This window comes from Pseudomonas sp. GW821-FHT01A09, assembly GCF_058986725.1.
This window is the reverse complement of sequence record NZ_JBYSWB010000004.1, coordinates 120,694-164,884: the sequence shown is the minus strand read 5'-3', so window position 1 is coordinate 164,884 and position 44,191 is coordinate 120,694. Positions and strand designations below refer to the sequence as shown.

The window sequence follows — 44,191 nt, the reverse complement described above, 5'->3', positions numbered from 1 at the left end:
ACCACCTGGGCATCATCGACAGCGCTGTACGTCGTCGATGGCGCGCACTATACGGAGCGGATTTTGCGCTGTAAACCCCTGTTGTTAAAAATATTAAATTTTTTACGCGAAGCGGTCGCCGTGCGGTTTTTTTTGCGCTGCGCTCGCTTATTCGGCACTGAACAGCAGCTGAAATTTCCCGTTTCAATACGCCTATGCCAAACTAACCCGCATATAGACAAGGTGAATTCTCTCTAATGGCCGATTGGCAGTCCCTCGATCCCGAGGCCGCTCGTGAAGCGGAAAAATATGAAAACCCTATTCCCAGCCGTGAGCTGATCCTCGCGCACCTCGCCGAGCGCGGTTCGCCCGCCAGCCGCGAAGAGCTGGCTGACGAATTCGGCCTCTCCACTGAAGACCAGATCGAAGCCCTGCGCCGCCGCTTGCGTGCCATGGAGCGCGACGCTCAGTTGATCTACACCCGCCGCGGCACCTACGCGCCGGTCGACAAGCTCGACCTGATCCTGGGGCGCATCAGCGGCCACCGCGACGGTTTCGGCTTCCTGGTGCCGGACGACGGCAGCGACGATCTATTCATGAGCCCCGCGCAAATGCGCCTGGTGTTCGACGGCGACCGTGCCCTGGCGCGTGTTTCCGGCCTCGATCGCCGCGGCCGTCGTGAAGGCGTGATCGTCGAAGTCGTTTCCCGTGCTCACGAAACGGTAGTGGGTCGCTACTTCGAAGAAGGCGGTATCGGCTTCGTCCAGCCAGACAACCCCAAGGTCCAGCAGGAAGTGCTGATCACTCCGGGTCGTCATGGCGCAGCCAAGGTCGGGCAGTTCGTGGCGGTGAAAATCACCCACTGGCCGACTCCGCGCTTCCAGCCCCAGGGCGACATTGTCGAGATCATCGGCAACTACATGGCACCGGGCATGGAAATCGACGTCGCCCTGCGCACCTACGACATCCCACACGTATGGCCCGACGCCGTACTCAAGGAAGCCACCAAGCTCAAGCCCCAGGTGGAAGAGAAGGACAAGGAAAAGCGCATCGACCTGCGCCACTTGCCGTTCGTCACCATCGACGGTGAAGACGCCCGCGACTTCGACGACGCGGTCTACTGCGAAGCCAAGAGCAAGCTGCGTCTGTTCAATGGCGGCTGGAAGCTCTACGTGGCCATCGCCGACGTGTCTAGCTACGTCAAGCTGGGTTCGGCGCTGGACGACGAAGCCCAGGTGCGCGGCAACTCGGTGTACTTCCCCGAGCGCGTGATCCCGATGCTGCCCGAGCAGCTGTCCAACGGCCTGTGCTCCCTGAATCCGAAAGTCGACCGCTTGGCCATGGTCTGCGAGATGACCATCTCCAAGACTGGCGAGATGACCGACTACTGCTTCTACGAAGCCGTGATCCACTCCCATGCGCGCCTGACCTACAACAAGGTCAGCACCATGCTGGAGCATTCGCGTACCGCCGAGGCCAAGGCCCTGCGCGCCGAGTTTGGTGATGTGCTGCCGGATCTCAAGCAGCTGTATGCGCTGTACAAAGTGCTGCTCAGCGCCCGTCATGCTCGCGGTGCGATCGACTTCGAAACTCAGGAAACCCGCATCATCTTCGGTTCGCAGCGCAAGATCGCCGAGATCAAGCCGACCGTGCGCAACGATGCCCACAAACTGATCGAAGAGTGCATGCTGGCGGCCAACGTGGCCACTGCCGAATTCCTCAAGAAGCACGAGATTCCGGCCCTCTACCGCGTGCACGACGCGCCGCCGCCCGAGCGCCTGGAAAAGCTCCGCGCCTTCCTCGGCGAGCTGGGCCTGTCCCTGCACAAGGGCAAGGATGGTCCGTCGCCCAAGGATTACCGTGCGCTGCTGGCGTCGATCGCCGATCGCCCGGACTTCAACGTGATCCAGACGGTAATGCTGCGCTCCATGAGCCAAGCGGTGTACAGCGCTGACAACCAAGGCCACTTCGGCCTCAATTACGAAGCCTATACCCACTTCACCTCGCCGATCCGTCGTTATCCGGACCTGCTGACGCACCGCGCCATCCGCAGCGTGATCCACTCCAAGCTGGACACCCCGCACGTGCGCCGCGCCGGTGCGCCGACCATCCCGAAAGCGCGTATCTACCCGTACGACGAGAACGGCCTGGAGCAGCTGGGCGAGCAGTGCTCGATGAGCGAGCGCCGTGCCGATGAAGCCACCCGTGACGTGGTCAACTGGCTCAAGTGCGAGTTCATGAAGGATCGTGTGGGCGAGAGCTTCCCGGGCGTGATCACCGCGGTGACCGGTTTCGGCCTGTTCGTCGAGCTCACCGATATCTTCGTCGAAGGCCTGGTGCACGTCACCGCGCTGCCGGGGGATTACTACCACTTCGATCCGGTGCATCACAAGCTGGCCGGTGAACGCACCGGGCGCAATTTCCGCTTGGGCGACACCGTCGAAGTGCGGGTCATGCGCGTCGACCTCGACGAGCGCAAGATCGATTTCGAAATCGCCCAGACTACCCTCGATGCCCCGATCGGTCGCAAGAACCGTCTGGCCGATGCACCCGCCACCAAAGGGCGGGCAGAGAAACCGTCGGGAAAAGCCAAGGGCGATAACGCCCATCCGGTGGACAAGGCCTACGCACCCAAGGCACCTGCAGGGCGCTCCGGCGCCGGCAAGTCGACCTCGGGCAAGGGCGGGTCGAGCAAGCCCGCCGAGAAGACGCCGGACCTCAAGCCGCCGCGTCGCTCGAGCAAGCCCGAGCCGGTCGAGGCTTACCGTGCCTCGGATGCCGCGGCCAAGAACGCCGAAGTGCGCAAGAGTCGCGAGCTGAAAAAGGCGCTGCTGTCGGAAGCCAAGAGCAGTCCGGGCAGTGGCGCCAAGAGCGACGATAACAAGGGGCCGACCAAACACCGTAAAGGCCCTTCGAAGTCGGGCTCGCGTAAACCCAAGGCGAAATCATGAGTCAGTTGGAAAAGATCTACGGCGTGCATGCCGTAGAGGCGTTATTGCGTCATCACCCTAAGCGGGTCAAGCAGATCTGGTTGTCTGAAGGTCGCAGCGAGCCACGTGTGCAGACGCTGGTAGCATTGGCCGGTGAGAATCGGGTGCCAGTCGGTCAGGCCGAACGCCGAGAGCTCGATGCCTGGGCAGGCGAGGGTGTGCATCAGGGAGTGGTGGCGGATGTCAGCCCGAGCCAGGTGTGGGGCGAGGCGATGCTCGACGAGCTGCTCGACCGTACCGAAGGCGCGCCGTTGTTGCTGGTGCTGGACGGCGTGACTGATCCGCACAACCTCGGCGCCTGTCTGCGCAGTGCCGATGCGGCCGGTGCGCTGGCGGTGATCGTGCCCAAGGACAAGTCGGCGACCTTGACCCCGGCGGTACGCAAGGTGGCCTGCGGTGCTGCGGAAGTGATTCCGCTGGTGGCGGTGACCAATCTCGCTCGCACCCTGGAAAAACTCCAGCAGCGCGGGCTGTGGGTCGTCGGTACCGCTGGCGAGGCGGAAATGGACCTCTACCAGCACGATATGACCGGCCCGACCATTCTGGTCATGGGCGCCGAAGGCAAGGGCATGCGTCGCCTGACGCGCGAGCACTGCGACTACCTGGTGAAATTGCCGATGGCGGGCAGCGTCAGCAGCCTCAACGTCTCGGTGGCCACCGGTGTTTGTCTGTTCGAAGCCGTTCGCCAGCGTAACGCCAAGAAGAAATAACCCTGTAGCGGGGGGGCTTGCCCCCGAAAATATTCGCCATCGACCCCTGTTGGGTGGCTGGTAGATTTTTCGGGGGCAAGCCCCCTCGCTACATCGTGATCGTGTGCTGGTGATTGTTCAAATAATCACCAATCTCCTTGCTTCCCCTCCCGCCCTTCACTACAATTGCGCCCCTTGCCGTGGCGGCAGGTACGCATGTGCCTCGTCCGAGCAAGCTTACACGTGTTCATTCACTCCTTGTCTGACCGCCCTGGCGGCAGGCTACAACCCGTAAGGAGCATTCATGCGTCATTACGAAATCATCTTTCTGGTCCACCCTGACCAGAGCGAGCAAGTCGGCGGCATGGTTGAGCGTTACACCAAGCTGATCGAAGAAGACGGCGGCAAGATCCACCGCCTGGAAGATTGGGGCCGTCGTCAACTGGCCTACGCAATCAACAATGTTCACAAGGCTCACTACGTGATGCTGAACGTTGAGTGCACTGGCAAGGCCCTGGCCGAGCTGGAAGACAACTTCCGTTACAACGATGCCGTGATCCGTAACCTGGTCATCCGTCGCGACGAAGCCGTCACTGGCCAGTCCGAGATGCTCAAGGCTGAAGAAAACCGCAGTGAGCGCCGTGAGCGTCGCGACCGTCCTGAGCACTCCGACGCCGAAGGCGTTGATGGTGATGACAGCGACAACAGCGATAACGCTGACGAGTAATCCACGGACCACTTGAGGAGCCTATAACATGGCACGTTTCTTCCGTCGTCGTAAATTCTGCCGCTTCACCGCTGAAGACGTGAAAGAGATCGATTACAAAGATCTCAACACCCTGAAAGCCTACGTATCCGAAACCGGCAAAATCGTTCCAAGCCGTATCACCGGTACCAAAGCTCGTTATCAGCGTCAGCTGGCCACCGCTATCAAGCGCGCCCGCTTCCTGGCCCTGCTGGCCTACACCGACAGCCACGGCCGCTGAGACCAGGTCGTCGACTGTAGCAAGGGATAGAGTGCATGCGTTCGTTAGCTGATTTCATCATGCGCGGTCGCGTGCAAGCCACTCTCGTAGTGGTTGCTTGTGCGGCAATGCCGTTGTTGTTCTGGTTGAGTGCCGCCGCGGGTTGCCTTGTGTACCTGCGGCGCGGAATGAAGGACGCCTCTGGCGTTCTGCTCTGGGCTCTGCTGCCGGCCTTGGTCTGGTGGTTTTACGGCGAACCGCGCACCTTGATGGTGTTGCTGGGCACGCTGGTACTGGCGGCGCAATTGCGCGCCAGTGAGTCCTGGAACCGGGTGCTGCTGGTCAGCATCGCGCTGGGCCTGGTGTATGGCGTGGTATTGGGTGTGGTGTTCCAGGTGCCCATCGAAGCGATGGCGCAACAGCTCGAAAAGCTGCTGCCGCGGTTGCTTCAGGGCTTCTACCAGCAATTGTCGGTAGAGGAACAGGCCCGCCTGGCTGCGCTGATCGCACCGGTGCTGACCGGTCTGATTGCGGCCTTGTTGCAAGCCGTCAGTGTGCTGGCCCTGATTCTGGGGCGATACTGGCAGGCAGTGTTGTACAACCCGGGTGGGTTCGGTCGCGAGTTTCGGGCCATCAGAATCCCCCTGTGGCCAGCGTTGATGCTGCTGGCGTGCATGTTGGTCGGGCCGAATTTCGGCCCACAGATCGCCATGCTGACGCCGCTGTGCAGTGTTCCGCTGGTGTTTGCCGGCCTGGCGCTGATGCACGGGCTGGTGGTACGGGGCACGCTGGGCAAGTTCTGGCTGGTCGGGCTTTACGTGACACTGCTGCTGTTCATGCAACTGATCTATCCGTTGCTGGTGGTCTTGGCCATCGTCGACAGCCTGATTGATTTTCGCGGTCGTCTGGCGCCGAAAGACGCCGATAACGCGAACGGTGAAGGTTAAAAGTTAAGAGGATTTCCACATGCAACTGATCCTTCTGGAAAAAGTCGCCAACCTGGGCAACCTGGGCGACAAGGTAAACGTCAAGGCTGGTTACGGTCGTAACTACCTGCTGCCTTACGGCAAGGCTACCGCTGCGACCGCCGCCAACCTGGCTGCGTTCGAAGAGCGTCGCGCCGAGCTGGAACAAGCTGCCGCTGACAAGAAAGCATCGGCTGAAAGCCGTGCTGCCCAACTGGCCGAGCTGGAAGTGACCATCACTGCCACCGCTGGCGACGAAGGCAAGCTGTTCGGTTCGATCGGTACTCACGACATCGCTGATGCACTGACCGCCTCTGGCGTCGAAGTGGCAAAAAGCGAAGTTCGTCTGCCGAACGGCACCATCCGCAACGTCGGTGAATTCGACGTGGCCGTGCACCTGCACAGCGACGTAGAAGCCACTGTCCGCGTTGTCGTGGTAGCAGCTTAAGCAACACCTGACGGTCTGGCACCTTGTGTGTCAGGCGGTTAACATCGGGCACGATCCTGTTTACAGGTCGTGCCCTTTGTCTTTCTCAGATAGCCTGAATTCAGTGTGGTCATGAACGAGATATCCGCTCCCGAGCAATACGATCTGCAAACGTCTGCCCTCAAGGTCCCGCCGCATTCCATCGAGGCCGAACAAGCCGTGCTCGGTGGCTTGATGCTGTCCAACGACGCCTGGGAGCGTGTACTCGATCAAGTGTCGGATGGCGATTTCTACCGGCATGACCACCGTCTGATCTTCCGCGCCATCGCGCGCCTGGCCGATCAGAACACCCCGTTCGACGTGGTAACCCTGCACGAGCAGCTCGACAAAGAGGGCCAGAGCGCCCAGGTCGGCGGCCTCGGGTACCTGGGCGAACTGGCGAAGAACACGCCTTCGGTCGCCAACATCAAGGCCTATGCACAGATCGTCCGCGAGCGTGCCACGCTGCGCCAGCTGATCACCATCAGCAACGACATCGCCGACAGCGCCTTCAATCCGTTAGGTCGCAATGCCTCCGAGATTCTCGACGAAGCCGAACGGCAGATCTTCCAGATCGCCGAAGCGCGGCCCAAGACCGGCGGCCCGGTCAGCGTCAACGACCTGCTGACCAAGGCCATCGACCGCATCGATACGCTGTTCAATACCGACGCGGCGATCACCGGGCTGTCCACCGGCTACACCGACCTCGACGAGAAGACCAGCGGACTGCAGCCCGCCGACTTGATCATCGTCGCCGGCCGTCCGTCCATGGGCAAGACCACCTTCGCGATGAACCTCGTCGAAAACGCGGTGCTTCGCAGCGAAAAGACCGTACTGGTGTACTCGCTGGAGATGCCAGGCGATTCGCTGATCATGCGGATGCTGTCGTCCCTTGGCCGAATCGACCAGACGAAAGTGCGTTCCGGTCGTCTGGACGACGACGATTGGCCGCGCCTGACCTCGGCGGTCAACCTGCTCAACGATCGCAAGCTGTTCATCGACGACACGGCCGGTATCAGCCCGTCGGAAATGCGCGCCCGCACACGGCGTCTGGTGCGTGAGCACGGCGAGATCGGCCTGATCATGATCGACTATTTGCAGCTCATGCAGATCCCGGGCTCCAGCGGTGACAACCGCACCAACGAGATTTCCGAGATCTCGCGCTCGCTAAAGGCCCTGGCCAAGGAATTCAACTGCCCGGTGGTCGCCCTGTCGCAGCTCAACCGCTCCCTGGAACAGCGCCCCAACAAGCGCCCGGTGAACTCCGACTTGCGCGAATCCGGAGCGATCGAGCAGGACGCCGACGTGATCATGTTCGTGTACCGGGACGAGGTCTACCACCCCGAGACCGAGCACAAGGGCATCGCCGAGATCATCATCGGCAAGCAGCGGAACGGTCCGATCGGCTTTATCCGCCTGGCGTTCATTGGCAAGTACACCCGGTTCGAGAATCTGGCGCCGGGCAGTTACAACTTCGACGACGAGTAAGCCCGCGAAGAGGCCCGAGAGAGCACACTGACCTTCACCAAAATCCGACCATTACCGTCGGACTTGGTTAATTTTTGTGCTATATTCCGCGCCCGCGTTTTTCCATCCAGTAGCCAACACGGTCATCGACATGCAAGCAGCCAAGCCGCTTTTCGACTATCCCAAGTACTGGGCCGAATGTTTCGGGCCAGCACCTTTCCTGCCCATGAGCAGGGAGGAGATGGATCAGCTTGGCTGGGACTCCTGCGACATCATCATCGTCACCGGTGATGCCTATGTGGATCACCCCTCGTTCGGCATGGCCATCATCGGCCGCCTGCTGGAGTCCCAAGGCTTTCGCGTTGGCATCATTGCCCAGCCCGACTGGACCAGCAAAGACGACTTCATGAAGCTCGGCGAGCCCAACCTGTTCTTCGGCGTCGCGGCCGGCAACATGGACTCGATGATCAACCGCTACACCGCCGACAAGAAAGTCCGTTCCGACGACGCCTACACCCCCGGTGGCCTGGCGGGCTCGCGGCCGGACCGCGCCAGCCTGGTGTACAGCCAGCGCTGCAAGGAAGCCTACAAGCACGTGCCGATCGTGCTCGGCGGCATCGAGGCCTCGCTGCGCCGCATCGCGCACTATGACTACTGGCAGGACCGGGTTCGTCATTCGATCCTGATCGACGCCTGCGCCGACATCCTGCTGTACGGCAACGCCGAGCGCGCCATCGTCGAAGTGGCCCAGCGCCTCTCCTATGGCGAAGATATCCAGACCATCACGGATATCCGCGGCACAGCGTTCATCCGTCGCGACACCCCGAAAGACTGGTACGAAGTCGACTCCACGCGCATCGACCGGCCGGGCAAGATCGACAAGATCATCAACCCGTACGTCAACACCCAGGACACCCAAGCCTGCGCAATCGAGCAGGAAAAGGGCCCGCAGGAAGATCCGGACGAGCCCAAGGTCGTGCAGATTCTGGCCAGCCCGCGCATGACCCGCGACAAGACGGTCATCCGCCTGCCCTCGTTCGAGAAAGTCCGCAGCGACGCCGTGCTCTACGCCCATGCCAACCGCGTGCTGCACCTCGAAACCAACCCCGGCAACGCCCGCGCCCTGGTGCAGAAGCATGGCGAAGTGGACGTGTGGTTCAACCCGCCGCCCATCCCCATGACCACCGAGGAAATGGACTACGTGTTCGGCATGCCCTACGCCCGCGTCCCGCACCCGGCCTACGGCAAGCAGAAGATTCCGGCCTACGACATGATTCGCTTCTCGGTGAATATCATGCGTGGCTGCTTTGGCGGCTGCACCTTCTGCTCGATCACCGAGCACGAGGGACGCATCATTCAGAACCGTTCCGAAGAGTCGATCATTCGCGAGATCGAAGAGATTCGTGACAAGGTCCCGGGTTTCACCGGCGTCATTTCCGACCTCGGCGGCCCCACCGCGAACATGTATCGCATCGCCTGCAAGAGCCCGGAAATCGAATCCGCGTGCCGCAAGCCGTCGTGCGTGTTCCCGGGTATCTGCCCGAACCTGAATACCGACCACTCGTCGTTGATCCAGCTGTACCGTAGCGCCCGTGCCCTGCCGGGCGTGAAGAAGATCCTCATCGCCTCCGGGCTGCGCTACGACCTGGCGGTGGAATCGCCAGAGTACGTCAAGGAGCTGGTGACCCACCACGTGGGCGGTTACCTGAAGATCGCGCCGGAGCACACCGAAGAAGGGCCGCTGAACCAGATGATGAAGCCGGGTATCGGCTCGTACGACAAGTTCAAGCGCATGTTCGAGAAGTACTCCAAGGAAGCGGGCAAGGAGCAGTACCTGATCCCGTACTTCATCGCCGCCCACCCGGGCACCACCGACGAAGACATGATGAACCTGGCGCTGTGGCTCAAGGGCAACGGCTTTCGCGCGGACCAGGTGCAGGCGTTCTATCCCTCACCCATGGCGTCGGCCACGGCCATGTATCACTCGGGCAAGAACCCGCTGCGCAAGGTCACCTACAAGAGTGACAACCTGACCATCGTCAAAAGCGAGGAGCAGCGCCGTCTGCACAAGGCCTTCCTGCGCTATCACGATCCGAAAGGCTGGCCGATGCTGCGTGAAGCGCTGGAGCGCATGGGCCGCGCCGACCTGATCGGTCCGGGCAAGCACCAGTTGATCCCGCTGCATCAGCCGGACTCCGACAGCTACCAGAGCGCGCGCCGCAAGAACTCCACGCCGGCTGGCAGCCACAAGGTCGGCAAGGGTCAGAAGATCCTGACCCAGCACACCGGTCTGCCACCACGCGCCGCCGATGGCAGCAAGCCATGGGACAAGCGCGAAGAGGCCAAGGCCGCGGCGTTCGCCCGCAACCAGGAAGCGGCCAAGGCGCGCAAGGATGCCAGCAAAGGTGGCAAGGGCAAGGGCAAGCCCGCCCGCCAGCCGGTGCTGCCGCGCTGATCCGATAAGCCACGAATCGCACCAGGCGTCAGGGCGCGACCGCGCCCTCCACCACGGTAAATTTGCCGGGTGGCATTTTGCTGCGCAGTGACGCCAGTCCCAGCGTGCAGGACTGGCAGGTGGGCTTCTGCGAGAACACCAACAACTCATCCACCTCGCTGAGTCGCGGTACGCCTTTGTTGAAGGCCAGAAGAATCATCCGCTCCGAATCCAGCATGCGCTGTTGGGTAGGCAGCGTATCCAGCGCGCGGGTGTTGGAGAGGTCCGGCAGGAACAACAGATACTCCGAGCCCGGATTGTCGGCGTTTCGAGGCCGAGTGAATTGGCTGTTGATGTAGCGTGTGCCATCAGGCGCGATACACACTTCGCCTTCCCGGGTCCATCCCGCCGGTAACTCGCCCTTGCGCATCATGCGCGTCAAGGGGACATCCAGTTCCGCATTGCGCAAGCCGGACAAACTGTAAAAAATGCTTTGCGCCTTGCTTGGGTCCTTGAATTTCACCCGCAGGAAGGCCAGGTTCTTGCCCCCTTTGGCCATGGCTTGGGTCGTGGCGGGCTGCAACAGATTCTCGCCGGTGAAGCGTCCGCTGTTGCCATGCAGCACCTCCAGGTGCGTGGCGATCTCGGTTCGCAGGGGCGCGGGCGTCTGCCGAGTGACAGTAGACCAGCTGCTGGAAGGCCCCCGCGAGCTCACCAGCAGATGGTGTTGACTGAAACGGCAGAACAATGCCGCTTCCTCGGGCTGAGTACCCAGCTCGAAAGGCCCGCCAATGTATTGCTGCAGCCACTTCTTGTCCGCGGGCGTGAGCTTGGACGCCACACGTTTGAGGTTGGGCAGTGCCTCTTGGGGATTCACGATCTTGAAATAGTTATGCGCATCTACCGACCCGTTGTAGATGTAGTGCAGTGCATCGTTTTCAGACAGTGTCTGATGGCTCGACGGCTCGGAGGGAACGTTGTCGGTGATGCGCGTCAGGGTGATTTTGTCGCTGTCCGGACCAAAGACGCCCTTGTAATAGGCTTGATCGTCGACACGAGCGATCATCACCTGTACGCCGTCGGCTTTGCGGGTGGCAACCACTGCCGAGACCCTGCGCGAGTCATCGACACCCTCGACGATACCCTCAGCGAGATGGAGCTGCTTGAAGCGGCTATTACCGCCCAGCACGGTGGCTTCTATCTGTGCCTTGTAATGACTGCGGCCGATACTGCGGCCTTGTTCCAACGTGCCGTCAGCCTTCACCTGCTGGACGCGATGATTGTGTACGAACTCGCCGCCGCTGGCGGGTTTGATGGCTCGGTCGTTGAACCAAGGGACGATATCGACCCCTTCGGTGTTGCTGGCCAGTGCGTTGCTATGGTCAAGATTGCGCCACACGCCGGTGCCGCAGACGTCCAGATCCAGGCCGCGGCGGTTACGACAGCCCCCAGGGCGGAGTCGCGACCCGCTGCGTTCCAGGGTATCGGCGTGAACCCTGCGCAATTCAGCGCCTCCGGCTGGCAGATCGACTTTGCGGTAAAGCGTGTTGCCTGCCTGAAAATAATGCTCATCGCCCCATGCCACCCAGCGTTTGCTCAGATTGGGGGTGATGTCCCGCACCAACCAGCCTGCGGTATCGGTATCTACCTCCAGTGGCAGGGTATCGATCTTGCGCAAGGACAGCCCGCTCTGGTGATTGAGTCGACGCAGCGCCCTGCCGCAGGCGCGGGTGCTCGCCGGGTCGATGAGAAACAGCTTGCCCTCGCTGCGAGGCGCTGTGCTGTTGTGCAGAACCATCCAACGCCCGTCATCGACTCGACGCAACTGTTGACCGCTCGGCAAGACCGGTCTTGCCCCGCTACCGAGCCACTGCAGTGGTCTGATGGCTTTGAACTGCCCGGTGAATGTCTGACGCGCCCAGCGGGTGACGCGTATGACTATCTGTCTGAAGTTTCGCCAGGCAACCGTAGCCACACCCTTGACGGCCCTGAGTATGTCCAGAGGGTTGATCAGCGCGATAGCCTCTTTGAGATATTGTCTGCCGAGGTCGCGCAGAAGTGGCAAGTGGCTCTGGATGCCCAGCCTGGCGGCCATGCGCGCGCTACGCAGGGTCAGTCCAGCCAGCCTGACCGCCGGCAGTACCAGAGACAGCGCATCGATGGGCAAGCCGATAATGGCCCATTTGAGTGACTCCCGGTTGCCGGTCCGCAAACCATCACGCAAGTCTTCCAGTGGTCCCCAGATGGGAATGAGCACCTTGGCGATGGTTTGCGCAGGCGACTTGTCAAAGTAGGTGGCGCCTCGCAGCTTTTGGCGCAGGTGTTCAATGTGCGTCGAGCTGAACATGTGCTCCGTCATTTCCCGCACGACAGTGCCAATGCGGGTTTCGAATCCAACGCCGCTGGAAGCCAGCGGGCCTAGCACCGTCTCCAATATGACACGTGCGCTCTCGACGTCCTTGGGTGGGCGGCCGGCGAAGTAGGCCTGGGCATCCAGATCGAACGTGAAGCGCGCATTGGTGTTGACGCTGTCTGCCGACCGGTAGGTAGGTAACGCTGTCCACTCGAAGCGCCGACGTATCAGGCTGGCGTAGGGCAATACTTCGTAGTAGCAGCGCTGGCCCTGATAATCGGCCTCGATAATGAAACCATAGTGCCCGCGGATAGGTCCGAGGCGGTCAATGATCTCGCGGTATGCCAGGCCCCCTACATTGGCCAGCAACTCCCAATTGCTGAAGTCGAATTGGCGCACCATGTGAACGCTCAGCAGGCCCTGGTCAAGGGGCTTGCGGTCGTCTTCGGGCAGGTCGCGCAACAATGATCTGATCATGTTCCGGCAACCGGCCTTGCTGTTGCTGATCCATCGCGCGAACTGCGTTTCGAACTCGGCCTCGATATCCGGCAGGTCGTCCAGAGGCAGCGCCTGCGGGTGGTACTTCAGGTCGCTGCCCAGCAAGTATTCGGGGATATGTTCAGGGGGATCGGTGCGGGCCTTATTGCTGGCGATGACCTGCTCGGCGGGGATGCGCTGAGCGAGCTGATGCGGGCCCTTGTACCAGAAACTATCCGCAATGGGGAGTTGCGGGCGCCGAACGAACTTCGTATGCAGGGGGATGCCGCGGCGTTCCAGCTCAGCGCGTGCCATGGCCAGGCGGTCGGGTGCCGGTTGGCGAAGCTGGTCAACGGCGCGCCCGTAGGCTTCTTCTTCGGCGCTGAAGTTCAGGAACGCCGACATCACGTCGTCCTCGCTGAAATGCGCCAGGTCCTGGTCGGGCAGCAGTTGGTTGCTTATGCCCCACTGCAACAGGGGGACCGTCAGCGTCGTGGCACAAAGAGTCTTGATGGCCTCCGTCTCGCGACCTGTGTTTTCGAGCATGTGTGAGGCGAAATTGCAGAGCGCTTCAAATGTCATGGTGCGTGCCTTGCCTGGCGTGATCATTTCCGCCAGTCGCACGCCTTGATTGAAATGCACCCAGGTGTTGCTGCGCCGCCACGCGAGGTATTGCGGTACGTCATGCACCTGGAACTCCGCAGGCAAGTGGGCCGTGATCAGGTAACTCATCAGCGAAGTGGAGGGTTGCGAAGAAATACCGACGCGGTCGCGTACATGGTCGCTGACCGCCGTGCGTATCATGTGCATGCTCTGGCCTCGCAACCTTGGTTGCTCGAAGTCGAACGCGCAGGCGTCGGCATTTGGGTCGATGTCCAGCGCCAAGGCCTTGAACATCAGCTTGCAGGTCACCACAGGGCTGGGTGTTTCACCATCATGCTGGCCGTACCAATCCATGGCCGTCAGCAGGTCGAGCGCCACGGCTTGGGCCGCTGGAGTTTCCAGTATTGCGCACAACACCAGCAACGGATGCTTGTGGCGGATGTCGATAGGTGTGATCGGCAAAATGTTCTGTGCCAGGTCGTCCAGGAGGCTACGCTGAGGGCGGTTATAGGACCTGCGCGCAGCGTCGATGATGATTGCGTCGTCGCCGGCGTGAAGCAGTTCCTTCAGCGCCACCGAATCATTCAGTGCCTGGGTAGCCAGCGCTTGTAGAAGGGCCATCAGCGTTTCGATGCGGCTCTTGAGTTCGAGCCTGTTGTGTACGGTGCCGAGTCCCAACTTCGTCAGGTAATGGGTGGTTGGGGTATCGAGCGAGTAGGTATTGTCTGTCAGATGCTGGCTCAGGCGGCTCAGCATGGTCGACATTTCGATGAGTGAGGGATTGTGCCAGTGTTGAAACGTAGGTAGGTAGTTCATGGCCTTGATCTCTGGACGAAGTTGGCGCATTGCAGCAACTCGCGTTCAGGTATCCGGGCTACATAAATGTATCGGTTCAGGCGCTCGCCCTTTTTTTGTGCAACTCTGGGCCCCCAAATCAGGCGTAGCGCAATCTTGGTGCCGTGGCTGACAGCACCCCCCGCCTGCAAGGCGCTTTGTCATATGGCATAAGTCTTGCGCGATACGTTCAACGTCCAGGTCTGCAGGAGGCACGCTGTGTCGATACATGTCGCATTGCACCACATCACGCATTACCGCTACGACCGGGCTATCGAGCTGGGTCCGCAGATCGTACGTCTGCGTCCGGCGCCCCACAGCCGCACGCGCATCCTCTCCTATTCGCTGAAAGTGCTGCCTGAAGAGCATTTCACCAACTGGCAGCAGGACCCTCAGGGCAACTACCTGGCGCGTCTGGTATTTCCGGAAAAGACCAAAGAATTCCGTGTCGAAGTCGACCTGGTCGCCGAAATGGCGATCTTCAACCCGTTCGACTTTTTCCTCGAGCCCTACGCTGAAAAAGCGCCGTTCACATACAGCAAGGATGAACAGCACGAGCTGGGCTCCTATCTCGAAAAACTGCCGCTGACGCCCAAGTTCAAGGCTTACCTGGACGGCATCAGCCGTGTGCCGATCCCGACCATCGATTTCCTCGTGGGGCTCAACCAGAAGCTCAGCGAAGACATTCGCTATCTGATCCGCATGGAGCCGGGTGTACAGACCCCTGAGCACACCTTGAACGATGCCTCCGGCTCGTGCCGCGACTCGGCCTGGCTGCTGGTGCAACTGTTGCGTCATCTGGGCATGGCCGCGCGCTTCGTGTCCGGGTACCTGATCCAGCTCACCGCAGATCAGAAGTCCCTCGATGGCCCCTCGGGCACCGACGTCGACTTCACCGACCTGCACGCCTGGTGCGAGGTCTATCTGCCCGGTGCTGGCTGGGTCGGGCTGGATGCCACATCCGGCCTGTTCGCCGGCGAGGGTCACATCCCGCTGGCGTGCAGCCCTGATCCGACCTCGGCGGCGCCGATCAGCGGCCTGGTCGAGCCGTGCGAAGCGGAGTTTTCCCATGAGATGTCGGTGGAGCGCGTCTGGGAGGCCCCGCGGGTCACCAAGCCCTACAGCGACAGCGAGTGGCAGACCATCCTCGCCCTGGGCGAGCATATCGACGGCGACCTGCAAGCCGGCGACGTGCGCCTGACCATGGGCGGCGAGCCGACCTTCGTTTCGGTCGACGACCCCGACGGCGCCGAATGGAACACCGCGGCCCTGGGCCCGACCAAGCGCAAGCTGTCGGCCGAACTGTACAAACGCCTGCGCGACAGGTACGCCCCCGATGGACTGGTGCATTTCGGCCAGGGCAAATGGTACCCGGGCGAGCAACTGCCGCGCTGGTCGCTCAATTGTTACTGGCGCAAGGACGGCGAGCGCATCTGGAAGGATGAGCGCCTGATCGCCGACGAAAGCGAAGATTATGGCGCCACGGGCGAGACCGCCGGGCGTTTCCTCGCCTGCGTCGCCGAGCGCTTGAAGCTGCCGACGCGCTACGTGTTCCCGGCCTACGAGGACAACTTCTACTACCTGTGGCGTGAAGGCAATCTGCCCTCCAACGTCAAGGCCGAAGACCCCCGTCTCAAGGATGAAATGGAGCGCAAGCGCCTGCGCAGCGTGTTCAACCAGGGCCTGGACAAGATCGTCGGCCAGGTGCTGCCGCTGGCGCGCACGCCGGCCGGCGATCAATGGCAGAGCGGGCGCTGGTACCTGCGCGACAATCATTGCCGCCTGGTGCCGGGCGACTCGCCGCTGGGCTATCGCCTGCCACTGGCCTCGCAGCCGTGGGTCACGGCGGCGGAATATCCGTTCGTCTTGCCTATCGATCAGAATCAGGACCTGCCTGGGCTGCCAGCACTGGAGCATCTGCACGCCACCAGTGGCAACCAGCGCACCGCCCAGGCCGAAGAGCGCGAGCCGAAAATCGACGAGTCGGCTGGTTGGCTGACCCGCACCGCGCTCTGCGCCGAGGCCCGTGAAGGCCGACTGTATCTGTTCATGCCACCGCTGGAGCGGCTCGAAGACTACCTGCAACTGGTGAGTGTCATCGAGTCGGCAGCCAAGGAGCTGCGCTGCCCGGTGCTGCTCGAAGGCTACGAGCCGCCAGCCGATCCACGCCTGTCCAACTTCCGCATCACCCCGGACCCAGGTGTGATCGAGGTCAACGTGCAGCCGTCTGCAAGCTGGGCGCAACTGGTGCAGAGCACCGAGTTCCTCTACGAGCAGGCACGGCTCAACCGCCTGACCACCGAGAAATTCATGATCGACGGCCGCCACACCGGCACCGGCGGCGGCAACCACTTCGTGCTCGGCGGCGCCACGCCGGGGGATTCGCCGTTTCTGCGGCGGCCCGACCTGCTGCGCAGCCTGATCAGCTACTGGCACAACCACCCGTCGCTGTCGTATCTGTTCTCCGGGCTGTTCATTGGCCCGACCTCCCAAGCGCCACGGGTCGACGAAGCGCGCAACGACTCGCTCTACGAGCTGGAAATCGCCTTCTCGCAGATGCCGCCACCGGGCCAGGCCTGCGCGCCATGGCTGGTGGACCGCTTGCTGCGCAACCTGCTGATCGACGTGACCGGCAACACCCACCGCGCCGAATTCTGCATCGACAAGCTCTATTCGCCCGACGGTGCCACCGGGCGCCTCGGCCTGTTGGAGTTGCGCGCTTTCGAGATGCCGCCGCACGCGCGCATGAGCCTGGTCCAGCAGTTGCTGCTGCGGGCGCTGATCGCGAAGTTCTGGCGGCAACCGTATGCGCCGGCCAAGCTGGCCCGCTGGGGGACCGAGTTGCATGATCGCTACCTGCTGCCGCACTTCATCGAGCAGGATTTCGCCGATGTGATCGCCGACCTCAACAGCGCCGGCTATGGCTTCAAGACCGAGTGGTTCGCCGCCCACCGGGAATTCCGTTTCCCCAAGGTCGGCGACTACGAGGTCAACGGCATCAAGCTGGAGCTGCGCACTGCTCTGGAGCCTTGGCATGTACTGGGTGAAGAGGGCACCGCGGGGGGCACCGTGCGCTACGTGGATTCATCGCTGGAGCGCTTGCAGGTCAAGCTCAATGGCCTGCCGCCTGATCGCTACGTGCTGACCTGCAACGGCCGCGCCGTGCCACTGCATCCTACCGGGCGGGTGGGCGAGTTCGTGGCCGGGGTGCGTTTCCGTGCCTGGCAGCCGCCGAACTGCCTGCAGCCGAATATCGGGGTGCACGCGCCGCTGGTTTTCGATCTGCTCGACACATGGATGCAGCGCTCGTTGGGTGGTTGCCAGTATCATGTCACCCATCCTGGCGGGCGCAGTTACGAAACCCTGCCGATCAATGCGAACGAGGCGGAGAGCCGTCGTCTGTCGCGCTTCTTCCGCATCGGCCACACGCCGGGTCGGATGGACGCCGCGCCACTGAAGATCAACGATGAGCTGCCGATGACACTGGATATGCGTCGCGGCTGATCCACACGCCACAAGACCCCGCGCCATGACTGCATGGCGCGGGCCTTTGCGTGTGGGTGTCTGCGCTAACCTGACCTTATTCCGTTTGCTGCCGAGCGTTCCATGCCTGACCTGCTTGACCCATACCCGCTGACCCCGGGTACCTACCACGAGATGCTCGAGGCCGATGGGGCCGTGCGCCCGCATTGGCAGCGCCTGTTCGATCAGGTGCAGCGCTTGAGCCCGGGGCAGTTGGCCCAGCGCCAGGCGTTGCTGACGCGGCAGATCCAGGAAAACGGCGTCACCTATAACGTCTATGCCGACCCCAAGGGTGCCGACCGGCCCTGGGAGCTCGACTTGCTGCCGCACCTGATCGACGCCGAGGAGTGGCAGCAACTGTCGGCCGGTATCGCCCAGCGCGCGCGCCTTCTCAACGCCGTGCTGGCGGACATCTACGGGCCGCAGACCCTGATCCGGGAGGGCCTGCTGCCGGCCGAGCTGGTCTACGGCCACAACCATTTCCTCTGGCCCTGCCAGGGCATCGTGCCACCGCAGAACATCTTTCTGCACCTGTATGCGGTCGACCTGGCGCGGGCGCCGGATGGTCGCTGGTGGGTGACGGCAGATCGCTCCCAGGCGCCATCGGGTGCCGGTTATGCCCTGGAAAACCGCATGAGCGTGTCGCGGGTGTTCCCTGATCTGTATCGCGACCTGCAGGTGCGCCACATGTCCGGGTTCTTCCGCACCCTGCAGGACACCTTGGTGCGCCTGGCGCCCGCCGACGACGAAGCGCCGCTGGTGGTGTTGCTGACGCCCGGACGTTTCAACGAGAGCTATTTCGAGCACCTGTATCTCGCCCGCCAGCTGGGCTATCCGCTGGTCGAAGGCGGCGACCTCACGGTGCGCGATGCCACGGTCTACCTCAAGACCCTCAGCGGCCTGCGCCGGGTGCACGCGATCATGCGCCGCCTCGACGACGACTTCTGCGATCCGCTGGAGCTGCGCACCGATTCGGCGCTGGGCGTGCCCGGCCTGTTGCAGGCGGTGCGCCAGGGTCGGGTGCTGGTCACCAATGCCCTGGGCAGCGGTGTGCTGGAGTCGCCCGGCTTGCTGGGCTTCTTGCCGAAGATCAACGAGCACCTGTTCGGCGAGGAGCTGATTCTGCCGTCCATCGCCACCTGGTGGTGCGGCGAGCCGCCGGTGCTGGCGCAAGCGCTGGAGAAGCTCGATACCTTGCTGATCAAGCCGGCGTTTCCGTCCCAGAGTTTCGCCCCGGTGTTCGGCCGCGACCTCGACACCAAGCAGCGCGAGGAGCTTGCCGCCCGCCTGCGGGCGCGGCCCTATGCCTATGTGGCGCAGGAAATGGCCCAGCTGTCCCAGGCGCCGGTCTGGCAGCCCGAGGGTGGTTCGCTGCAACCGCGGGCCATCGGCATGCGGGTGTATGCCGTGGCCGACGAAATCGGCTATCGGGTGCTGCCCGGCGGCCTTACGCGGGTAGCCGCTCAAGCCGATGCCGAGGTGGTGTCGATGCAGCGCGGCGGCGCCAGCAAGGACACCTGGGTGCTGGGCAATCAGGCGCCTACGGGCGAACAATGGCGCGCTCAGCGCCCGATCGGCGTGCCGGAGCTGGTACGTCGCGACCCGTACCTGCCGTCGCGGGTGGTCGAGAATCTGTTCTGGTTCGGCCGCTACTGCGAGCGCTGCGACGACAGCGCACGGCTGCTGCGCATCATTCTTGGTCGCTACATCGACGGTGACGATCCGAAGGCCCTGCAAGCGGCGGTCGACCTGGCAGTGAGCATCAACCTGCTGCCCGACGAGGGCGACATGCAGGAGCGCATCCGCGCGGCGTTGATGGGCGAAGACTGGCCCTTCAGCCTGCGCTCCAACCTGCAACGCTTGCAGTGGGCGGCGTCGCAGGTGCGTGGCAAGCTCTCGCGGGAGAACTGGCAGGCGCTGGTGGAATTGCAGCGTGAGGCGGTCACCCTGGATGTCGAGGATGCCGATTTCGGCGAGCTGCTGGATTTCCTCAACCGCCTGGTGATGTCGCTGGCGGCCTTGTCCGGTTTCGCTCTCGACGACATGACCCGCGATGAAGGCTGGCGCTTCCTGATGATCGGTCGGCGCATCGAGCGTTTGCAGTTCCTCAGCACCAGCCTCTCGGCGTTCATGGACAGCGAGGCGGTGTTCGATCAGGCCGGACTGGAGTGGCTGCTGGAGCTGGGCAACTCGAGCATCACCTATCGCTCGCGCTACCTGGCCGAGCCACAGTTGATTCCGGTGCTCGACCTGCTGCTGCTCGACGCCCAGAACCCCCACGCGGTGTTCTTCCAGCTCAAGCTGGTAGCGCGTTCGCTGCGGCGCCTCAACGATGAATTCGCGGCGCCCCGGGACAAACTGCTGGCGCCGCTGATCGAGCGCCTGTCGCGCTTCGATCTGGGCACGTTGGAGTATTCGCTGTTCGGCGTCGCCAGTGTGCGCGCAGTCCTGGAAGGGCTGAGCGGGCTATTGCGCCAGATCACCGAGGCCAGCAGTCAGGTCTCCGATCGCCTGGCGATGCGCCATTTTGCCCATGTCGACGATATCAGCCAGCAGACGGTGTCCGTTTAATGAGCGCCCACTACACCATCATTCACGACACCCACTATCAATACGACAGCCCGGTGTCCCTGGCTCAGCAGCTGGCGCACCTGTGGCCGCGCGAGTGCGACTGGCAGGTCTGCCACGAGCAGGCGCTGGAGATCACCCCCGAGCCGACGCAGCGCCTGGACGAGCTCGACGTGTTCGGCAATCCGCTGACCCGCCTGGGTTTCGAGCGCCCCCATGACGATCTGCGGGTGTGCGCGCGCTTGCAGGTCGAGGTGCTGCCCCGGCCGGCGCTGGACTTCAAGGCCTCGCCGGCCTGGGAGGCGACCCGCGATGCGCTGTGCTACAGCAGCAAACCGGTGGCCAGGCAGGTGCTGGAAGCGTGCCGCTATCGGTTCGAATCGCCCTATGTGCGCCTGAAAAAGAATTTCGTGGCGTTCTCGCAAAGCTGCTTCCCGCCTGGCCGGCCGCTGATGCTGGGCGTGCAGGCGCTGATGGAGAAGATCTTCAAGGAATTCACCTTCGACGCCGAGGCCACCCAGGTGGCGACGCCGTTGCTGGAAGTGCTGGAGACCCGCCGCGGCGTTTGTCAGGATTTCGCCCACTTGATGCTGGCGTGCCTGCGTTCCCGCGGCCTGGCAGCGCGCTACGTCAGCGGTTACCTGCTGACCCAGCCGCCACCCGGCCAGCCGCGGCTGATCGGCGCCGATGCCTCCCACGCCTGGGTCTCGGTGTTCTGCCCGACGCTTGGCTGGGTGGATTTCGACCCCACCAACAACGTGCAGCCGGCGCTGGAGCACATCACCCTGGCCTGGGGGCGGGATTTTTCCGACGTGTCACCGCTGCGCGGGGTGATTCTGGGCGGTGGCAACCATGACCCGGAAGTGCAGGTAACGGTGATGCCGGCCGAGGAGGCGAAGAAACTGTTGCCTTGAGGCTGTTTCGGGGGCAAGCCCCCTCGCTACATCACCTGCAGCGAGGGGGCTCGCCCCCGAACAATCAGTCAGGCGACGCGCTCATGTGGGCTGCTACCACTGACACCACAGGCATACGCAGCCAACACTTGGCGAAGCAGGGCGTTGATAGTCATGAGGTTTCTCCGTAGGTCGTGTTGTGCATCCTGACCGCGGCCGCTATGTTTGACCCGTTGATTGTCTTGATCAGCCTGATAGAGAGACCTGCAATCCCCCGTCGGGTCCTCGCAAGCCACCTGCCGGAGATCCGCCCCCATGCTGGGAAAAGCCCTTGCCCTTTCTGCCCTGAGCCTGTTCAGCGCCCATCTGCTGGCCGCCGAGTGCGCGGTGACCGTCGACTCGACCGACACCATGATGTTCGACACCAAGGCCATCGAGGTCAGCAAGAGCTGCAAGACCTTCACCGTCAAGCTGACCCACTCCGGCTCCCTGCCCAAGGCGGTGATGGGCCACAACTGGGTGCTGGCAAAGGAAGCCGATGCCAAGGGCGTCGCCAGTGACGGCATGAGCGCCGGGGCCGACAGCGATTACGTGAAGGCGGGCGATGAGCGCGTGATTGCCCACACCAAGCTGATCGGCGCGGGCGAGAGCGACAGCGTGACCTTCGATGTGGCCAAGCTGAGCGCCGGGGAGGCGTACGAATTTCTCTGCACCTTCCCCGGCCATATCGCGATGATGAAAGGCAGCCTCAAACTGGTGGATTGACCCTGTAGCGAGGGGGCTTGCCCCCGAAAGAGCGTATCAGCGACCTCAATGTGGCAGATACGCAACAGTCGCAGGCAACCCCCCTCGCTAGAGGTTCAATTCACCTTGAACACATGGCGCATGTACGCCACGAAATTCTCGTCCCGGCATTGCGTCTTCGCCGCTTCGTCGGAGATCTTCGCCACCGGCTGGCCGTTGCAGTCGGTCATCTTCAGCACGATGCTCATGGGCTCTACGCCCGGGATGTCGCAGGTCAGGTTGGTGCCGATGCCGAAGCTGACGTTGATGCGCCCGCGCAGCGCCCGGAAGATCGACAGCGACGTCGGCAGATTCAAGCCGTCGGAGAACACCAGCGTCTTGGTCTTCGGATCGATGCCCAGGCGGCGGTAGTGGGCGATGGCTTTTTCAGCCCAGACGATCGGATCCCCGGAATCGTGGCGCAGGCCGTCGAACAGCTTGGCGAAGTACAGATCGAAGTCGTTGAGAAAGGCATCCATGGTGATGGTATCGGTCAGGGCGATGCCCAGCAGGCCACGATACTCCCGTACCCAACAATCCAGCGCGGCGATCTGGCTGTCGATCAGCCGCGGCCCGAGTTGCTGGTGGGCCATGATCCACTCATGGGCCATGGTGCCCAGCGGTTTGATGTCGAGCTTGCGCGCCAGATGCATGTTGCTGGTGCCGACGAAGCGCGCGGGGAAGTCCTTGTGCAGGCAGGTGACGATTTCTTCCTGGACGCTGTACGAAAACCGCCGCCGCGTACCGAAATCCGCCACCTGCAACTCGGCCAGTTCATCGGCGCTGGCGTTGGCGCGCAACCAGTCGAACTTGCGGTAGAGCTGATCCCGCGCCGCACTCATGGCCATTTGCGGGAAACGCGCGCGGTTGCGCACTTCGCTCACGGTCGCCAGCAGCGGCACCTCGAACAGGATCACATGCAGCCACGGGCCGCGCAGGCGGATGCACAGCTGGTCGTTTTCGATGCTGGTGTGCAGGTAGCGCAGATTGAAGCGGAACAATCCCAGAAAGCGCAGAAAATCCGGCTTCATGAAATTGATGCTCTCCAGAAAGGCCAGCTCCTCATCACCCAGACTGAGATCGCACATGCTTTCTATATGGCGGCGGATCTCGGGCAGATAAGGGCGCAGGTCCTCGCCGTTGCGGCAGCGAAACTCCCATTCGACGTCGACGTTCGGGTAGTTGTGCAGCACCGCCTGCATCATCGACAGTTTGTAGAGGTCGGTATCGAGCAGATTCTGCACGATGCGCTCGGCGAAAACGGATTCACTCATGGGGGCTCCTTACGGGCCAAGGCACCTGAAAATGGCAGTGGCGCACAGTTGCGGCACATTCTGACAGCCTTGTTGGCCTCGGCGCGAGCAGCAATGCGCCTTCGCTCCCGGCGCAAAGTGCCGCAAACGCCCCTTCTCGCCCATTCTCAGGGACGAATACCCCGGTAACAGCTAGGCTGAATTGGTGCGGCGCGTAGCAGTTGCGCACCGCAAATGTGCACTTCGGTTACGCAGCTTGTTACGTGTTGGTTGCACAACCAATGAGCCGCAAGTTGCAATCGATTCAGGGTTTGGTTGCACCTATTTTAGAGAGGGGTTCTACCTTGCGGGTTTCATGCAGTTGCACGACCCATATTCGAAGGGCAAAAGTCCTCTGTGCCCCTTGCCAGGCTGCTCATTCGTGCATTTTGAAAAGTGATGGCACGGGCCTTGCTCAGGACCAAGGGCAGAAGCTGTAGTGCCAACCAAAAAAATCTCAGGAGCACCACCTCATGTCGCAAACGTTTTACAGAAAGGGTTTTCTGGCGCTGGCCGTTGCTTCGGCTCTGGGCGTTTCTTCTTTTGTGCAAGCCGACGTGAAGATCGGCGTGGCGGGCCCGATGACCGGTGCCAACGCTTCGTTTGGTGAGCAGTACATGAAAGGCGCACAGGCTGCAGCCGACGCGGTCAACGCCGCCGGCGGCATCAACGGCGAGAAGATCGTCCTGGTCGCGGGCGACGACGCCTGTGAGCCCAAGCAGGCCGTGGCCGTGGCCAACCGCCTGGTCGATCAGGACAAGGTCATCGGCGTGGTAGGGCACTTCTGTTCGTCGTCGACCATTCCGGCTTCCGAGGTCTACGCCGACGCTGGTGTGATCGCCATCACCCCTGGCTCCACCAACCCGACCGTCACCGAGCGCGGCCTGGGTGACATGTTCCGTATGTGCGGTCGTGACGACCAGCAAGGCGTCGTCGCCGGCGATTACATCGTCGACGTGCTCAAGGGCAAGAAGGTCGCGGTCATCAACGACAAGGACACCTACGGTAAAGGCCTGGCGGATGCCACCTCGGCCCAGCTGAAAAAACGCGGCGTGACGCCGGTCCTGGAAGAAGGCCTGACCCGTGGCGAGAAAGACTTCAGCGCCCTGGTCACCAAGATCCGCAGCGTCGGCGCCGACGTCGTCTACTTCGGCGGCCTGCACCCGGAAGCCGGTCCCCTGGTCCGCCAATTGCGCGAGCAGGGTCTGAAAGACGTCAAGTTCATGTCCGACGACGGTGTGGTCACCGACGAACTGGTCACCACCGCTGGCGGCGCGCAATACGTCGATGGCGTGTACATGACCTTCGGCGCCGACCCACGCAAACTGCCGGACAGCAAGGCAGTGGTCGATCAGTTCCGCAAGTCCGGTTACGAGCCTGAAGGCTACACCCTGTACGCCTATGCTTCGATCCAGGCCCTGGCTGCCGGCTTCAACGGTGCCAAGTCCAACAAGGGCGATGACGCCTCCAAGTGGCTCAAGGCGCACCCAGTGAAGACCGTCATGGGTGAAAAATCCTGGGATGCCAAAGGCGACCTGAAGACCTCCGACTACGTGGTCTACCAGTGGAACGCTCAGGGCAAGTACGAGCAGCTCGAAAAGCAAAAGTGAGATAAGGCCGGGCGGCTGCCGTTGCGTTCTGCAGCGGTCCGCCGGCTGACGATGCTGCAATCAAAGGCCAGTCGTTTCTCTTAATACCGAACCCTCCTGTCGTGCCGGACAACCCGGAGCATGACGGGTGGGCGGTTTCAGACGTTCACGAGAGTGCATGATGGACGGGATTTTTCTGCAACAAATGGTCAATGGCCTGACGCTAGGCTCGGTCTACGGACTGATCGCCATCGGCTACACCATGGTTTACGGCATCATCGGCATGATCAACTTCGCCCATGGCGACGTGTACATGATCTCTGCCTACCTGGCCGCTATCGGCCTGGCGGTGTTGTCGTTCTTCGGTATCGAGTCATTCCCTTTCCTGATTCTGGGCACGCTGATCTTCACCATCGTGGTGACCGGTGTGTACGGTTTCGTCATCGAGCGAGTGGCCTACAAGCCACTGCGTAACTCGACCCGCCTGGCACCGTTGATCAGTGCCATCGGCATTTCGCTGATCCTGCAGAACTACGCACAGATTGCCCAGGGCTCGCGCCAGCAAGGCGTACCGACCCTGCTCGAAGGCGCCTGGCGCTTCGATATCGGCAGCGGTTTCGTGCAGATCACCTACACCAAGATCTTCATTCTGGTAGCGGCCTTCATCGGCATGGGCGTGCTGACCTACATCATCAAGTACACCAAGCTGGGGCGCATGTGCCGCGCCACCCAGCAAGACCGCAAGATGGCGTCGATCCTGGGTATCAATACCGATCGCGTGATCTCCTACGTGTTCATCATCGGCGCCGCCATGGCTGCGCTGGCCGGTGTGCTGATCACCCTGAACTACGGCACGTTCGATTTCTACGCCGGCTTCATCATCGGCATCAAGGCCTTCACCGCCGCGGTGCTGGGCGGTATCGGTTCGCTGCCGGGCGCCATGCTCGGCGGCCTGATCCTCGGCGTCGCGGAGTCGCAGTTCTCCGGATTGGTCAACGCCGACTATAAAGACGTGTTCAGTTTCGGCTTGCTGGTCGTCATCCTGATTTTCCGTCCCCAAGGCCTGCTGGGTCGCCCACTCGTGGCGAAGGTATAAGTATGTCCGCTCCTATCGCAAAACCTATCGAGATCAAGAAAAGCCTGATCGACATGGTCATCGCCGGCCTGCTGGCGCTGATCGTGTTCGGGCCCATCGTCGGCATCGTGCTCGACGGTTACAGCTTCAACCTGCAGCCGACCCGCGTGGCCTGGCTGGTGGCGGCGGTCATGGTCGGGCGCTTGCTGATGAGCCTGTTTCTGCAGACGCCCAGTGGCGTGCGCCTGTCCCAGCGTTTCGAGGGCTCGGGGTCGGGGGTGCACGTGTTGCCGCCCAATCACAAATCGATCCTGCGCTTCGTGCTGCCGGCGATCGTACTGCTGGCGGTGCTGTTTCCGTTCATGGCCAACAAGTACATCCTCACCGTGGTCATCCTCGGGCTGATCTACGTGTTGCTGGGGCTGGGCCTGAATATAGTGGTCGGCCTGGCTGGCCTGCTCGACCTTGGCTACGTGGCTTTCTACGCCATCGGTGCCTACGGTCTGGCGTTGGGCTATCAGTATCTGGGGCTGGGTTTCTGGTCTGCGCTGCCGCTGGCGGCGATTGCCGCGGCGCTGGCGGGGTGCATTCTGGGTTTCCCGGTGTTGCGCATGCACGGTGACTATCTGGCGATCGTGACCCTGGGCTTCGGCGAAATCATCCGCCTGGTGCTCAACAACTGGCTGTCGTTCACCGGCGGGCCGAACGGTGTGCCGGTGCCGTCGCCGACCTTCTTCGGCCTCGAGTTCGGCCGTCGCGCCAAAGACGGCGGCATACCCATCCACGAGTATTTCGGCTTCGAATACAACCCGGACCTCAAGTTCATCTTCATCTACGCCGTGCTGTTCCTGGTGGTGCTGGCCGTGCTGTACATCAAGCACCGCCTGACGCGCATGCCGGTCGGTCGCGCCTGGGAGGCGCTGCGAGAAGACGAGATCGCGTGCCGCTCCATGGGCTTGAACCACGTACTGGTGAAGCTCTCGGCCTTTACCTTGGGCGCTTCGACCGCCGGCCTGGCCGGGGTGTTCTTCGCCAGCTATCAGGGCTTTGTCAATCCGACTTCGTTCACCTTCTTCGAGTCGGCGCTGATCCTCGCCATCGTCGTGCTGGGCGGCATGGGTTCCACCGTGGGTGTGGTGATCGCCGCGTTCGTCCTCACCGTGGCGCCGGAGCTGCTGCGCAGCTTCGCCGAATACCGCGTGCTGCTGTTCGGCGTGCTGATGGTGCTGATGATGATCTGGCGGCCGCGTGGGTTGATCCGCATCAGCCGTACGGGTGTGGTGCCGCGCAAAGGCGTGCTGAAAACCGAGGGGGCCGCGCAATGAACAACGAAATAGTGCTCAGCGTCGATCACCTGCAGATGCACTTCGGTGGCATCAAGGCCCTGAGCGATGTCAGCCTCAAGGTGCGGCGCAACTCCATCTTCGCCCTGATCGGCCCCAACGGCGCCGGCAAGACCACCGTGTTCAACTGCCTGACCGGTTTCTACAAGGCCACCGGCGGGCGTATTCAGCTGCATGCTCGCGGCCGCGATACCAACGTTATCCAGCTGCTCGGCGAGCCTTTCCAGCTGGGTGATTTCGTCTCGCCCAAGAGCTTTCTCAGCCGTCTGTATTACAAGATGTTCGGCGGTACTCATTTGGTCAACCGCGCCGGGCTGGCGCGGACCTTCCAGAACATTCGTCTGTTCAAGGAAATGTCCGTGGTCGAGAACCTGCTGGTGGCCCAGCACATGTGGGTCAACCGCAACATGCTGGCTGGCATCCTCAACACCAAGGGCTACCGCAAGGCTGAAGAAGACGCGATGAACACCGCCTTCTACTGGCTCGAAGTGGTCGACCTGGTGGACTGCGCCAATCGCTTGGCTGGCGAATTGTCCTACGGCCAGCAACGCCGCCTGGAAATCGCCCGCGCCATGTGCACCCGCCCGCAGGTGATCTGCCTGGACGAACCGGCGGCCGGCCTCAACCCGCAGGAAACCGAAGCGCTCAGCGGCATGATCCGCCTGCTGCGCGACGAACACGATATGACAGTGGTATTGATTGAGCACGACATGGGCATGGTCATGGGCATTTCCGACGATATCGTGGTGCTGGACCACGGCAACGTGATCGCGGCCGGCGGCCCCGAGCAGATTCGCAACGATCCGAAAGTGATCGCGGCCTACCTGGGCGCCGACGAAGAGGAGCTGGTATGAGTACGCCGATCCTCGAAATGAAAGATATCGACGTCCATTACGGGCAGATCCAGGCGCTCAAGAAGGTCTCGCTGCATATCAATGCCGGCGAAACCGTCAGCCTGATCGGCTCCAACGGCGCGGGCAAATCCACGCTGCTGATGTCGATCTTCGGTCAGCCGCGGGCCAGCGCCGGGCAGATCCTCTATCAGGGCACCGACATCACTCAGAAGTCGTCGCACTACATCGCCTCCAACGGCATCGCCCAGTCGCCGGAAGGCCGCCGGGTGTTCCCGGACATGTCGGTGGAAGAGAACCTGATGATGGGCACCATCCCGATCGGCGACAAGCACTCCAGCGAAGACATGCAGCGCATGTTCGAGCTGTTCCCGCGGCTCAAGGAGCGCCGCAACCAGCGCGCCATGACCATGTCGGGCGGTGAGCAGCAGATGCTGGCCATCGCTCGTGCGCTGATGAGCCGGCCTAAGCTGCTGTTGCTGGATGAGCCATCGCTGGGGCTGGCACCGATCGTGGTGAAGATGATCTTCTCGACCCTGCGCGAGCTGGCGCAGACGGGCATGACCATCTTCCTGGTCGAGCAGAACGCCAACCACGCCCTGAAACTGTCGGACCGCGCCTATGTGATGGTCAACGGCGAGATTCGCCTGACAGGCACCGGGCAGGAGCTGCTGAGCAACGATGAGGTGCGCAACGCCTATCTGGGCGGGCACTGATTCTATATGCCGCCTTTAATCAGGGCGGCATTTTTCTACTTGGGAACTTTATAAGTCCAGCGGTGCAAACAGGCCAGCCCGATAACTAAGCTTAGAAATATTCCTGAAAGTGCTAATGTTTTTGTAATAAATGTTAGTTGCTGGATGAGGGTAATGGAGTCAATCATCCTTTGTATGCAATCAGGGTCGGCAACGTATTGGGTCGTGGGGCCGGCTACTTTGGATTGCAAACACTGAGGCACTCCGCTAGGAAGTTCCCATAGTATAAATATGAATATGGCTAGTAAATATATGGTGCTCCATTTAATGATTTTCTTTTGGAACATTGTTGGTGTTACTTTGATTTCGATTTTCATCGTCGTCCTGCGAATGTTAAGGCATTCCATTTTGGGGGGAGGTGGTATTCAATTTTTTCGGGGTGCGGTCGATATTTTTGTTTTATCCTAGCTCCAGGTTTTCCTAGGTCGGGGCGTTTTACTCTAAGGTACTTATCTACTTCGCAGAAGATATTTTGACAGTCAATTAGTTGTAGATTTCGATTTTTCAGAGGCGTAAAGTTTAGATTGAGTCTTTCGAATTCATCCTCCTGTATGTCTGTCATGTATTCAATTATGTAAGTGTAGTCACGTGGATTCACTTCGTTGAAACATTTATTTATGCCCCTCGTTGCCCCAGGTCCTGCTATAACAAAATCAGACTCTATGGCATCTGAGAAATCGCTATAAGCAAGGTCTACCGCATATTGGTATGCTAAAAATTTACCGATGCTTGGTAATATAAGTAGGCTTTCGAAGATGCCACCTAAGTCTTTCAGCTCCCAAGTAGACTTATGCATGCCAATTTCAATCATGTGTGCGAGCATGTGTAAATTATTTTCATGCTTTGTAGCGCTGCCCCATTCCCTTTTTCCCGAAGGCATAATGTAAGCTGCGGAATAAATTTTTTTGCCACTCTCCTTGATCTCATTAAGCGCAAGTGTGTATGTCTCAACGTTAAACTCTTTAACTGATATTCGGCCTACCAGCCTTTCCAATTCTTGCCATGTATCAATTTTGTTGAATAATTTATAAAGTATTGTTCGAAAGAACACATCTTCTGCCGTTGCGTTTGGCTCAGATATAATATTCTTGACTAGGAATTGGCTCGTACGGTCAAGCACTCGATAACAATTCGTGAATTTGTAATCCGCCAAAATGGGGTCTTCAGTGTCTTTCACGCCGTTGCATGAGGCATGAAATTTCTTTTGCCGGGCAGCTGCGAAATACCAGTATTCATCATAAGCTGTTGATTTTTTTAGATTTTTTTTAATTTTTATTTGCATGCTACAGGCCGATTAGCTTGCCGATGTTCTCGGCGGCTTGAATTATTTTTTCCCTTAACGCAAAAGCTATAACTGTGGTAAAGACCGCAAATATAATAGTTGAGTACCGAGTGACAATCTTGCTCTCCAAGGTAAGTATGTCTTTCTTTAACTCTTCGATTTCTTTTTTTAGCTTAAAAGGTGAAAAAACTTCACCTGTCATATCTGAGATTTTATCGCTATCTAAATGCTGCACTGGATTCTTGCCAGACTTCCGATAATTAGCGCCTGAGTCTCTATCTAAATCTGCGTACCAGATAAGTGCAAAAGGTTTTTTCCGCTCAAGTACGATGTCCTTGGGGCCTGCATTATAAACGGAGAAGGTGAGCTGTCCTTGCCAACCAGGGTCTACGTGAAATCCTGAAACGTTAATTAGGCCTTTGAACTTATATTTCGCTTTGAACGATATTAAGGCGATAGCATAACTTGGGACAGAGACCGTTTCTGCAGTGATGATGAGGGCGAATTGCCCTTTTGGAATGATGAACTGAGGATTTTTGTCTTCTAATATCTGCTTGACATTTGAATCGCTATCATTGCTCGGCGTAATGTAAATTTCATTGCCAACGGTCAGAGAAATAGCTGCGCAGTCCACTTCAATTCCGAAATGGTTACCTTCTGCATTTTTTACTAGCTGATCCTTGAGTTCCTCAAGCTTATCACCACTCCAAAACATTATGTATAACCGTCCCTGTAGTTCCCAAGCTCTTCGAAGAACATGCTTTTGCTTTCAACTGAAAATAAGCGAGTCGCAATTCTTTGTGTGATGTTATCAATTTTTAAAAGGCTGGTAAGTGCGAGCAGCAGTTCAAAGACTACAGATATACTTTCCAGTATTTTTTCTTTGAATGCAAAGGACTCAAGATGGTCGAGAGATTCCACTGCTTTACAAAGCTTTCCTGTTTCTCCTGTTATTTCGATGGCAAGGCCAAGTGTTGAGTTACTACTCGTGCGCTTGAGGTCTAAGCAGCCGTGTGCTAGCTCCGATAGGCTGGAGGCGTCAAGATACTCTTGGTTGATCAAATCAATAAGAGGTTTGTTGAAAATGTTGGCTGAAGAAATACTTATGATCATAGCATCGATAACAGTTTTCTCGATGCACTCATGGTCATTTGTATACGCAGCAGTAGTGAGTTTTGCACTGTATTTAGATAAGTGCAATACCATATGCGTAATTCGCTGTTGAACAGTTAGTAGCCAAATTTCTTTATGGTACTTTTCGTCATGCTGCAGTTGTTTCCATTGTAACTGTTTGAGTTGACTGAAAAGTGACATAGTCAATTCCTATGGTCGTTGAAGCTTTTAGAAACAGAATATGGATGCCCTAAGAGTAGGACAAAAATACGGTTTCAGATTCTACACAGTTTTTTTTTGCGGATAAATGCCTTTTACGTTTAGCATTGATTTTCATAAGGGTGGTGATGAAAAGCTGTCTTGTTCTGCCCGATTATGGACGGTGTCCTCACTGCGTCACGAACCATCGTGGCCGAGTTTGACAGCTCGATAGATAGGCGTAATCGTGCCACTAGCTGCATGCAGAACGCTCCAATTCTGTATGTACCGCTACAACTACAGAAATTCTGTAGCGTTTTATGGCAGATCGTGTGGGGAGACCCTTGTGGCCTGTCGACCCTATCTCCGGTCTGTCGACCCTACACCCTCTGCCAGCCTATTGAGCTGCTGAGCAACGATGAGGTGCGCAACGCCTATCTGGGCGGACACTGATCCCAACCTGTGGTGAGGGGCTTGCTCCCGATGCGGTGTGTCAGTCACTGATGCGGTGTCTGATGTACCGTATCGGGAGCAAGCCCCCTCGCCACAGGGATCGGGTGCTTCCTGCGTTTTGTGGAAAACACTTTTCGACCCCCTCCAAACCGCGACATAAAGCCGCTGTAATTCATTGTTTTGTCACAACTTCGAGTTGTCCCCGTTTGCTGTGGGGTGGGCTGTGGGTAACTTGGGTGTACTTGCCTGTAAGCCTTGATTGGCGTGGCCTGCAGGCTTCTGATCGTTTTTTGATCAGCGGATTTTTCCAGTTCGACAATCCCATTTGTCAAGGTGCTTATCCACTGGGCAGATGGCCATTTTTCCATTGCGCAACCCTGTGGATAAGTCTGTGAACAAGCCTTGGAAACATGGCGCTGGACGGTAGCGGGACTGGCCTGGGGCCATCTTGTCCATTCGCCTGCCCAAACGGGGAGGACGAGTGATGGCCGTCAGGTCAAGGCAAATACTTTCGAATCGCGCTGCAAGCCGCGCCATGCAAGGCTTTGGCGGTTATCCACTTGCCCACGGTTATTGTGGAACCGACTGTGGATAAGATGCGCATAACCGGCTGCGAGGCTTCTAGATCGGGGGTTTGCGCCACCTGATCATTTTTTGCTCGATTGTACAAGTCACTTGCTGGCGCCCGGCCACGCGGGCATGCTCTGTGGCCGGTGACCTTTACCTCTGGAGAAGAAGATGACTGATACCGTTTTTATTACTGGTGCCACTTCCGGGTTTGGCGAGGCCTGCGCTCGCCGTTTCGCCGATGCAGGGTGGTCGCTGGTGCTCACGGGGCGCCGTGAAGAGCGTCTGACCGCGCTGGCAGCCGAACTGTCGAAGAAGGTAGCGGTGTTGCCGCTGGTGCTCGACGTCCGCGATCGCAAGGCCATGGAAGCCACGCTGGGCAGCCTGCCTGCCGAGTTCAGCGACATTCGCGCGCTGGTCAACAACGCCGGCCTGGCCCTGGGCACCGATCCGGCGCCCAAGTGCGACCTGGATGACTGGGACACCATGGTCGACACCAACGTCAAAGGCCTGCTGTACGCCACGCGTCTGCTGCTGCCGCGTCTGATCGCTCACGGCAAGGGTGCCAGCATCGTCAACCTGGGCTCGGTGGCCGGTAACTATCCGTATCCGGGCAGCCATGTGTACGGCGCCACCAAGGCGTTCGTGCGCCAGTTCTCGCTGAACCTGCGCAACGACCTGCAAGGCACCGGCGTGCGCGTCACCAATCTGGAGCCGGGCATGTGCGAAAGCGAGTTCTCGCTGGTGCGCTTCAATGGCGATCAGGCCAAGTATGACGCCACCTATGCCGGCGCCAACCCGATCCAGCCGCAGGACATCGCCGAGACCATCTTCTGGATCCTGAGCCAGCCTGCACACATCAACATCAACTCGCTGGAAATCATGCCAGTAACTCAGTCGTGGGCAGGTTTTGCGGTGGAGCGGCCGGGCAAGGCGTGATCCGGCTTTGATTGTGGTGTTGACGCCGCTGGCCCCTTCGCCAGCAAGCTGGGCTCCCACAGGTGTGCGGCTTGATATCGGGTGACACTGTGGGAGCAGGGCTTGCCCGCGAAGGCGGCCGAGAGACCGGCGTCGCTGGTCACTGTTGCAGCGCTGCCGCCAGTCCCTGATAGCTGGTCGCCAAGTGATACGGGGTGGTCGACGGCATGTCATGGCGGCTGATCTCGCCGCCTCCGTCGCGGCATTCGTACCAGCCCACGGGGCGCAGGAAGCGCTCGCGCAGTACGGCCAGCTGGGCAGCAACGCGGTCGCCAGCACCAGCACGCAGCGTCAATGCGCGCAGGTATTCAGCCTGCGCCCAGATACGCTGAGTGGCGTCCCGTACGCTGCCGTCGGGGTGCAGCATTGCCAGCACCGCGCTGTCCTTCACGCCATGGGCTTCGGCAAAGCCGAACGCTTGTTCCAGCGAGCGGTGCAGCGGGCTGCCGCGCAGCGTTGGCGACGACACCACCAGGTAATACCATTCGAACTGGTGCCCCGGCTCGAACCAGTTATCCACAGCCCCTAGCGGCTTTTCCAGCATCAAGTTATTCACAGGCTCGACGAAGTGCTTGTGCATGGCGTTGGTCAACGCCAGCAGGGCCGTATGCACCTGGGCGTCATCGCGCACGGCGAGGGCGGCGAGGAAGGCTTCGGTGAGATGCATCAGCGGATTTTGCAGCGGGCCTTCGCCCAGGCTCGACCAGTCTCGCGCCAGGCAGGAATCGTAGAGGCCGTCGCGGGTCGCGAACTGCTCCAGGATCACCGTCAGCGCGCCGTCCAGCACCGAGGCCACGAAGGGCTCGCGGATCTTGTCCCAGTAGTGGGCGCAGGCAAACAGGATGAAGGCGTGGGTGTAAAGGTCCTTGCGGGTGTCCAGGGGCTCGCCCTTGGCGTCGACGCTGTAGAACCAGCCACCGTGTTCGGCATCGTGAAAATGCCGCTGCAACGAGCGGAACAATAGCCCTGCGTGCTCATGGGCCCCGGGGTGCTGGCCGATCAGGCTGGAAAACACATACAGCTGGCGCGCGCAGGCCATGGCGCGATAGCGCTGCGGCGGCAACGGCCGATGCTCGGCATCGAGGGCTTCATAGGGCAATGCCAGTTCCGCGTTCCAGCCGGGGCCGCTCCACATCGGCACGATGGTATGCATGAAATGGTGTTGCACATCGGCAAAGGCCGCGGTCATTTCAGGCGCAGCGGTAAATCCGGGAACGTGAGGCATTGGCAGGAAGTCATCGCGTCGGGCAGGGATGGATGCGCGATATGGTAGCAGGGGTGGCGGGGCAGTACACGGTTGGTCGATGCAGCGTTTCCCGGTGGGAACGCGCAAAAGCCCGTTCCCACAGGGATGACCGCGATCAGGCAGCCAGCAACCAGACCCCGGCCACGGCCGACAGCGCGCCCAGCGCTCGCACCAGCGGCGCGGCGGCTTGCGGCAATACCCGCACCAGACCGTATCCGGCGGCATGCAGCACTGCGGTAGCGGTCACGAAGCCCGCGGCATAGGTCCACGGGCTGGACATCTCAGGCAGTTCCAGGCCGTGAGCGACGCCATGGAACAGCGCGAACAGCGCGGTCGCGGTCACCGCCAGCACCAGCGGCGGTCGTACCGCCAGCGCCACGGCCAGGCCCAGCGCTAGTACCGAAGCGGCGATGCCGCTTTCCAGTGCCGGCAATTGCAGGCCTGCAAAACCCAGCACGCCGCCGATCAGCATGGTGCCGACAAAGGTGCAAGGCAGTGCCCAGCGCGCCGCACCTTGTTGCTGTGCTGCCCACAGGCCGACGGCGATCATCGCCAGCAAGTGGTCCATGCCGGTCAGCGGGTGGGCGATGCCGGCAATCAGGCCGGTGCCGTGGCCAGGGTGGGCGAAAGCGGCGGCCGGGGCCAGCAGCAGGGCGAAGGTAGCGAGGATTTTGTTCAGGTTCATGCAGACGCTTCCCTGTAGGCAATGTCGAGGTGGTGGATTGATAGCGATCAGGCTGCGGTGAGCAGGCCCTGGCGTTCGATGAAGGCGATGATCGTCTCCAGGCCCTGGCCGGTCTTCTGGTTGCTGAAGACGAAGGGCTTGTCACCGCGCATGCGCTTGGTGTCGCCATCCATCATTTCCAGCGAGGCACCCACCAGCGGCGCCAGGTCGATCTTGTTGATCACCAGCAGGTCAGATTTGCAGATGCCCGGGCCGCCTTTGCGCGGCAGCTTGTCGCCGGCCGACACGTCGATCACATAGATGGTCAGGTCCGACAGCTCTGGGCTGAACGTGGCCGAGAGGTTGTCGCCGCCGGATTCCACCAGAATCAGGTCCAGGCCGGGGAAGCGCCGGTTCAACTGGTCGACTGCTTCAAGGTTGATGGACGCATCCTCGCGGATCGCGGTATGCGGGCAGCCACCGGTTTCGACTCCGATGATGCGCTCCGGCGCCAGGGCCTCGTTGCGCACCAGAAAATCGGCGTCTTCGCGGGTATAGATGTCGTTGGTGACCACGGCCAGGTTGTAACGCTCGCGCAGGGCCAGGCACAGGGCCAGGGTGAGGGCGGTCTTGCCGGAGCCGACCGGGCCGCCGATACCAACACGCAGAGGCTGAGAGTTCATCGATATTCTCCTAGGAACGGAACAGGCGGCTGTATTGGCGTTCGTGGGCCATGCTCGCCAGGGACAGGCCAAACGCGACGCTGCCGTAGTGTTGAGGGTCAAGGGTAGTGGCCAGCTGCTGGGCTCGCTGCAGATACGGCTGCAATTCGCTGGTCAGGCGTTGCGCAGCTTGCTGGCCGAGCGGCAAGGTCTTCATCAGTACGGCCAACTGGTTTTCCAGCCAGCTCCACAGCCAGGCGGCCAAGGCGTCGGCGGGGGCGATCTGCCAGGCCCGGGCGGCCAGCGCCCAGCCGAGGGCCAGGTGGGGCTCGTCGGTGGCGTGGAGAAAATCCCGCGCCGCGTCATCCAGCTCGGCCAGGCCGAGGAGCAATTGCTTGAGCGAATATCCCATCTGCCGGCTTTCGAGCTGCAACTCGCGGGTCTCGCGGCTGCTGCGGTGCTGTTCGCAGAGCACGCGCAACTGCGCCCAGTCCTGATCCTGCGCGGCCCGGCAATGGGTCAGCAGCAACGGCGCTTCGAACCGGGCGAGGTTGAGCAACAGTTGGTCGCTGATCCAGCGCGCGGCAGCCTGTGGGTCATTCACTCGGCCATTTTCAACGGCCATTTCCAGCCCTTGGGAATAGCTGTAGCCGCCGATCGGCAACTGCGGACTGGCCAGGCGCAGCAGGGCCCAGGCCGGATTCATTTACGCACGCCGAATTGATGCAGCTTGGGCGCGTAGTTGAAGTCTTCATCGCCGTGGCGGGAATGATGGTGGCCGCCGCCGTAGGCGCCGTGCTCCGGCTGGAACGGCGCTTCGATGGCCGCGGTGGTGGCGCCCAACTGCTCGAGCATGGCCTTGAGGACGTAATCGTCGAGCAGGCGCAGCCAGCCGTCGCCGACTTGCAAGGCGACGTGGCGATTGCCCAGGTGATAGGCGGCGCGGGTCAGTTCGAAGGCGTTGGCGCAGGTGACGTGCAGCAATTGCTCAGGCCGCGCGACCACGCGCACCACGCGACCGTCCTCGGCCTCCAGGCATTCACCGTCGTACAGCGGCGGCTGGCCGCGTTCGAGAAACAGCCCGACGTCTTCGCCTTCGGCACTAAAACAGCGCAGGCGGCTTTTGCTGCGGGCTTCGAAATTCAGATGAATTTCGGCCGACCAGTCAGGTTTTTTTTCGATTCTGCGGTGGATGACCAGCATTCAAAGGCTTCCAGCTAATAGCGGTGGCTAGGACAGAGCAAGTGTCTTGCCAATCGGAGCCAGGCACGAAAATGCTAGCAAAGCCGCGCGATACGCGTGAATAAAGGGCGCACGAGCGCGCGCTTTTGGGGCGATACCGTTATGGATGATCATTATTGGTGCGTGCCGAGGAGCTTAGCTATCCAGCCCCTGCCAGTGCCGCGCGCCGACGAAGATGAAGCGTAGCTGCTGGATGATCTTGGCTTCTGGCGACAGGTACGCGGGCAGTGGATGCGGCGGCGGATCGATCAGCTCGGGCAAGGTGGCAAACACCGACTTCACCACCAGGTCGGCCATCACTGACAGCGACGCGGCGTCCAGGTGTTGCCAGCGCGGCATTTGCCCGAGATCCGCAGCCAGGTCCGAGCTGATGCCGTTGCGCAAGGTGGTCAGCGCCTGGCGCACGGGCAGCGAGCCGCCATATTGCTCGCGGGCCAGAAACAGGAATTGCGGACGGTTGGCGGCCACGGCATCGAGGAAGATGCGCACCGAGGCATCGGTGATACCGCCGAGAATCAGCTCGTTATGCCGAACCAGGCGAATGGTGGCGCGAAAGGTTTCGCCCACTTCGCTGACCAGCGCCAGGCCGAGGTGGTCCATGTCTTCGAAATGCCGATAGAAGCCAGTGGGGACGATACCTGCTGCCTTGCTGACTTCGCGCAGGCTGATGCTGCCGAAACCTCTACCGGACGCCATCAGTTGCCGTGCGGCTTCCAGGAGGGCCTGTCGGGTCTGCAGTTTTTGTTCGGCGCGCGGGAGCATGGGCTGGCTGGCTTTCTGGGAGGGCAGCCTTGCACTTTAGCAAATCGATGAGAGGGGGGCGAACTGCAGATGGGTCAAGCGGGGCGGGAAAGCATTGCGCTAGAGGGGTAAAAGCGAAAAAGCAAAAGCCCGGTTGATTTGCCGGGCTTTTTTCAGGGGCATCAAACTCAGCTCACTTGAGTCAGGTTACGGTCGGCACCATCTTGAGCGACAGTGTTCAGCGAACGATCAGCACCGTCTTGAGCGACAGTGTTCAGCGAACGATCAGCACCGTCTTGAGCGACAGTGTTCAGCGAGCGATCAGCACCGTCTTGAGCCACCGAGTTCAGCTGACGATCAGCACCGTCTTGAGCCACCGAGTTCAGCTGGCGATCAGCGCCGTCTTGAGCCACCGAGTTCAGTTGACGATCAGCACCGTCCTGAGCCACCGAGTTCAGTTGACGATCAGCACCGTCCTGAGCCACCGAGTTCAGTTGACGATCAGCACCGTCTTGAGCAACCGAGTTCAGCTGGCGATCAGCACCGTCTTGAGCAACCGAGTTCAGTTGGCGATCAGCACCGTCTTGAGCAACGGTGTCCAGCGAACGGTCAGCACCGTCTTGGGCGACAGTGTAAGTGTGGGAAATCGACGCAGCGCTGGTTTTCATTTGGCTGGACAGGTCTTGATGTGTAACCGGTGCAGCGAAAGCGTTTGCAGCCAGAATCGAGAGGGTCAGGGTAAGCAGCATTTGGCGTTTCATGATGGGTTGCTCCGTGTAAGGGCGATAAGTTGTCTACGGAGCCAATACTACTCCCGAGAATTTGATATAAAAGTTCATAAGGGCAATGGTAACAATCAACCAAATTGATTGTTTGCTACAGGCCGCGCCAATCAAGGCTTCCAGCGAATTGAAAATGCCCTGCTTCGGGGATTTTCGGGGCGCTGACGCTTCATCATCGAGCGCATTGATAGTTCGGAAGATCCGCTGCTGGCAGGAAAAATCGAAACCCGAGGGGGATTTGTCAGTCACAGCCTATATAGCTAAAGCGCGCTCACGCCTGAGTAGGCCGCTGTCATCAGGAGAAAGCCGCATGTCGCGCACAGGAAAAGTCATCAGCTGGACGCTAGCCACCCTCGCGGTATTGCTGGTCATCATTGTTGTCGTCATTGCCACCTTCGACTGGAATCGGCTCAAGCCGACCATCAATGAAAAGGTCTCGGCAGCCCTGCATCGACCCTTCGCCATCAATGGCAATCTGACGGTGGTGTGGCAGCGCGAGCCTGATGAAGGCAGCTGGCGCGCCTGGGTACCGTGGCCGCATTTCGTCGCCGAGGACATCAGCCTGGGCAACCCCGACTGGTCTAAAACCCCCCAAATGGCTGGCCTCAAGCGTATCGAGTTTCGCCTGGCACCCTTGCCTTTGCTGGCGGAGCGCGTGGTCATCCCGCGTATCGACCTGACCGAGCCGAGCGCGGACCTGCAACGGCTGGCAGACGGGCGCGCCAACTGGACCTTCCAGTTCGATCCCAAGGATCCAAACGCCGAGCCTTCCAGCTGGGTGATCGACATCGGCGCCATCGGGTTCGACAAGGGCCACGTCACTTACAACGATGCCACGCTCAACGCGCAGATCGATGTCGTGATCGATCCCTTGGGCAAGCCCATCCCCTACAGCGAAATCGCGGGCAGCGGTGCGGCCAAGAAGGTCAGCGACCAAGGCGGCAGTGCCCAGGATTATGCTTTCGGCCTCAAGGTCGGCGGGCGCTACAAGGGCCAGGCGCTGGACGCTACCGGCAAGATCGGCGGCCTGCTGGCGTTGCAGGACGCCGCGCAACCTTTCCCCGTGCAGGTGGACCTCAAGGTCGAGCAGACACGCATCGCCGTAGTTGGCACCCTGACCGATCCGCGCAATCTCGGCGCGCTCGACCTGCGCCTGCGCTTGGCGGGCAGCAGCCTGGGCAATCTGTATCCGCTCACCGGGGTGACGCTGCCGGATTCGCCGCCTTACTCCACCGACGGCCATTTGATCGCCAAGCTGCATGAAGCCGGCGGCGCGTCGTTCAAGTACGAGGGGTTCAACGGCAAGATCGGCGACAGCGATATTCATGGCGACCTCGGCTTCGTCGCCAGCCAGCCACGGCCGAAACTGACTGGCGCGCTGGTTTCCAACCAACTGCTGTTCGCCGACCTGGCACCGCTGATCGGCGCCGACTCCAATGCCGAGCAGAAAGCCCGCGGTGGCGCCAGCAAGCAGCCGGCGGACAAGGTGCTGCCGGTCGAGCAGTTCAAGACCGATCGCTGGGCGGCCATGGATGCCGATGTCGAGTTCACCGGCAAGCGCATCGTTCACAGTGAAAAACTGCCGTTCACCGACCTCTATACCCACGTGATCCTCGATAACGGCCAGATCCGCCTCGAACCCCTGCGCTTCGGCGTCGCCGGCGGCAAGCTGGATGCCCAGATCGACCTCAATGGCCGCACCACGCCGTTGCAGGGGCATGCCAAGATCACTGCCCGTGGCTTCAAGCTCAAGCAATTGGCGCCGTCCTTTGCGCCGATGCAGACCAGCTTCGGCGAGCTCAACGGTGATGCCGACATCGCCGGCACCGGCAATTCGGTAGCGGCGCTGCTGGGCAGCGCCAACGGCAACCTGAAGATGCTGATCAACGACGGCACCATCAGCCGCGACCTGATGGAAATCGCCGGCCTCAACGTCGGTAATTTCGTGGTCGGCAAGATCTTTGGCGACAAGGAAGTGAAGATCAACTGCGCCGCCGCCGACCTCGGCATCAAGGACGGCTTGGCCAAGCCCAATCTGTTTGTCTTCGATACCGAGAACGCGATCATCTATATCGATGGCACCGCCAACTTCAAGACCGAGCAGTTGGACATGAAGATCAGCCCCGAATCCAAAGGCTTCCGCTTGCTGTCACTGCGCTCGCCGCTGTATGTGCGCGGGCCGTTCGCCAAGCCGGGCGCGGGTGTGCAGGCGGTGCCGCTATTGCTGCGTGGTGCCGGGATGATCGCCCTGGGCGCAGTGGCCGGGCCGGCGGCGGGCTTGCTGGCGCTGGTGGCGCCGAGCGGTGGCAACGAGCCCAACCAGTGCACGCCGTTGCTGCAGCAGATGCGCGATGGCAAGGCCCCCAAGACCGTGCCCTCGACCTGATCGAATCTGTAGCGAGGGGGCTTGCCCCCGAAAATAGTCAGTTCACACACATGTGTCGAATGAGCTGTTTTCGGCGGCGAGCCCCCTCGCTGCAGGGAAGATGAGGTATTGGCGTAGGCATAAAAAAACCAGGCATATACCTGGTTTTTTTTTAAGCGCTGAACATCACAGGCTGTCGTAGATATCCGCCATGTCATCGGCGTGTTCTTCTTCCTGGGCCAGGATGTCTTCGAAGATGCGGCGGGTGGTTGGGTCTTTCTCGCCGATGTACTGGATGATCTCGCGGTAGCTGTCGACCGCGATGCGCTCGGCGACCAGGTCTTCGTAGACCATTTCTTTCAGCGTATTGCCGGCTACATATTGCGCATGCGACAAGCCACTGATGAGATCCGGGTTGAATTCCGGCTCGCCGCCCAGTTGCACGATGCGCTCGGCCAGTTTGTCGGCGTGTTCGGACTCCTGCTCGGCGTGTTCGAGAAACTCGTCGGCAGCGATGCTGGATTTCAGGCCGTTGGCCATGAAGTAGTGGCGCTTGTAGCGCAGCACGCAGACCAACTCGGTGGCCAGGGATTCGTTGAGCAAACGAATGATTTCTTCGCGGTCGCCGCTATAGCCCTCGGTCACGGCGCCTTGGTCGACGTTCATGCGCGCGCGCTCACGCAGGGTGTTCTTGTCGGTCAGTTGCAAATTGATGGTCATTATCTCTCTCCAGGCTGGATACGGTCGGATCACGGTGAGCGCCACGCTCTCTGTTCGCCTTGGGGCAGGCGCCGGGCGTGGTCGATACTTAAGGTGTGAGTGGCTGGCGCGGCGAAAGTTTTACCCATTGCATCCAACGGCAACTTCAACGCGGCGCGCCAGCTCGGCGGGGTGTTACATGGCTTTCTGGTTGGCAGCGTGCTGCGCGCAAGTCATGAAGCCCTTGCTGTCGACATGGCCGGTGCCGTCGAAGCTGACGTAATAGGCCTGCTGCTTGCCATCACGGTTAAGCACATAGTTGTTGCAGGTACCGGCCGCCGACGTTGCGGTGCCGTCCTTGACGGTCGATGGGCTACCGCCGATGGCGATCACTTGCTGCATGGTCATGCCGGTCTCGACCTGCTTGACCAAGGGTTCGTTGCGGTAGGTGACGAAGTCCACCGGGTTTTCCGGGGTGGTCGAGCAACCGGCCACGGACGCCAATACACAAAATGCTGCCAAAGTTTGCTTGTACATAAAGGTCGCTCCTACGCTGGGCCGGTAGTGGCCATCTAATATGTAGGGCCACGGCGCAGCGCCAGAGTTCGATAAATCTTGCGTCGGGTTAAAGACTGGCGCCCCGGGATTGTCCGCGCACAAAATTTGTAAGCGAGTTTGTCTACACTCAGGGGCGAGGGCTCGCGTTCCGCCGTGCCACCAGGAGACCACTCCATGAAATGCTCGTATGTCGCGTTGATCTTGACCGGGTTGATGATGGGTTCGCAGGCGTTCGCCGCGACCGCGCAACAGGAAAAAATGAAGACCTGTAATGCCGATGCCAGCGCCAAGACCCTCAAGGGTGACGAGCGCAAGAGCTTCATGAGCAGTTGCCTGAAAGCCGCGCCGGCTCCCGCCGCCACCCAGCAAGAGAAGATGAAGACCTGCAACGCCGACGCCACCACCCAGGCCCTCAAGGGGGACGCGCGCAAGACGTTCATGAGCAGTTGCCTGAAAAAGAAATAACCGCTCTGTAGCGAGGGGGCTTGCCCCCGATGACGGTAGCCCGGCTGGATAGAGGTGGCTGATCCATCATTTTCGGGGGCAAGCCCCCTCGCTACACGGATGGTTCGCAGGCTACTGGCCCTGCGCCGCGAAGGCTGGCAGACTGCCCATCCCTTCACGCCGTTTGTCTTGAGGCTGTATGCCAACGTTCTCCCAGCGTCACGTATTGTTGGCCAGTCTAGTCATCGTCATGGGTGGGCTGTATCTGGTACTGCCTTTGCGCTTGTTGCCCAGCCTGCTCGCGGGACTGCTGGTGTTCGAGCTGGTCAATATGCTCACCCCGCAACTGCAACGGCTCATTGCCGGCCGCCGTGCGCGCTGGCTGGCGGTGGCGTTGCTGGGCACGCTGGTGGTCAGTGTGCTGGCGATGATTTTCGCCGGCATCATCAGCTTCGTGCTGCACGAGGCGGAAAACCCCGGTGCTTCGCTGGATAAGTTCATGGCGGTGGTCGATCGCGCACGCAGCCAGTTGCCGCCGTTCATCGACGCCTATCTGCCGGCCAGCGCCGCCGAGTTCCGCATCGCCATCAGCGGCTGGCTGGGCAAGCACCTGACCGATCTGCAGTTGATGGGCAAGGATGCCGCGCACACCTTCGTGACGCTGCTGATCGGTATGGTCCTGGGGGCCATCGTCGCCTTGCAGAACCTGCCTGATCCGACTCAGCGCAAGCCATTGTCCGCCGCCCTGTTCGACCGCCTGTCGCTGCTGGTCCAGGCGTTTCGCAATATCGTCTTCGCGCAGATCAAGATTTCGCTGCTGAACACCGCATTCACCGCGATCTTCCTGGCGGTAGTGCTGCCGCTGTGCGGAATCAAGCTGCCACTGACCAAGACCCTGATCGTACTGACGTTCCTGCTGGGGCTGCTGCCGGTGATCGGCAATCTGATGTCCAACACCCTGATCACCATCGTCGGCCTGTCGCTGTCGATCTGGGTGGCAGTGGCGGCGTTGGGGTATCTGATCGTGATCCACAAGGTCGAGTACTTCCTCAACGCACGGATCGTTGGCGGCCAGATCAGCGCCAAGGCGTGGGAGCTGCTGTTGGCGATGCTGGTATTCGAAGCGGCGTTCGGGCTGCCCGGGGTGGTGGCGGGGCCAATCTATTACGCCTATCTCAAGAGCGAGTTGCGGTTGCAGGGGTTGGTGTAACGGCGCGGACTCCTGTAGCGAGGGGGCTTGCCCCCGATTAAGGTGTGTCAGACACACTGCAATCGGGGGCAAGCCCTGTCTCTTCTACACCTCT

The 44,191-nt window shown here is 60.6% G+C and carries 36 protein-coding genes; 22 read left to right on the top strand and 14 right to left on the bottom strand.

What is annotated here, in order from left to right; translation table 11 throughout:
- The 9 genes from AC3WJP_RS06880 to AC3WJP_RS06840 all read left to right on the top strand — a co-directional run.
- Positions 1 to 237, top strand: a 237-nt coding sequence (locus AC3WJP_RS06880) for a hypothetical protein (RefSeq protein ID WP_493735668.1), incomplete at its 5' end; no start/stop codon positions are given.
- On the top strand, positions 237 to 2,930 hold the full coding sequence (rnr, locus tag AC3WJP_RS06875) for a ribonuclease R (RefSeq protein WP_493720516.1): 2,694 nt from the start codon (positions 237 to 239) through the stop codon (positions 2,928 to 2,930). The genes AC3WJP_RS06880 and rnr, both read left to right, overlap by 1 nt.
- Positions 2,927 to 3,679, top strand: coding sequence for a 23S rRNA (guanosine(2251)-2'-O)-methyltransferase RlmB (gene rlmB, locus AC3WJP_RS06870; RefSeq protein WP_493720517.1), 753 nt, complete (start codon positions 2,927 to 2,929; stop codon positions 3,677 to 3,679). Before rnr ends, rlmB begins: the two co-directional genes overlap by 4 nt.
- Before the next feature lie 283 nt (positions 3,680 to 3,962).
- The gene (rpsF, locus tag AC3WJP_RS06865; protein WP_037015709.1) at positions 3,963 to 4,385 is read left to right on the top strand and encodes a 30S ribosomal protein S6; all 423 of its coding nucleotides are present in this window, start codon (positions 3,963 to 3,965) and stop codon (positions 4,383 to 4,385) included.
- A gap of 28 nt (positions 4,386 to 4,413) precedes the next feature.
- Positions 4,414 to 4,644 (top strand): 30S ribosomal protein S18, encoded by a 231-nt coding sequence (gene rpsR / locus AC3WJP_RS06860; RefSeq protein ID WP_002551829.1) that lies wholly within the window; start codon positions 4,414 to 4,416, stop codon positions 4,642 to 4,644.
- 35 nt (positions 4,645 to 4,679) lie between these two features.
- The gene (locus AC3WJP_RS06855; protein ID WP_493720518.1) at positions 4,680 to 5,570 is read left to right on the top strand and encodes a YybS family protein; all 891 of its coding nucleotides are present in this window, start codon (positions 4,680 to 4,682) and stop codon (positions 5,568 to 5,570) included.
- Positions 5,571 to 5,589: 19 nt separating this feature from the next.
- On the top strand, positions 5,590 to 6,036 hold the full coding sequence (rplI, locus tag AC3WJP_RS06850) for a 50S ribosomal protein L9 (protein WP_226505555.1): 447 nt from the start codon (positions 5,590 to 5,592) through the stop codon (positions 6,034 to 6,036).
- 111 nt (positions 6,037 to 6,147) lie between these two features.
- Complete coding sequence (gene dnaB / locus AC3WJP_RS06845; RefSeq protein WP_493720519.1) at positions 6,148 to 7,542, top strand: replicative DNA helicase; 1,395 nt, start codon at positions 6,148 to 6,150, stop codon at positions 7,540 to 7,542.
- Between the two features lie 130 nt (positions 7,543 to 7,672).
- On the top strand, positions 7,673 to 9,976 hold the full coding sequence (locus tag AC3WJP_RS06840; protein WP_493720520.1) for a YgiQ family radical SAM protein: 2,304 nt from the start codon (positions 7,673 to 7,675) through the stop codon (positions 9,974 to 9,976).
- Between the two features lie 28 nt (positions 9,977 to 10,004).
- Here AC3WJP_RS06840 and AC3WJP_RS06835 read toward each other — a convergent pair whose 3' ends face one another.
- Entirely contained in the window at positions 10,005 to 14,234 is a 4,230-nt protein-coding gene (locus AC3WJP_RS06835) for a hypothetical protein (RefSeq protein WP_493720521.1), read from the bottom strand.
- 207 nt (positions 14,235 to 14,441) lie between these two features.
- Here AC3WJP_RS06835 and AC3WJP_RS06830 point away from each other — a divergent pair, with 207 nt between their 5' ends.
- The 4 genes from AC3WJP_RS06830 (at position 14,442) to azu (ending at position 21,970) form a co-directional block, all read left to right on the top strand.
- A complete protein-coding gene (locus AC3WJP_RS06830) occupies positions 14,442 to 17,726 on the top strand; it encodes a transglutaminase family protein (RefSeq protein ID WP_493720522.1) in 3,285 nt (1,094 codons plus the stop codon).
- A gap of 102 nt (positions 17,727 to 17,828) precedes the next feature.
- The gene (locus AC3WJP_RS06825; protein WP_493720523.1) at positions 17,829 to 20,315 is read left to right on the top strand and encodes a circularly permuted type 2 ATP-grasp protein; all 2,487 of its coding nucleotides are present in this window, start codon (positions 17,829 to 17,831) and stop codon (positions 20,313 to 20,315) included.
- Entirely contained in the window at positions 20,315 to 21,226 is a 912-nt protein-coding gene (locus tag AC3WJP_RS06820) for a transglutaminase family protein (protein WP_493720524.1), read from the top strand. Before AC3WJP_RS06825 ends, AC3WJP_RS06820 begins: the two co-directional genes overlap by 1 nt.
- Positions 21,227 to 21,520: 294 nt before the next feature.
- Positions 21,521 to 21,970, top strand: coding sequence for an azurin (gene azu / locus AC3WJP_RS06815; protein WP_493720525.1), 450 nt, complete (start codon positions 21,521 to 21,523; stop codon positions 21,968 to 21,970).
- A gap of 95 nt (positions 21,971 to 22,065) precedes the next feature.
- On the opposite strand, the gene pncB is transcribed toward azu, so the two are convergent.
- Positions 22,066 to 23,262 (bottom strand): nicotinate phosphoribosyltransferase, encoded by a 1,197-nt coding sequence (gene pncB, locus AC3WJP_RS06810; RefSeq protein ID WP_493720526.1) that lies wholly within the window; start codon positions 23,260 to 23,262, stop codon positions 22,066 to 22,068.
- Between the two features lie 491 nt (positions 23,263 to 23,753).
- On the opposite strand from pncB, the gene AC3WJP_RS06805 reads away from it, so the two are divergent.
- From AC3WJP_RS06805 to AC3WJP_RS06785, 5 genes are all read left to right on the top strand, one after another.
- Positions 23,754 to 24,890, top strand: a complete 1,137-nt coding sequence (locus AC3WJP_RS06805) for a branched-chain amino acid ABC transporter substrate-binding protein (protein ID WP_493720527.1) — start codon at positions 23,754 to 23,756, stop codon at positions 24,888 to 24,890.
- Positions 24,891 to 25,050: 160 nt separating this feature from the next.
- Positions 25,051 to 25,965: an ABC transporter permease subunit gene (locus tag AC3WJP_RS06800; RefSeq protein ID WP_226505661.1), complete on the top strand. Its 915-nt coding sequence runs from the start codon at positions 25,051 to 25,053 to the stop codon at positions 25,963 to 25,965.
- 2 nt (positions 25,966 to 25,967) lie between these two features.
- Entirely contained in the window at positions 25,968 to 27,269 is a 1,302-nt protein-coding gene (livM, locus tag AC3WJP_RS06795) for a high-affinity branched-chain amino acid ABC transporter permease LivM (RefSeq protein ID WP_493720528.1), read from the top strand.
- On the top strand, positions 27,266 to 28,141 hold the full coding sequence (locus tag AC3WJP_RS06790) for an ABC transporter ATP-binding protein (RefSeq protein ID WP_493720529.1): 876 nt from the start codon (positions 27,266 to 27,268) through the stop codon (positions 28,139 to 28,141). Before livM ends, AC3WJP_RS06790 begins: the two co-directional genes overlap by 4 nt.
- Positions 28,138 to 28,854, top strand: a complete 717-nt coding sequence (locus AC3WJP_RS06785; RefSeq protein WP_493720530.1) for an ABC transporter ATP-binding protein — start codon at positions 28,138 to 28,140, stop codon at positions 28,852 to 28,854. Before AC3WJP_RS06790 ends, AC3WJP_RS06785 begins: the two co-directional genes overlap by 4 nt.
- A gap of 352 nt (positions 28,855 to 29,206) precedes the next feature.
- Here AC3WJP_RS06785 and AC3WJP_RS06780 read toward each other — a convergent pair whose 3' ends face one another.
- Genes AC3WJP_RS06780 through AC3WJP_RS06770 form a run of 3 tightly spaced genes read right to left on the bottom strand, consistent with a single transcriptional unit; the run spans position 29,207 to position 31,489 of the window.
- Positions 29,207 to 30,175, bottom strand: a complete 969-nt coding sequence (locus AC3WJP_RS06780; RefSeq protein ID WP_493720531.1) for a nucleotide kinase domain-containing protein — start codon at positions 30,173 to 30,175, stop codon at positions 29,207 to 29,209.
- Between the two features lies 1 nt (position 30,176).
- Complete coding sequence (locus tag AC3WJP_RS06775; protein ID WP_493720532.1) at positions 30,177 to 30,890, bottom strand: dCTP deaminase domain-containing protein; 714 nt, start codon at positions 30,888 to 30,890, stop codon at positions 30,177 to 30,179.
- Complete coding sequence (locus AC3WJP_RS06770) at positions 30,890 to 31,489, bottom strand: hypothetical protein (RefSeq protein ID WP_493720533.1); 600 nt, start codon at positions 31,487 to 31,489, stop codon at positions 30,890 to 30,892. Before AC3WJP_RS06770 ends, AC3WJP_RS06775 begins: the two co-directional genes overlap by 1 nt.
- 1,188 nt (positions 31,490 to 32,677) lie before the next feature.
- Between AC3WJP_RS06770 and AC3WJP_RS06765 the strand changes: the two genes are divergently transcribed.
- On the top strand, positions 32,678 to 33,445 hold the full coding sequence (locus AC3WJP_RS06765) for an SDR family oxidoreductase (protein ID WP_493720534.1): 768 nt from the start codon (positions 32,678 to 32,680) through the stop codon (positions 33,443 to 33,445).
- A gap of 139 nt (positions 33,446 to 33,584) precedes the next feature.
- Here AC3WJP_RS06765 and AC3WJP_RS06760 read toward each other — a convergent pair whose 3' ends face one another.
- From AC3WJP_RS06760 to AC3WJP_RS06730, 7 genes are all read right to left on the bottom strand, one after another.
- Positions 33,585 to 34,709, bottom strand: coding sequence for an AGE family epimerase/isomerase (locus AC3WJP_RS06760; RefSeq protein WP_493720535.1), 1,125 nt, complete (start codon positions 34,707 to 34,709; stop codon positions 33,585 to 33,587).
- A gap of 136 nt (positions 34,710 to 34,845) precedes the next feature.
- The gene (locus AC3WJP_RS06755) at positions 34,846 to 35,415 is read right to left on the bottom strand and encodes a HupE/UreJ family protein (protein ID WP_493720536.1); all 570 of its coding nucleotides are present in this window, start codon (positions 35,413 to 35,415) and stop codon (positions 34,846 to 34,848) included.
- A 47-nt stretch (positions 35,416 to 35,462) separates the two neighbouring features.
- Positions 35,463 to 36,077, bottom strand: a complete 615-nt coding sequence (gene ureG / locus AC3WJP_RS06750; RefSeq protein ID WP_493720537.1) for an urease accessory protein UreG — start codon at positions 36,075 to 36,077, stop codon at positions 35,463 to 35,465.
- Between the two features lie 10 nt (positions 36,078 to 36,087).
- Positions 36,088 to 36,762: an urease accessory protein UreF gene (locus AC3WJP_RS06745; protein WP_493720538.1), complete on the bottom strand. Its 675-nt coding sequence runs from the start codon at positions 36,760 to 36,762 to the stop codon at positions 36,088 to 36,090.
- Positions 36,759 to 37,259, bottom strand: coding sequence for an urease accessory protein UreE (gene ureE / locus AC3WJP_RS06740; protein WP_493720539.1), 501 nt, complete (start codon positions 37,257 to 37,259; stop codon positions 36,759 to 36,761). Before ureE ends, AC3WJP_RS06745 begins: the two co-directional genes overlap by 4 nt.
- 174 nt (positions 37,260 to 37,433) lie before the next feature.
- The gene (locus tag AC3WJP_RS06735) at positions 37,434 to 38,060 is read right to left on the bottom strand and encodes a TetR family transcriptional regulator (RefSeq protein ID WP_493720540.1); all 627 of its coding nucleotides are present in this window, start codon (positions 38,058 to 38,060) and stop codon (positions 37,434 to 37,436) included.
- A 167-nt stretch (positions 38,061 to 38,227) separates the two neighbouring features.
- A complete protein-coding gene (locus tag AC3WJP_RS06730; protein ID WP_493720541.1) occupies positions 38,228 to 38,800 on the bottom strand; it encodes a phage infection protein in 573 nt (190 codons plus the stop codon).
- Positions 38,801 to 39,131: 331 nt separating this feature from the next.
- On the opposite strand from AC3WJP_RS06730, the gene AC3WJP_RS06725 reads away from it, so the two are divergent.
- Positions 39,132 to 41,207, top strand: coding sequence for an AsmA family protein (locus AC3WJP_RS06725; protein WP_493720542.1), 2,076 nt, complete (start codon positions 39,132 to 39,134; stop codon positions 41,205 to 41,207).
- A gap of 165 nt (positions 41,208 to 41,372) precedes the next feature.
- On the opposite strand, the gene AC3WJP_RS06720 is transcribed toward AC3WJP_RS06725, so the two are convergent.
- Together AC3WJP_RS06720 and osmE are read right to left on the bottom strand one after the other, a co-directional pair.
- Positions 41,373 to 41,906: a ferritin-like domain-containing protein gene (locus tag AC3WJP_RS06720; RefSeq protein ID WP_493720543.1), complete on the bottom strand. Its 534-nt coding sequence runs from the start codon at positions 41,904 to 41,906 to the stop codon at positions 41,373 to 41,375.
- Positions 41,907 to 42,080: 174 nt separating this feature from the next.
- Positions 42,081 to 42,422, bottom strand: coding sequence for an osmotically-inducible lipoprotein OsmE (gene osmE / locus AC3WJP_RS06715; RefSeq protein WP_493720544.1), 342 nt, complete (start codon positions 42,420 to 42,422; stop codon positions 42,081 to 42,083).
- A 195-nt stretch (positions 42,423 to 42,617) separates the two neighbouring features.
- Between osmE and AC3WJP_RS06710 the strand changes: the two genes are divergently transcribed.
- The gene (locus AC3WJP_RS06710; RefSeq protein WP_493720545.1) at positions 42,618 to 42,908 is read left to right on the top strand and encodes a PsiF family protein; all 291 of its coding nucleotides are present in this window, start codon (positions 42,618 to 42,620) and stop codon (positions 42,906 to 42,908) included.
- 178 nt (positions 42,909 to 43,086) lie between these two features.
- Positions 43,087 to 44,097 carry an AI-2E family transporter gene (locus AC3WJP_RS06705; protein WP_493720546.1) on the top strand — a complete coding sequence of 337 codons (1,011 nt, stop codon included), beginning with the start codon at positions 43,087 to 43,089 and terminating at the stop codon, positions 44,095 to 44,097.
- The last annotated feature ends 94 nt before the right edge of the window (positions 44,098 to 44,191 follow it).

Coding starts and splice junctions, on each gene's coding strand:
- AC3WJP_RS06735 (WP_493720540.1), bottom strand. CDS start 38,060: ATGCTCCCGCGCGCCGAACAAAAACTGCAGACCCGACAGGCCCTCCTG.
- AC3WJP_RS06765 (WP_493720534.1), top strand. CDS start 32,678: ATGACTGATACCGTTTTTATTACTGGTGCCACTTCCGGGTTTGGCGAG.
- AC3WJP_RS06745 (WP_493720538.1), bottom strand. CDS start 36,762: ATGAATCCGGCCTGGGCCCTGCTGCGCCTGGCCAGTCCGCAGTTGCCG.
- azu (WP_493720525.1), top strand. CDS start 21,521: ATGCTGGGAAAAGCCCTTGCCCTTTCTGCCCTGAGCCTGTTCAGCGCC.
- rpsF (WP_037015709.1), top strand. CDS start 3,963: ATGCGTCATTACGAAATCATCTTTCTGGTCCACCCTGACCAGAGCGAG.
- AC3WJP_RS06775 (WP_493720532.1), bottom strand. CDS start 30,890: ATGTTTTGGAGTGGTGATAAGCTTGAGGAACTCAAGGATCAGCTAGTA.
- AC3WJP_RS06760 (WP_493720535.1), bottom strand. CDS start 34,709: ATGCCTCACGTTCCCGGATTTACCGCTGCGCCTGAAATGACCGCGGCC.
- AC3WJP_RS06755 (WP_493720536.1), bottom strand. CDS start 35,415: ATGAACCTGAACAAAATCCTCGCTACCTTCGCCCTGCTGCTGGCCCCG.
- osmE (WP_493720544.1), bottom strand. CDS start 42,422: ATGTACAAGCAAACTTTGGCAGCATTTTGTGTATTGGCGTCCGTGGCC.
- rpsR (WP_002551829.1), top strand. CDS start 4,414: ATGGCACGTTTCTTCCGTCGTCGTAAATTCTGCCGCTTCACCGCTGAA.
- livM (WP_493720528.1), top strand. CDS start 25,968: ATGTCCGCTCCTATCGCAAAACCTATCGAGATCAAGAAAAGCCTGATC.
- rnr (WP_493720516.1), top strand. CDS start 237: ATGGCCGATTGGCAGTCCCTCGATCCCGAGGCCGCTCGTGAAGCGGAA.
- AC3WJP_RS06820 (WP_493720524.1), top strand. CDS start 20,315: ATGAGCGCCCACTACACCATCATTCACGACACCCACTATCAATACGAC.
- AC3WJP_RS06725 (WP_493720542.1), top strand. CDS start 39,132: ATGTCGCGCACAGGAAAAGTCATCAGCTGGACGCTAGCCACCCTCGCG.
- rplI (WP_226505555.1), top strand. CDS start 5,590: ATGCAACTGATCCTTCTGGAAAAAGTCGCCAACCTGGGCAACCTGGGC.
- AC3WJP_RS06720 (WP_493720543.1), bottom strand. CDS start 41,906: ATGACCATCAATTTGCAACTGACCGACAAGAACACCCTGCGTGAGCGC.
- AC3WJP_RS06710 (WP_493720545.1), top strand. CDS start 42,618: ATGAAATGCTCGTATGTCGCGTTGATCTTGACCGGGTTGATGATGGGT.
- ureG (WP_493720537.1), bottom strand. CDS start 36,077: ATGAACTCTCAGCCTCTGCGTGTTGGTATCGGCGGCCCGGTCGGCTCC.
- pncB (WP_493720526.1), bottom strand. CDS start 23,262: ATGAGTGAATCCGTTTTCGCCGAGCGCATCGTGCAGAATCTGCTCGAT.
- AC3WJP_RS06805 (WP_493720527.1), top strand. CDS start 23,754: ATGTCGCAAACGTTTTACAGAAAGGGTTTTCTGGCGCTGGCCGTTGCT.
- AC3WJP_RS06825 (WP_493720523.1), top strand. CDS start 17,829: ATGCCTGACCTGCTTGACCCATACCCGCTGACCCCGGGTACCTACCAC.
- AC3WJP_RS06790 (WP_493720529.1), top strand. CDS start 27,266: ATGAACAACGAAATAGTGCTCAGCGTCGATCACCTGCAGATGCACTTC.
- dnaB (WP_493720519.1), top strand. CDS start 6,148: ATGAACGAGATATCCGCTCCCGAGCAATACGATCTGCAAACGTCTGCC.
- AC3WJP_RS06855 (WP_493720518.1), top strand. CDS start 4,680: ATGCGTTCGTTAGCTGATTTCATCATGCGCGGTCGCGTGCAAGCCACT.
- AC3WJP_RS06785 (WP_493720530.1), top strand. CDS start 28,138: ATGAGTACGCCGATCCTCGAAATGAAAGATATCGACGTCCATTACGGG.
- ureE (WP_493720539.1), bottom strand. CDS start 37,259: ATGCTGGTCATCCACCGCAGAATCGAAAAAAAACCTGACTGGTCGGCC.
- AC3WJP_RS06800 (WP_226505661.1), top strand. CDS start 25,051: ATGGACGGGATTTTTCTGCAACAAATGGTCAATGGCCTGACGCTAGGC.
- AC3WJP_RS06770 (WP_493720533.1), bottom strand. CDS start 31,489: ATGTCACTTTTCAGTCAACTCAAACAGTTACAATGGAAACAACTGCAG.
- AC3WJP_RS06780 (WP_493720531.1), bottom strand. CDS start 30,175: ATGCAAATAAAAATTAAAAAAAATCTAAAAAAATCAACAGCTTATGAT.
- AC3WJP_RS06835 (WP_493720521.1), bottom strand. CDS start 14,234: ATGCGCCAACTTCGTCCAGAGATCAAGGCCATGAACTACCTACCTACG.
- AC3WJP_RS06705 (WP_493720546.1), top strand. CDS start 43,087: ATGCCAACGTTCTCCCAGCGTCACGTATTGTTGGCCAGTCTAGTCATC.
- AC3WJP_RS06730 (WP_493720541.1), bottom strand. CDS start 38,800: ATGAAACGCCAAATGCTGCTTACCCTGACCCTCTCGATTCTGGCTGCA.
- AC3WJP_RS06840 (WP_493720520.1), top strand. CDS start 7,673: ATGCAAGCAGCCAAGCCGCTTTTCGACTATCCCAAGTACTGGGCCGAA.
- rlmB (WP_493720517.1), top strand. CDS start 2,927: ATGAGTCAGTTGGAAAAGATCTACGGCGTGCATGCCGTAGAGGCGTTA.